This is a genomic window from Streptomyces sp. OR43, from assembly GCF_008042275.1.
In the GTDB taxonomy this organism is placed as follows: domain Bacteria; phylum Actinomycetota; class Actinomycetes; order Streptomycetales; family Streptomycetaceae; genus Streptomyces.
The window spans coordinates 197179-254568 of record NZ_RDBK01000043.1; the positions used below are offsets into that span (position 1 = coordinate 197179).

49 protein-coding genes and 2 pseudogenes (1 of these 51 only partly in view) are annotated in these 57390 nt (G+C 71.5%); 17 read left to right on the forward strand and 34 right to left on the reverse strand.

Going from position 1 to position 57390, the window contains the following annotated elements; all coding sequences use genetic code 11:
- Window positions 1-232 precede the first annotated feature (232 nt).
- Window positions 233-856 carry a class F sortase gene (locus EAO72_RS19335; RefSeq protein WP_148018589.1) on the forward strand — a complete coding sequence of 208 codons (624 nt, stop codon included), beginning with the start codon at window positions 233-235 and terminating at the stop codon, window positions 854-856.
- Between the two features lie 22 nt (window positions 857-878).
- Here EAO72_RS19335 and EAO72_RS19340 read toward each other — a convergent pair whose 3' ends face one another.
- On the reverse strand, window positions 879-1667 hold the full coding sequence (locus tag EAO72_RS19340) for a sulfite exporter TauE/SafE family protein (protein WP_148018590.1): 789 nt from the start codon (window positions 1665-1667) through the stop codon (window positions 879-881).
- 182 nt (window positions 1668-1849) lie between these two features.
- Here EAO72_RS19340 and EAO72_RS19345 point away from each other — a divergent pair, with 182 nt between their 5' ends.
- The 4 genes from EAO72_RS19345 (at window position 1850) to EAO72_RS19360 (ending at window position 7345) form a co-directional block, all read left to right on the forward strand.
- Window positions 1850-3064 carry an NAD(P)/FAD-dependent oxidoreductase gene (locus tag EAO72_RS19345; protein WP_148018591.1) on the forward strand — a complete coding sequence of 405 codons (1215 nt, stop codon included), beginning with the start codon at window positions 1850-1852 and terminating at the stop codon, window positions 3062-3064.
- Between the two features lies 1 nt (window position 3065).
- Window positions 3066-5660, forward strand: a complete 2595-nt coding sequence (nirB, locus tag EAO72_RS19350; protein WP_148018592.1) for a nitrite reductase large subunit NirB — start codon at window positions 3066-3068, stop codon at window positions 5658-5660.
- Window positions 5660-6031, forward strand: coding sequence for a nitrite reductase small subunit NirD (nirD, locus tag EAO72_RS19355; RefSeq protein ID WP_148018593.1), 372 nt, complete (start codon window positions 5660-5662; stop codon window positions 6029-6031). The genes nirB and nirD overlap by 1 nt, the downstream gene beginning before the upstream one ends.
- A gap of 147 nt (window positions 6032-6178) precedes the next feature.
- Complete coding sequence (locus tag EAO72_RS19360) at window positions 6179-7345, forward strand: alkaline phosphatase PhoX (protein WP_148018594.1); 1167 nt, start codon at window positions 6179-6181, stop codon at window positions 7343-7345.
- A 57-nt stretch (window positions 7346-7402) separates the two neighbouring features.
- Here EAO72_RS19360 and EAO72_RS19365 read toward each other — a convergent pair whose 3' ends face one another.
- The 4 genes from EAO72_RS19365 to dusB form a co-directional block, all read right to left on the reverse strand.
- Entirely contained in the window at window positions 7403-7822 is a 420-nt protein-coding gene (locus tag EAO72_RS19365) for a VOC family protein (protein WP_148018595.1), read from the reverse strand.
- A gap of 170 nt (window positions 7823-7992) precedes the next feature.
- Window positions 7993-9009 carry an ArsR/SmtB family transcription factor gene (locus tag EAO72_RS19370; RefSeq protein ID WP_148018596.1) on the reverse strand — a complete coding sequence of 339 codons (1017 nt, stop codon included), beginning with the start codon at window positions 9007-9009 and terminating at the stop codon, window positions 7993-7995.
- A gap of 529 nt (window positions 9010-9538) precedes the next feature.
- Window positions 9539-12250 carry a pyruvate, phosphate dikinase gene (gene ppdK, locus EAO72_RS19375; RefSeq protein WP_148018597.1) on the reverse strand — a complete coding sequence of 904 codons (2712 nt, stop codon included), beginning with the start codon at window positions 12248-12250 and terminating at the stop codon, window positions 9539-9541.
- A gap of 585 nt (window positions 12251-12835) precedes the next feature.
- Window positions 12836-13984 carry a tRNA dihydrouridine synthase DusB gene (gene dusB, locus EAO72_RS19380; RefSeq protein WP_148018598.1) on the reverse strand — a complete coding sequence of 383 codons (1149 nt, stop codon included), beginning with the start codon at window positions 13982-13984 and terminating at the stop codon, window positions 12836-12838.
- A gap of 167 nt (window positions 13985-14151) precedes the next feature.
- On the opposite strand from dusB, the gene bla reads away from it, so the two are divergent.
- Window positions 14152-15108: a class A beta-lactamase gene (bla, locus tag EAO72_RS19385; RefSeq protein WP_148021901.1), complete on the forward strand. Its 957-nt coding sequence runs from the start codon at window positions 14152-14154 to the stop codon at window positions 15106-15108.
- A 15-nt stretch (window positions 15109-15123) separates the two neighbouring features.
- Window positions 15124-16629, forward strand: a complete 1506-nt coding sequence (locus EAO72_RS19390; protein ID WP_148018599.1) for an MFS transporter — start codon at window positions 15124-15126, stop codon at window positions 16627-16629.
- 75 nt (window positions 16630-16704) lie between these two features.
- On the opposite strand, the gene EAO72_RS19395 is transcribed toward EAO72_RS19390, so the two are convergent.
- Entirely contained in the window at window positions 16705-17637 is a 933-nt protein-coding gene (locus tag EAO72_RS19395) for a helix-turn-helix transcriptional regulator (RefSeq protein ID WP_261991577.1), read from the reverse strand.
- A gap of 101 nt (window positions 17638-17738) precedes the next feature.
- On the opposite strand from EAO72_RS19395, the gene EAO72_RS19400 reads away from it, so the two are divergent.
- The gene (locus tag EAO72_RS19400; RefSeq protein ID WP_410090457.1) at window positions 17739-19208 is read left to right on the forward strand and encodes an MFS transporter; all 1470 of its coding nucleotides are present in this window, start codon (window positions 17739-17741) and stop codon (window positions 19206-19208) included.
- Between the two features lie 88 nt (window positions 19209-19296).
- Here EAO72_RS19400 and EAO72_RS19405 read toward each other — a convergent pair whose 3' ends face one another.
- The 3 genes from EAO72_RS19405 to EAO72_RS19415 form a co-directional block, all read right to left on the reverse strand.
- The gene (locus EAO72_RS19405) at window positions 19297-19539 is read right to left on the reverse strand and encodes a DUF6243 family protein (protein WP_148018600.1); all 243 of its coding nucleotides are present in this window, start codon (window positions 19537-19539) and stop codon (window positions 19297-19299) included.
- 182 nt (window positions 19540-19721) lie between these two features.
- Window positions 19722-19928, reverse strand: coding sequence for a hypothetical protein (locus EAO72_RS19410; RefSeq protein WP_148018601.1), 207 nt, complete (start codon window positions 19926-19928; stop codon window positions 19722-19724).
- 92 nt (window positions 19929-20020) lie between these two features.
- On the reverse strand, window positions 20021-21403 hold the full coding sequence (locus EAO72_RS19415; protein ID WP_148018602.1) for a glycine--tRNA ligase: 1383 nt from the start codon (window positions 21401-21403) through the stop codon (window positions 20021-20023).
- 220 nt (window positions 21404-21623) lie between these two features.
- On the opposite strand from EAO72_RS19415, the gene EAO72_RS19420 reads away from it, so the two are divergent.
- From EAO72_RS19420 to EAO72_RS19435, 4 genes are all read left to right on the forward strand, one after another.
- A complete protein-coding gene (locus tag EAO72_RS19420; RefSeq protein WP_148018603.1) occupies window positions 21624-22577 on the forward strand; it encodes a metal ABC transporter substrate-binding protein in 954 nt (317 codons plus the stop codon).
- A gap of 77 nt (window positions 22578-22654) precedes the next feature.
- Window positions 22655-23449 (forward strand): metal ABC transporter ATP-binding protein, encoded by a 795-nt coding sequence (locus tag EAO72_RS19425; RefSeq protein ID WP_148018604.1) that lies wholly within the window; start codon window positions 22655-22657, stop codon window positions 23447-23449.
- 2 nt (window positions 23450-23451) lie between these two features.
- A complete protein-coding gene (locus EAO72_RS19430) occupies window positions 23452-24354 on the forward strand; it encodes a metal ABC transporter permease (RefSeq protein WP_148018605.1) in 903 nt (300 codons plus the stop codon).
- A gap of 65 nt (window positions 24355-24419) precedes the next feature.
- Window positions 24420-24854 (forward strand): Fur family transcriptional regulator, encoded by a 435-nt coding sequence (locus EAO72_RS19435; protein WP_148018606.1) that lies wholly within the window; start codon window positions 24420-24422, stop codon window positions 24852-24854.
- A gap of 31 nt (window positions 24855-24885) precedes the next feature.
- Here EAO72_RS19435 and EAO72_RS19440 read toward each other — a convergent pair whose 3' ends face one another.
- The 10 genes and pseudogenes from EAO72_RS19440 to leuA form a co-directional block, all read right to left on the reverse strand.
- Window positions 24886-25416: a YcxB family protein gene (locus EAO72_RS19440; RefSeq protein WP_148018607.1), complete on the reverse strand. Its 531-nt coding sequence runs from the start codon at window positions 25414-25416 to the stop codon at window positions 24886-24888.
- 45 nt (window positions 25417-25461) lie between these two features.
- Complete coding sequence (locus EAO72_RS19445; protein WP_148018608.1) at window positions 25462-26289, reverse strand: isoprenyl transferase; 828 nt, start codon at window positions 26287-26289, stop codon at window positions 25462-25464.
- A 22-nt stretch (window positions 26290-26311) separates the two neighbouring features.
- Window positions 26312-27058, reverse strand: a complete 747-nt coding sequence (gene recO / locus EAO72_RS19450) for a DNA repair protein RecO (RefSeq protein WP_148018609.1) — start codon at window positions 27056-27058, stop codon at window positions 26312-26314.
- 58 nt (window positions 27059-27116) lie between these two features.
- Window positions 27117-27800 carry a response regulator transcription factor gene (locus EAO72_RS19455; protein ID WP_148018610.1) on the reverse strand — a complete coding sequence of 228 codons (684 nt, stop codon included), beginning with the start codon at window positions 27798-27800 and terminating at the stop codon, window positions 27117-27119.
- A complete protein-coding gene (locus EAO72_RS19460; RefSeq protein WP_148021904.1) occupies window positions 27797-29065 on the reverse strand; it encodes a sensor histidine kinase in 1269 nt (422 codons plus the stop codon). Before EAO72_RS19460 ends, EAO72_RS19455 begins: the two co-directional genes overlap by 4 nt.
- An 89-nt stretch (window positions 29066-29154) precedes the next feature.
- Entirely contained in the window at window positions 29155-31254 is a 2100-nt protein-coding gene (locus tag EAO72_RS19465) for an MMPL family transporter (RefSeq protein ID WP_148018611.1), read from the reverse strand.
- A 169-nt stretch (window positions 31255-31423) separates the two neighbouring features.
- Window positions 31424-32179 (reverse strand): hypothetical protein, encoded by a 756-nt coding sequence (locus EAO72_RS19470; RefSeq protein ID WP_148018612.1) that lies wholly within the window; start codon window positions 32177-32179, stop codon window positions 31424-31426.
- Window positions 32180-32261: 82 nt separating this feature from the next.
- Window positions 32262-32966 carry a TerB family tellurite resistance protein gene (locus EAO72_RS19475; RefSeq protein ID WP_148018613.1) on the reverse strand — a complete coding sequence of 235 codons (705 nt, stop codon included), beginning with the start codon at window positions 32964-32966 and terminating at the stop codon, window positions 32262-32264.
- 119 nt (window positions 32967-33085) lie between these two features.
- Window positions 33086-34716 (reverse strand): annotated as a pseudogene (locus tag EAO72_RS19480) (IS200/IS605 family accessory protein TnpB-related protein).
- A gap of 242 nt (window positions 34717-34958) precedes the next feature.
- Window positions 34959-36746, reverse strand: a complete 1788-nt coding sequence (leuA, locus tag EAO72_RS19485; RefSeq protein WP_148018614.1) for a 2-isopropylmalate synthase — start codon at window positions 36744-36746, stop codon at window positions 34959-34961.
- A 295-nt stretch (window positions 36747-37041) separates the two neighbouring features.
- Between leuA and EAO72_RS19490 the strand changes: the two genes are divergently transcribed.
- Both EAO72_RS19490 and EAO72_RS19495 read left to right on the forward strand, forming a co-directional pair.
- Window positions 37042-38118: a M4 family metallopeptidase gene (locus EAO72_RS19490; protein ID WP_148018615.1), complete on the forward strand. Its 1077-nt coding sequence runs from the start codon at window positions 37042-37044 to the stop codon at window positions 38116-38118.
- Between the two features lie 31 nt (window positions 38119-38149).
- Window positions 38150-38416, forward strand: a complete 267-nt coding sequence (locus EAO72_RS19495; RefSeq protein ID WP_148018616.1) for a protealysin inhibitor emfourin — start codon at window positions 38150-38152, stop codon at window positions 38414-38416.
- A gap of 77 nt (window positions 38417-38493) precedes the next feature.
- Here EAO72_RS19495 and era read toward each other — a convergent pair whose 3' ends face one another.
- Window positions 38494-39468, reverse strand: a complete 975-nt coding sequence (era, locus tag EAO72_RS19500) for a GTPase Era (protein WP_187285138.1) — start codon at window positions 39466-39468, stop codon at window positions 38494-38496.
- Window positions 39469-39530: 62 nt separating this feature from the next.
- On the reverse strand, window positions 39531-40484 hold the full coding sequence (locus EAO72_RS19505; protein WP_148018618.1) for a WxL protein peptidoglycan domain-containing protein: 954 nt from the start codon (window positions 40482-40484) through the stop codon (window positions 39531-39533).
- Window positions 40485-40577: 93 nt separating this feature from the next.
- Between EAO72_RS19505 and EAO72_RS19510 the strand changes: the two genes are divergently transcribed.
- A complete protein-coding gene (locus EAO72_RS19510) occupies window positions 40578-41978 on the forward strand; it encodes an MFS transporter (RefSeq protein WP_148018619.1) in 1401 nt (466 codons plus the stop codon).
- Here EAO72_RS19510 and EAO72_RS19515 read toward each other — a convergent pair.
- Window positions 41975-42508: a winged helix-turn-helix transcriptional regulator gene (locus EAO72_RS19515; protein WP_148018620.1), complete on the reverse strand. Its 534-nt coding sequence runs from the start codon at window positions 42506-42508 to the stop codon at window positions 41975-41977. The genes EAO72_RS19510 and EAO72_RS19515 overlap by 4 nt on opposite strands.
- A 57-nt stretch (window positions 42509-42565) precedes the next feature.
- Between EAO72_RS19515 and EAO72_RS19520 the strand changes: the two genes are divergently transcribed.
- A complete protein-coding gene (locus EAO72_RS19520) occupies window positions 42566-43213 on the forward strand; it encodes a dihydrofolate reductase family protein (RefSeq protein ID WP_148018621.1) in 648 nt (215 codons plus the stop codon).
- Window positions 43214-43229: 16 nt separating this feature from the next.
- Here the strand turns inward: EAO72_RS19520 and EAO72_RS19525 are convergent, their stop codons facing one another.
- The 5 genes and pseudogenes from EAO72_RS19525 to EAO72_RS19545 form a co-directional block, all read right to left on the reverse strand.
- Window positions 43230-43583: an MmcQ/YjbR family DNA-binding protein gene (locus EAO72_RS19525; RefSeq protein ID WP_148018622.1), complete on the reverse strand. Its 354-nt coding sequence runs from the start codon at window positions 43581-43583 to the stop codon at window positions 43230-43232.
- Window positions 43580-44872: a hemolysin family protein gene (locus tag EAO72_RS19530; RefSeq protein WP_148018623.1), complete on the reverse strand. Its 1293-nt coding sequence runs from the start codon at window positions 44870-44872 to the stop codon at window positions 43580-43582. Before EAO72_RS19530 ends, EAO72_RS19525 begins: the two co-directional genes overlap by 4 nt.
- Window positions 44869-45366: an rRNA maturation RNase YbeY gene (gene ybeY / locus EAO72_RS19535; protein WP_148018624.1), complete on the reverse strand. Its 498-nt coding sequence runs from the start codon at window positions 45364-45366 to the stop codon at window positions 44869-44871. The genes EAO72_RS19530 and ybeY overlap by 4 nt, the downstream gene beginning before the upstream one ends.
- A gap of 9 nt (window positions 45367-45375) precedes the next feature.
- Window positions 45376-46425, reverse strand: a complete 1050-nt coding sequence (locus EAO72_RS19540) for a PhoH family protein (RefSeq protein WP_148018625.1) — start codon at window positions 46423-46425, stop codon at window positions 45376-45378.
- A gap of 130 nt (window positions 46426-46555) precedes the next feature.
- Window positions 46556-47820, reverse strand: a pseudogene (locus tag EAO72_RS19545) (carbohydrate kinase family protein).
- A gap of 345 nt (window positions 47821-48165) precedes the next feature.
- Here EAO72_RS19545 and EAO72_RS19550 point away from each other — a divergent pair.
- A complete protein-coding gene (locus EAO72_RS19550; protein WP_148018626.1) occupies window positions 48166-49521 on the forward strand; it encodes an MFS transporter in 1356 nt (451 codons plus the stop codon).
- Here EAO72_RS19550 and EAO72_RS19555 read toward each other — a convergent pair.
- From EAO72_RS19555 to EAO72_RS19585, 7 genes are all read right to left on the reverse strand, one after another.
- Complete coding sequence (locus tag EAO72_RS19555) at window positions 49485-50477, reverse strand: adenosine deaminase (protein WP_148018627.1); 993 nt, start codon at window positions 50475-50477, stop codon at window positions 49485-49487. The genes EAO72_RS19550 and EAO72_RS19555 overlap by 37 nt on opposite strands.
- 37 nt (window positions 50478-50514) lie before the next feature.
- On the reverse strand, window positions 50515-51423 hold the full coding sequence (locus EAO72_RS19560) for a ribonuclease Z (protein ID WP_148018628.1): 909 nt from the start codon (window positions 51421-51423) through the stop codon (window positions 50515-50517).
- A 24-nt stretch (window positions 51424-51447) separates the two neighbouring features.
- Complete coding sequence (locus EAO72_RS19565) at window positions 51448-51807, reverse strand: histidine triad nucleotide-binding protein (protein ID WP_148018629.1); 360 nt, start codon at window positions 51805-51807, stop codon at window positions 51448-51450.
- A gap of 164 nt (window positions 51808-51971) precedes the next feature.
- On the reverse strand, window positions 51972-55187 hold the full coding sequence (locus tag EAO72_RS19570) for a S41 family peptidase (RefSeq protein WP_148018630.1): 3216 nt from the start codon (window positions 55185-55187) through the stop codon (window positions 51972-51974).
- A 133-nt stretch (window positions 55188-55320) separates the two neighbouring features.
- A complete protein-coding gene (locus EAO72_RS19575) occupies window positions 55321-55815 on the reverse strand; it encodes a hypothetical protein (protein WP_261991578.1) in 495 nt (164 codons plus the stop codon).
- Between the two features lie 123 nt (window positions 55816-55938).
- Window positions 55939-56685 (reverse strand): 16S rRNA (uracil(1498)-N(3))-methyltransferase, encoded by a 747-nt coding sequence (locus tag EAO72_RS19580; protein WP_148018631.1) that lies wholly within the window; start codon window positions 56683-56685, stop codon window positions 55939-55941.
- Window positions 56682-57390, reverse strand: partial view of a nitronate monooxygenase gene (locus tag EAO72_RS19585; RefSeq protein WP_148018632.1) — the 3' portion only. 365 nt of this gene lie beyond the right edge of the window; 709 of the gene's 1074 nt are visible here — the last part of the coding sequence; the start codon falls outside the window, past its right edge; its stop codon occupies window positions 56682-56684. Before EAO72_RS19585 ends, EAO72_RS19580 begins: the two co-directional genes overlap by 4 nt.

A 57390-nucleotide genomic window follows, 5' to 3' on the forward strand; every position in this document is an offset into this window, starting at 1 on the left:
GTGTGAAGACCGGTGTCGGCGGCAGCGTCGGACCGGACACCACCCAGATCGCGGCGGGAGCCGGCGTACTCGCCGCGACCGCCGTAGGCGGAGCCTGGCTCCTGCGTCGCCGGGCGAGCGGCACGCAGGACGGCAGCTGACGGAGACTTCCACCTCTCCGTACCGCCCGGTTTCCGTCCCGGTGGCCCCGCGCCACCGGGACGGGACCCTTCTCTCTCTCCGGAGGACGACCGTGTCCCAGAAGGCCAAGGGCTGGCTGCTCGTCGTCGCGGCGCTGGCCGGCCTCTGGCTGGTCCGGAACGGCGCGGACACCCGGCTGACCCCGCCGGCCCCGGCCGCCGCCGACGCCTTCGCCGCCGGCCCCGGACTGCTGCCCGGATCCCCGGTCGCCGACCCGCTGCGGCCCTCCGCGCCCGTCCGCATCACGATCCCGGGCATCCGGGTGGACGCCCCGATGATGCGGCTCGGACTGGGACCGGACGGCAGCCTCGACGTACCGCCGGCCGATGACACCGACCTCGTCGGCTGGTACGAGGACGGCCCGCCGCCCGGCGCCAAGGGCACCGCGATCGTCGCCGGGCACGTCGACAACGACCGGGGCCCGTCCGTCTTCTACGACCTGGGGTCGATGAAGAAGGGCAGCACCGTCGAGGTACTCCGCCAGGACGGCCGCACCGCCGTCTTCTCGGTCGACGCGATCGAGGTGTACGACAACGAGGACTTCCCCGACCGACGGGTCTACGGGGCCTCGGAGCACGCCTCGCTGCGTCTGATCACCTGCGGCGGCGGGTTCTCCCCGTCGACCGGTTACGAGGGCAACGTGGTGGCGTACGCCCATCTCACCGGCGTGCGCTGAGGCCGGGCCCGGCCCCGTACCGTCAGGCCTGCCACTGGTCGAAGGCGAGCTTCGCGACCAGCGAGAAGACCACCACCAGCAGCACCCCGCGGACGAACTCGCTGCCCTTGCGCAGCGCCATCCGCGCCCCGAACAGGCCGCCCGCCAGGTTGAACACCGCCATCAGCGCGGCCAGCTGCCACATCACGTTGCCCTGGTAGGCGAACATCGCCAGCGCCCCGCCGTTGGTGCAGACGTTGACGATCTTCGCCGTGGCGGAGGCCGTCACCAGGTCGAGGTGGAGCACCGCGGTGAGCGCCAGTACGAGGAAGGTGCCGGTGCCCGGTCCGAACAGCCCGTCGTACAGGCCGATGCCGCCACCCACCAGGACGATCGCGGTGACGGTGCGGGCCCGGGTGACCGCGGGCGCCGTGCCGTCCTCGGCGGACCGGCCGAACTGGGGCCGCAGCATCACGAACGCGGCGACGGCCACCAGCACCACCATGATCACCGGGCGCAGCACGTCGCTGCTGATCCCGGCGGCGAAGAAGGCACCGGTCATCGATCCGGCGAGCGCCGCCAGCCCGATCCGCAGCGCCGTGCCGACCTTCACGGGCGCCTTGCGCGCATAGGTGACGGCGGCGCCCGAGGTGCCGACGATCGCGACGGCCTTGTTCGTGCCGAGGATCTGGGCGGCCGGGACGTGCGGCAGTCCGAGCAGCAGTGCGGGCAGCAGGAGGAGTCCGCCGCCCCCGACCACGGCGTCGATCCAGCCGGCCGCGGCTGCGGCGAGGCAGAGCACGACGAGAGTGGTCAGGGTGATGTCAGGCATGGTCGCGACCTTAAGGAAGCGGTACGTGCCCCGTCCAACCATCCCGGGATTCTTGAGCCAATTCTGAGCTCGGGGCCGTCAGCGGCCCTCACAGGCGCGTTCCGCGGACGCTGAGCGCAAGGTTCCTCCCGGGAAACAGTGGGGATCCGGACGGGTAACACCCCCCGGTCACGCTTCCTTTCATGAGGACACGGACGGAGAACACGGCGCGGGTGGTGGTGATCGGCGCCGGGATGGCGGGCGCACGCCTGGCCGCCCGGGTGCCCGATGTCACCGTCATCGGCGAGGAGCCGCACGCCCCCTACAACCGGGTCCTGCTGGCCGAGGTGCTGGCCGGGCGCTATCCGGCGGACGTGATCGCCCTTCCCCCGGCCGAGGTCAGGCGCGGGGTGCGGGCGGTGCGGATCGACCGGGACGACCGGCTGGTGCACTGCGACGACGGAAGTGTGGTGCGCTACGGGCGGCTGGTACTGGCGACCGGCTCCAACCCGGTACTCCCGCCGCTGCGCGGGCTCGGGAACACGATGCCGGACGGGGTGCACGCCTTCCGCACGCTCGACGACTGCCTGGCGCTGCGCGCCTCGGTGCGGCCGGGGGTGAACGCGGTCGTCATCGGCGGCGGCCTCCTGGGCGTGTCGGCGGCCCGGGCGCTGGCCGAGTGCGGCGCCCAGGTGGTGCTGGCCCAGCAGGGCGAGCACCTCATGGAGCGGCAGCTGGACGCGGAGTCGGCCGGGCTGCTCCGGAGCCATCTGGAGTCCCTCGGCGTCGAGGTGCACACCGAGTGCCGGGTCCGCGGGCTGCGCTGCGCCAACGGCGCGGTCCGGGCGGTGGAGCTCGCCGACGGTTACGAGCTGGCGGCCGAGATCACCGTGCTGGCCTGCGGGGTGCGTCCCCGGACGGGCCTCGCGCAGGCGGCCGGTCTGGAGGTCCGCAAGGGCGTCGTCGTCGACGACGAGCTGCGCACCTCCGATCCGTACATCCACGCCGTGGGCGACTGCGCCGAGCACCGCTCCACCGTGTACGGGCTCGCGGGGCCGGCGCTGGAGCAGGCCGATGTGCTCGCGGAAGTCCTCGCGGGCCGGCCGGCACGGTACGAAGGCACCCGGGCCCTGACCCGGCTGACGCTCAACGGCCCGGCCGACCCCGGTACGGCGTCGCTCGACCTCGCCGCCTTCGGCGACTCCCGGCCGCTGCCCGGCGACGACGTGATCCGGCTGGCCGACGCCACCCGGGGCGCGTACCGCACGGTCGTCGTGCGCGGCGACCGGCTGGCGGGCGGTGTGCTGCTCGGCGATCTCGCCGCGGTCGGCACCCTGGCCCGCACCTGGCAGGACGACGCGCCGCTCCCCGCCGAAACGTCCCTGCTCCACCTGCTCACCAACGACGGAGGCTTCTGAGATGCCGGTGTCCACCTTCCCGACCCCCCACACCTCCACCGCAGCGGCCACGGCGACCATCGTGGTCGTCGGGCACGGAATGGTCGGCCAGCGGTTCCTGGAGGCTCTCGCCGACCGGGGGCTGACGCCCGCCGCCGGCACCGCCCGCGTCGTCGTCCTGTGCGAGGAGCCCCGCCCCGCCTACGACCGGGTGCAGCTGACCTCGTACTTCTCGGGGAAGACCCCCGAGGACCTGTCGCTGGTCGAGCAGGGCTTCATGGAGCGGCACGGCTTCGAGCTGCGGGTCGGTGACCCCGCCGAGTCGCTGGACCGCGAGGCGCGCACGGTCACCGCCCGTTCCGGCGAGACCTTCCGCTACGACACGCTGGTGCTGGCCACCGGCTCCTACCCGTTCGTCCCGCCCGTCCCGGGCAAGGACGCCGAGGGCTGTTTCGTCTACCGCACGATCGAGGACCTGCTCGCGATCGAGGAGTACGCGAAGACGGCGACGACCGGCGCGGTCGTCGGCGGCGGGCTCCTCGGGCTGGAGGCGGCGGGCGCGCTGAAGGGGCTCGGACTCGACACCCACGTGGTGGAGTTCGCGCCCCGGCTGATGCCCGTCCAGATCGACGAGGGCGGCGGCGCGGCGCTGCTGCGCACCATCGAGAACATGGGCCTGACCGTCCACACGGGCGTCGGCACCCAGGAGGTCACCGCGGGCGAGGACGGCTCGGTGAACGGGATGTCGCTCTCCGACGGCTCATCGCTCGCCACGGACCTGGTGGTCTTCTCGGCCGGCGTCAGGCCCCGCGACCAGCTGGCCCGGGACTGCGGACTCGCGGTCGGGCAGCGCGGCGGCATCATCGTCGACGAGGAGTGCCGCACCTCCGACCCGGCGGTGTTCGCGATCGGCGAGTGCGCGCTCGCCGCCGACGGCCGGGTGTACGGACTGGTGGCGCCCGGGTACGAGATGGCGCAGACGGCCGCCGGGGTGATCGCGGGCAAGGAGGCGTCGTTCACCGGCGCCGACCTGTCGACGAAGCTGAAGCTGCTCGGTGTGGACGTGGCGTCCTTCGGTGACGCCCACGGCACCTCCGAGGGCTGCCTGGACGTCGTGTACGCGGACTCCCGCTCCGGCGTCTACAAGAAGCTGGTGATCGGCCAGGACGGGACGCTGCTCGGCGGGGTGCTCGTCGGGGACGCCGACCAGTACGGCACGCTGCGCCCGATGACGGGCACGGTCCTGCCGGTCGCCCCCGAGCAGCTGGTCCTGCCGGCCGGCGCGGGCGGCCCGGTCACCCTCGGCCCCTCCTCGCTGCCCGACGAGGCCGTGATCTGCTCCTGCCACAACGTCACCAAGGGCGCGATCTGCGAGCACAGCACGCTGCCCGAGGTGAAGAAGTGCACCAAGGCCGGTACCGGCTGCGGCAGTTGCGTGAAGGTCATCGGCCAGCTGCTCCCGCAGAGCCAGGACAAGGGCCTGTGCGGCTGCTTCGCGTACACCCGCAGCGAGCTGTACGAGATCGTCCGCACCCTGGAGCTCACGTCGTACGCCGAACTGCTCGACTCGCACGGCCGTGAGGCGGCGCGCGGGGGCGACGGCTGCGAGGTCTGCAAGCCCACGGTCGGCTCGATCATCGCCTCGCTGGCTCCCACGGTCGGCGCGAGCGGCTATGTCCTGGACGGCGAACAGGCGGCCCTCCAGGACACCAACGACCACTTCCTGGCCAACCTCCAGCGCAACGGTTCGTACTCGATCGTGCCGCGCATCCCCGGCGGTGAGATCACGCCGGAGAAGCTGATCGTGATCGGCGAGGTGGCCCGCGACTTCGGCCTCTACACCAAGATCACCGGTGGTCAGCGGATCGATCTGTTCGGCGCCCGCGTCGACCAGCTGCCGCTGATCTGGACCCGGCTGGTCGACGCGGGCTTCGAGTCGGGGCACGCGTACGGGAAGTCGCTGCGGACGGTCAAGTCCTGTGTGGGGCAGACCTGGTGCCGCTACGGCGTGCAGGACTCCGTGAAGATGGCGATCGACCTGGAGCTGCGCTACCGGGGCCTGCGCTCCCCGCACAAGCTGAAGTCGGCGGTCTCCGGATGCGCCCGGGAATGCGCCGAGGCGCGCGGCAAGGACTTCGGGATCATCGCCACGGCCGGCGGCTGGAACCTCTACGTGGGCGGCAACGGCGGCGCCACCCCGCGCCACGCGGACCTGCTCGCCCAGGACATGTCCGACGCCGAACTGGTCCGCCTCATCGACCGGTTCCTGATGTTCTACATCCGCACGGCGGACCGGCTGGAGCGCACCTCGACCTGGCTGGACCGGATCGAGGGCGGCCTGGAGCACGTACGGGATGTCGTCGTCCACGACTCGCTGGGGCTCTGCGACGAGCTGGAGCGGCTGATGGCCGACCACGTCCGCGGCTACCGCGACGAGTGGGCCGAGACCATCAACGACCCGGAGCGGCTGCGCCGCTTCGTCACCTTCGTCAACGCACCCGACGCTCCCGATCCGTCGGTGCGGTTCGTCCCGGAACGCGACCAGGTCAAGCCCGATCTGGACATCCTCGCGGGCCCGGTTCTCGCCATCCGCACTCTTGAAGGGACCGCCTCCTGATGACGACCCAGACGATGAACGGGACGCCGGAGACCGCGCAGGACACCCGGGTCATCCGGCTGGCCGCAGGGACCGACTGGCTCACGGTCTGCGACCGCTCGCTGCTGACGCCCGGCCGCGGGGTCGCGGCCCTCCTCCCGGACGGCCGGCAGGTCGCGCTGTTCGTGGACCGGGCGGGACGCACGTACGCGATCGACAACCGTGACCCGTTCACCGGCGCGTACGTCCTGTCGCGCGGGCTGGTCGGTTCGCAGGGCGGGCAGCCGTTCGTCGCCTCTCCGCTCCTGAAGCAGCGCTTCGACCTCGCGACGGGCGCCTGCCTGGACGACGACGAGGTCTCGGTGCCGGTCTTCGAGGTCCGCGCGGACTGACGGGCGCCGGAAGGCGGCCCGAACGGAGCGGTCACGGCCCGTTCACCATCTGTTGACGCTCCGTCAACTGCGTCCCTCTACTGTCCTGACGTTCGACCCGCCGGGCCGACCGGACCGGCGGGCCCTCACGTCACCCGTGGAGTGATCGTGGAACGTCGGACCTTCTTGCGCACAGCGGTGATCGGCGGCTCGGCGGCGGCCTTCGGCGGCACCCTGTGGCGGGGTGCCGCCTTCGCCGGCCCCGCCCAGCCGGCCACCGGCCCGTACGGCGCGCTCCAGGCGGCCAACGGCAACGGCATCCTGCTGCCGAGCGGCTTCACCAGCAGAATCATCGCCCGCTCGGGGCAGACCGTCCCCGGCACCTCGTACGCCTGGCACAGCGCGCCCGACGGGGGCGCCACGTTCGCCGACGGCAGCGGCTGGATCTACGTCTCCAACGCCGAGGTCTCCTCCGGCAGCGGCGGCGGGGCGAGCGCGGTGCGCTTCAACTCCTCCGGAACCGTCACCTCCGCCTCCCGGATCCTGTCCGGCACCAACAACAACTGCGCGGGCGGGCGAACCCCGTGGAACACCTGGCTGTCCTGCGAGGAGGTCAGCCGCGGATTCGTCTACGAGACGGACCCCTGGGGCGTGAACGCCGCCGTGCAGCGCCCGGCGCTGGGCCGGTTCAAGCACGAGGCCGCGGCGGCCGACCCGGACCACGGGTACGTCTACCTCACCGAGGACGAGACGGACGGGCGCTTCTACCGCTTCCGCCCCACCACCTGGGGCAACCTGTCCTCCGGCACCCTCCAGGTCCTGGTGGCAGGCACCGGCACCTCCGGCCCGGTGACCTGGGCAACGGTCCCCGACCCGGACGGCTCGCCCACCCAGACCCGCTACCAGGTCTCCGGCGCGAAGGTGTTCAACGGCGGCGAGGGCTGCTTCTACGCGGCGGGCACCTGCTGGTTCACCACCAAGGGCGACAACCGGGTGTGGGCGTACGACGCGAACGCGTCCGCCCTCTCGCTCGCCTACGACGACTCACTGGTCACCGGCGGCAGCGCCCCGCTCACCGGCGTCGACAACGTCACCCGGTCCGCGTCGGGCGACCTGTACGTCGCCGAGGACGGCGGGAACATGGAGATCTGCCTGATCACCCCGGACGACACCGTCGCCCCGTTCCTGCGGATCAGCGGCCAGTCCGGCTCGGAGATCACCGGCCCGGCGTTCTCCCCGGACGGCACCCGGCTCTACTTCTCCTCGCAGCGCGGGACGAGCGGAAGCTCCTCCGGCGGCATCACGTACGAGGTCACGGGGCCGTTCCGCGGCTGACCGGCTCCCCGGCCGCGCGGCGCCCGTACCGGCGGCCGCGCGGCCGTTTCCCCGCCATCAGGCGGGCTGGCCGCCGGCCTCGACGGCCGCCGGGTCCATCCAGACGACCTCCCAGATGTGGTGGTCCGGGTCCTGGAAGGAGCGGCCGTACATGAAGCCGAGGTCCTGGGTCTCGTTGGCGGGCGATCCGCCGGAGGCGAGCGCCGTGTCCGCCAGCTCGTCCACCTTCTCGCGGCTCTCGGCACTCAGCGCCAGGATCACCTCGGTGTGCGTCGAGGCGTCCGTGATCTCCTTCTTGGTGAAGTCCTTGAAGCGCGGCTCCTCCAGGAGCATCGCGAAGATCGTGTCGCTGATGACGAGACAGGCGGTGCGCTCGTCGCTGAACTGGGGGTTGAAGGAGTAACCCAGCTTGCCGAAGAAGCCCTTGGTCGTCTCCAGGTCCTTGACCGGCAGGTTCACGAAAATCATCTGAGGCATGGCCGTCTCGCTCTCTCGGGCTGTTTCCCGTGCGCTGTTGTTCGAACCGCTCTACGACAGGTAGACAGCGGGTCCGCCGGGAACTCATCGGCGCCGGACGAAATATCCTTCCCGCGCGGCGCCGGACGGAAAACCTCGCCCGCCGCGCGGGAGGCCGGAGCCGGGCGGGCTCAGGAGACGGCGAGCGGCGCACCGCCCCGCAGCAGCGAGCCGCCCAGCGGGGTCAGCGTGTGCAGGACCGAGCTGCCGTGGCGCAGGGTGTGGACCAGGCCCGCCTCGCGCAGCACACAGGCGTGCTGGCTGGCCGAGGCGAGGGACACTCCGGCCCGGCGGGCGAGTTCGCTGGTCGTGCAGCCGTCGCCTATGACCCGCAGGACCGTCGAGCGGGTGTTCCCGAGCAGCCGGCCGAGCCAGGGGCCCGGTTCGGCGAAGACCGGGGCGGCGGCATGGGTCACGGGGTAGACGAGCACCGGCGGGAGCAGCGGGTCCCGGTAGACGACCGGGGTGCCGCGGCAGAAGAACGACGGCTGGAGGAGCAGTCCGCGGCCGTCCAGGTGGAGTTCCCGGTCGACCGGGTAGTCCGCCTCCAGTACGGGGGCCCGCCAGCGGATCACGGGCGGGAGCGAGGCGAGCAGTTCCTCGGCGCCGCCGTCCAGGAGCGCGCGGCCACGGAGGGCACGGTCGGCCTCGACGCTGGCCTGGATGTGCGGCCAGTACGGCTCGACGGCGGCCCGGTGGTAGGCGCGCAGCACGCCGATGAGCCGGCCCAGGGGCTCCGCCCGGCCCTCGCCCAGCGCGTCCAGCGCCACGGGCCGGACCGCCTGCCGGGCCGCGCCGCGGCCGCCGGCCGCCGCCTGGGCGCCCAGCACCTCCAGATCGGCCCGCAGCCGCTCGGGCGGGGTGTCGCGCAGGGCTTCCATTCCGGTGGTGAAGTCCATCGGTTCGGCGCCTTCCCGAGAAGGCGTCAGGAAGTCCGGGAAATAGCCGCGCGGTGGAACCACGGCGGACAGCAGACGTACTTCACCATTCAACCGTGGTCGCGCTTCCGAACGCCATTTCCCGAACACCGTGGAAGCCCTCCGGTCCCTCAGCCGGTGAAAGCTGAGAATGGTCTCCCATAACGCGTCCGGCCCGGTGGCCATCCGCACCTTGGAAAGGTCCCACCCGGAGACATGGATACGCAGCACCGAACCCCCACCCCTTGCACCTGCAATTGCCCCCGCGTCAGAGTATGCGAAGAGTTACAGCACGTCACCACGGGGTTTCGGCCAGAGGTGAAACGTCTCGCCCCGACCCACCGTCACCCGAAAGGCTGTACGACGTCGGGTGCGATTCCGAAGCCACCGGAAGAGCGGGTGAAGGCCGTGGGGGGTTTTGCTCGTTCGGCGGCGGTTGGCGACGGTGCGGCTCCGCACTCGACGGGGGTAAGCCGGGTGCGGTCCATGGGTGGGGATCCATGGACCGCACCCCGGTCCCGTTTCCGGCCCGGCACCGCACCCGGCCTCGTTCCGACTCATCTCTTTGCGCATTAAACGAAGCAATGAAGTGACGCGCACATTACAGAAAGCGCTCACATTCCTCGTCGGCACGCACCCATGACAAGGCGGCGGCACCCCCGCACAGGGTGCCGCCGCCTCAGGGAATTCCGCGGCCGCCGCCCGACCGTTGAGGGTCGTCCGGTCCTGCGGCCGCCGCGGAATCAGTGGCTCTGCCGCCTCAGCGGCTGTCGCTGCCCCGCGACTCCGCTGCCGCCCGGCCCGCCTCCAGGCGGGCCACCGGAATGCGGAAGGGGGAACAGGAGACGTAGTCCAGGCCCACCTCGTGGAAGAAGTGCACCGACTCGGGGTCGCCGCCGTGCTCGCCGCAGACGCCGAGCTTCAGGTCGGGACGGGTGGCCTTGCCGGCCGCGACCGCGCTGCGTACCAGCGACCCCACGCCGTCCTTGTCGATCGTCTCGAACGGCGACACCCCGAAGATGCCCTTCTCCAGGTACGCGGTGAAGAACGAGGCCTCCACGTCGTCGCGCGAGAAGCCCCACACCGTCTGCGTCAGGTCGTTGGTGCCGAAGGAGAAGAACTCCGCGGCCTCGGCGATCTGCCCCGCGGTGAGCGCGGCACGCGGGAGCTCGATCATCGTGCCGATCTTCAGCTTGAGGTTCGTGCCGGTGGCGGCCTGGACCTCGGCGATGACCCGGTCGGCCTCCTCGCGGACGATCTCCAGCTCCTGGACCGTACCGACGAGCGGGATCATGATCTCGGCGCGCGGGTCGCCCTTGGCGTTCTTGCGCTCGGCGGCGGCCTCGGCGATCGCCCGCACCTGCATGGCGAACAGCCCCGGGATGACCAGGCCGAGCCGGACCCCGCGCAGACCGAGCATCGGGTTCTGCTCGTGCAGCTTGTGCACGGCCTGCAGCAGCCGGAGGTCGTTCTCGTTGGCGTCCTTGCGGGACTCCGCGAGCGCCACCCGGACCGAGAGCTCGGTGATGTCCGGCAGGAACTCGTGCAGCGGCGGGTCCAGCAGCCGCACGGTCACGGGCAGTCCGTCCATCGCCTCGAAGAGCTCGATGAAGTCGGCCTTCTGGAGCGGCAGCAGCTGCTCCAGAGCCGTCTCGCGCTCCTGGTCGGTGTCGGCCAGGATCAGCTTCTCGACCATCTCGCGGCGCTCGCCGAGGAACATGTGCTCGGTGCGGCACAGCCCGATGCCCTGGGCGCCGAACCGGCGGGCCCGCAGGGCGTCCTCCGCGTTGTCCGCGTTGGCCCGCACCCGCAGCCGGCGCACCCGGTCCGCGTACGCCATGATCCGGTGCACGGCGGCGACCAGCTCGTCGGCGTCGTCGGCGCCCGCGTGCATCCGGCCCTCGAAGTACTCGACGACCGGCGACGGTACGACGGGTACCTCGCCGAGGTACACCTTGCCGGTCGAGCCGTCGATGGAGACGACGTCGCCCTCCTCGATGACCCGCCCGCCCACCGTCATCCGGCGTCGCTTGGTGTCGACCTCCAGGTCCTCGGCGCCGCAGACACAGGTCTTGCCCATGCCGCGGGCGACGACGGCCGCGTGCGAGGTCTTGCCGCCGCGCGAGGTCAGGATGCCCTCGGCGGCGATCATGCCGTCGAGGTCGTCCGGGTTGGTCTCACGGCGGATGAGGATGACCTTCTCGCCGGAACGGGACCACTTGACCGCGGTGTACGAGTCGAAGACGGCCTTGCCGACCGCCGCGCCCGGCGACGCGGCGATGCCACGGCCCAGCCGCTCCGTCTTCGCTTCGTCGTCGAAGCGCGGGAACATCAGCTGCGCCAGCTGCGCCCCGTTGACGCGCTGGAGCGCCTCGGCCTCGTCGATGAGTCCCTGGTCGACGAGCTGGGTGGCGATCCGGAAGGCGGCACCGGCGGTGCGCTTGCCCACCCGGGTCTGGAGCATCCACAGCTGGCCGCGCTCGATGGTGAACTCGATGTCGCAGAGGTCCTTGTAGTGGGTCTCCAGCGTCTCCATGATCTGCATCAGCTGGTCGTACGACTTCTTGTCGATGGACTCCAGCTCGGCGAGCGGCACGGTGTTGCGGATACCCGCGACGACGTCCTCGCCCTGCGCGTTCTGCAGGTAGTCGCCGTACACGCCCTGGTGGCCGCTGGCGGGGTCACGGGTGAAGGCGACACCGGTGCCGGAGTCCGGGCCGAGGTTGCCGAAGACCATGGAGCAGACGTTGACGGCGGTGCCGAGGTCGCCGGGGATGCGCTCCTGGCGGCGGTAGAGCTTGGCCCGGTCGGTGTTCCACGAGTCGAAGACCGCCTTTATGGCCAGGTCCATCTGCTCGCGCGGGTCCTGCGGGAAGTCACGTCCGGCGTCCCGCGTGACGATCTTCTTGAACTGCTTGACCAGCTTCTTCAGGTCGCCCGCGTCGAGATCCACGTCGACGGTGACGCCCTTGGCCTCCTTGGCGGCCTCCAGCGCCTCCTCGAAGAGGTCGCCGTCGACTCCGAGGACGGTCTTGCCGAACATCTGGATCAGGCGGCGGTAGGAGTCCCACGCGAACCGCTCGTCGCCGGACTGGGCGACGAGGCCGACGACGGAGGCGTCGGAGAGGCCGATGTTGAGGACCGTGTCCATCATGCCGGGCATCGAGAACTTGGCGCCCGAGCGGACGGACACCAGCAGCGGGTCGTCGGCCTGGCCGAGCTTCTTGCCCATCCGCGCCTCAAGGGCGTCGAGGTGCGCACTCACCTCGTCGCGCAGCTCGGCCGGCTCGTCGCCGCTGTCGAGGTAGACCTTGCAGGCCTCGGTGGTGATGGTGAAACCCGGAGGAACCGGAAGTCCGAGGTTGGTCATCTCGGCGAGGTTGGCACCCTTCCCGCCGAGCAGATCCTTCAGTTCCTTGTTGCCCTCGGTGAAGTCGTAGACGAACTTCTGAAGGTCTTCGTTTTCCGACACGGGTCTCGACTCCTCGACGACGCGGTGGCTGCCCTGACGGCGAGGAACATACCCAGATCGAAGGTGTCTGGGTATGTGCGCTTGCGCGTCGTGCGGCCTCAACCACCCGTCCGCCAGCAGATCGAAAGTGGAGCGCCCTCTAGCCCGATCGAGCGAAAGTATTCACTTCTTGAATGAATGACCACGCATGGCAACCGGTTCCGACCCCTTTCACCACGCAACGCGATGGAAGCGTCGATCGATCAAAGGAGAGCCACCTGGCACCCAGTGCCATCATTTGAGAAGTGGACCCCGCGTAAAGGTGCTCATCTGAGCAATGAACCCATCAGGCGTGGCGAGGATCACGCCGGAAGTGGCGCTCAGATGTCACCATACGGACGCCTCCCAGGCAGCCCTGGGTGACCCATCGGTCACGTGACGCCACGCAGGCAAGGCGGAAGTGACCCATGAGACACCCCTGACCGGGGAATCCGGCCGGATCTCTTCGATTCCCGCCCGATCCAACGCTCAAATGAGCAGTGGGGGTGATGGGGCACCCGGTGCCCCATCACCCCCACGAGGTGTCACTCCGCCCACGGGCGTATCTCAGCCGCCCGACGTGTCCAGTTCCGCGTCCGCGCTGACGCCCGCGCAGTCGTACGGGTCCTTCAGCCAGCCGTCCGGGAGCACGACCCGGTTGTTGCCCGAGGTACGCCCCCGCGGGCCGTCGGCCCCGTCCGGCCAGGGCTGGTCCAGCTCCAGTTCGTGCAGCTGCGAGCCGAGCTCCTCCAGTGACGAGGTGATCGCCAGCTTCTTGCGCATCTCGGAGCCGACCGCGAAGCCCTTCAGGTACCAGGCCACGTGCTTGCGGAAGTCGATCACACCGCGGGTCTCGTCGCCGATCCACTCCCCCAGCAGCGTCGCGTGCCGCAGCATCACGTCCGCGACGGTGCGCAGGGAGGGCGCCTGCCGGGTCTCCGTGCCCTCGAACGCGCTCACCAGGTCGCCGAAGAGCCAGGGACGGCCCAGGCAGCCGCGGCCCACGACCACGCCGTCGCAGCCGGTCTCGCGCATCATCCGCAGCGCGTCGTCCGCGCACCAGATGTCGCCGTTGCCGAGGACGGGGATCTCGGGGACGTGCTCCTTGAGCCGCGCGATGGCGTCCCAGTCGGCGGTGCCGCCGTAGTGCTGGGCGGCCGTCCTGCCGTGCAGGGCGACGGCCGTGACGCCTTCCTCGACGGCGATCCGGCCGGCGTCGAGGAAGGTCAGGTGGTCGTCGTCGATGCCCTTGCGCATCTTGATGGTGACCGGCAGGTCGCCCGCTTGGGAGACCGCCTGGTTGAGGATCGCGCGCAGCAGCGGCCTCTTGTACGGGAGCGCCGAGCCGCCGCCCTTACGGGTCACCTTGGGGACCGGGCAGCCGAAGTTCAGGTCGATGTGGTCGGCGAGGTCCTCGTCGACGATCATGCGGACGGCCTTGCCGACCGTGACCGGGTCCACTCCGTACAGCTGGATCGAGCGCGGGGTCTCGGTCGCGTCGAAGCGGATGAGCTGCATGGTCTTCTCGTTGCGCTCGACCAGCGCCCGCGTCGTGATCATCTCGCTGACGAACAGCCCCTTACCGCCCGAGAACTCCCGGCACAGGGTACGGAAGGGCGCGTTGGTGATGCCGGCCATGGGGGCCAGGACCACCGGCGGCTGCACGGTGTGCGGGCCGATGCGGAGCAGCTGGGGCGAGGGGGCGAGCGTGGTCATTCCCCCATTGTCGCGTACGCCGGGAACTGCTCCGGTGGCGCGGGCGGCCGGGTGGCGCGGGCCCGCTGTCAGTGCGGGCACGTAGCGTGAGGGCGTCGTTACGGAACCGTTGACCGAGGGACACGATGATCATGAACCCCACCCGCTCCTCAGGCCGGACCGCGTCCATGACCGCGGCGGCCGGAGCTGCCGAAGCGGCTGGAGCGGCCACCGCGGCCCCCACCCGTCGCACCCTGCTCTCGCTGGGCGCCGCGGGCGCGGCCGGTGCCCTGCTCGTCGCCGCCGGGCCCTCCCGGGCCGCCGCCCGGACCCGGGGGCCCGGCTCCGCCCTCGCCCGGCTGCGCGAGCTGGAGCGCGTCCACGGCGCCCGGGTGGGCGCCTTCGCGTACAACGTGGCCACCGGGGCCTTCGTCCGCCACCGGGCCGATGAGCGGTTTCCCGTGCTCTCCACGTTCAAGACGCTCGCCGCGGCGGCCGTGCTGAGGGATCTGGACCGGGACGGCGAGGTCCTCGGCCGGCTCGTGCGCTACACGAAGGAGGACTGCGTCCCCGACTCACGGATCACCGACACCCCGGAATGCCTCGCGAGCGGGCTGACCATCGAGCGGCTCTGTGAAGCGGCGGTCTGTGACAGCGACAACACCGCGGCCAACCTGCTGCTGCGCGAGCTCGGGGGCCCGCGTGCGGTCACCCGTTTCAGCCGCTCGATCGGCGATCCGGTGACGCGCCTGGACCGCTGGGAGCCCGATCTCAATTCGGCCGAGCCCGGGCGGCGCACGGACACCACCACCCCGGCCGCAATCGCGCGCGACTACGCCCGTCTCGTGCTCGGGGACGCGCTGGAAGCCCGCGACCGCCAGCGGCTGACCGGCTGGCTGCTGAACTGCCGGACGAGCGGGACGCGTTTCCGGGCCGGGCTGCCGCCGGAGTGGACGGTGGCGGACAAGACCGGCGGAGGCTCGTACGGCAGTTGCAACGACGTGGGCATCGCCTGGACACCGGACGGGACCCCGGTGGTGCTGGCCGTGCTGACGACCAAGCCGGACGGGGACGCGGGGGCGGCCGGGGACCATCCGCTGGTGGCCCGGGCGGCCGAGGCGCTGGCAGCGGAAGTCGTTAGTTAGCCGTACTATCCATGCATGCCTGAGCTCAGCCACCGGCGGCGGATGCTCGTACTGGCGATCTGCTGCATGAGCCTTCTGATCGTCAGCCTCGACAACACCGTCCTGAACGTCGCCCTGCCCGCCATGCGCCATGACCTGGACGCGAGCGTCGCAGGGATGCAGTGGACGATCGACGCGTACACGCTCGTCCTTGCCTCCCTGCTGATGCTCGCGGGCTCAACCGCCGACCGGATCGGCAGACGCAAGGTCTTCATGGCCGGGCTCGTCCTGTTCACCGTGGGCTCGGCGCTCTGCTCGCTGGCTCCCAGCCTGGAGGCGCTCATCGCGTTCCGGATGGTCCAGGCCGTCGGTGGCTCCATGCTCAACCCGGTGGCGATGTCGATCATCACCAACACCTTCACCGACCCCCGCGAACGCGCCCGGGCCATCGGCGTCTGGGGCGCGGTCGTCGGCGTCTCCATGGCGGCGGGACCGGTGGTCGGCGGCCTGCTGGTCGATTCGGTCGGCTGGCGGTCGATCTTCTGGGTCAACCTGCCGATCGGCATCGCCGCACTGCTGCTGACCTGGCGGTACGTCTCCGAGTCCCGCGCTCCGAAGGCGCGCCGCCCGGATCCGGTGGGCCAGCTGCTGGTGATCACACTGCTGGGCTCGCTGACGTACGCGATCATCGAGGCGCCGCAGAAAGGCTGGACCTCGGCGGAGATCCTGTTCTTCGCCGCGCTCGCTGCGGCCTCCCTGGCCGGCCTGTTGCTGTACGAGCCCCGGCGCACCGACCCGCTGATCGATCTGCGCTTCTTCCGCAGCGTCCCCTTCAGCGGCGCCACCGTCATCGCGGTCAGCGCTTTCGCCGCCCTCGGCGGTTTCCTCTTCCTCAACACGCTGTATCTCCAGGATGTGCGAGGGCTCAGCGCACTCGACGCCGGTCTCTACATGCTGCCGATGGCCGCCGTGGTCTGCGTCCTGTCGCCGTTCTCGGGCCGGCTCGTCGCCAGTCGCGGACCGCGCATCCCGCTGCTGGTCGCGGGCGTCGCGATCGCGGCGAGCGGGCTGATGTTCGCGGCGTTCGACGCGGAGACCGGGACGGCCTCGATGTTCACCGCCTATGTGCTGTTCGGCCTGGGCTTCGGCGCCGTGAACGCACCCATCACCAACACCGCCGTCTCCGGCATGCCCCGCTCCCAGGCGGGCGTCGCCGCGGCGGTCGCCTCGACCAGCCGCCAGATCGGCCAGACGCTGGGCGTCGCCGTGATCGGCGCGGTCCTCGCGGCAGGGGTGGCCGACGCCGGTTCCTCGTACGGCACCGGGGCGGGGGCGGCGGGCGACTTCGTCGCGGCGGCCAGGACCGCCTGGTGGATCATCACCGGCTGTGGCGTGTGCGTCCTGCTGGTCGGCACGGTGAGCAGCGGGCGCTGGGCCCGGGGCACCGCCCGCCGGACCGCGGAACGGCTGGAGGAACCCGCGGTCGCGGGCCCGCCCGGTGCGCCCGTGAGCCGGTCCCCGGGGACGAACACCAGAGCCTGAGACCGCTCCCCCTCACTCACGCGCCCGCGAGCCGTCCCGGGGACGAACACCAGGGCCCGCCACCACTCCCCTCACTCACGCACCCGCGAGCCGTTCCTCGGCCGCGACCACGAGCGCCTGAAGGTGCTCCAGGCGCTCGCGGGTCTCCTCGTCGCGCGGGGCGTAGGTGACGAGCCTCGGACCGGACGACGGGCCGAGCCAGAGGTCCGTGGTCTCCAGGCGCAACAGCCCCACGTGGGCATTGCGGAAGATCTTGGACCGGGGTCCGGGGCCGAGGACCTCGTGTCGTGCCCAGGCCTCCCGGAATTCCGGTGACGCCGCCTCCAGCCGCTTGAGCAGCGCCTTCCAGGCGGGCTCAGCGAGGTGCCCGGCCATCGACGCACGGAATTTCGCGGTCATGAGGCGGGTCACCGCGGCCACGTCCATGACGGAGGTGCGCCACTCCTCGTTCGTGAAGGCCAGCAGCATGACGTTGCGGTCCGCGACCGCCACGGCGTCCATGTCGCACAGCATCCGGCCGTAGGTGCGGTTGTGGGCGAGGATGTCGTACCGGCTGTTCTGCACGCAGGCCGGGATCGGCTCCAGCTGGCGCAGCAGGGTGCGCAGCGCCGGGGTGATGCTCGGGCACTCCGTGCCGGGCGCCGGGTCCACCGCCCCCGCGAGGGAGAACAGGTGGGTCCGCTCGCTGTGGTCCAGCAGCAGGGCGCGGGCGAGCGCGTCGAGGACCTGGGGCGAGACGTGGATGTCGCGGGCCTGTTCGAGCCAGGTGTACCAGGTGACGCCGACGGCGGAGAGCTGGGCGACCTCCTCGCGCCGCAGCCCCGGGGTGCGCCTGCGGCCGCCCCGGGCCAGCCCTACCTGCTCGGGGGTGATCCGCTCCCGACGGCTGCGCAGGAAGTCCGCGAGCTCGTGCCGCCGGATCTCGGTCCCGGTCGCGTCCTCGATATCGGCCGCCGGAATCCGCGGCGCTTCCGGGTCTCGCCGCGCTGCCGTCACCATCGTCGTCATTCCTCCAGCATGCGGGACCGGCCGTAGCCATGACAGGTGCTCCTGGTACCAGGATAAAGACACTCTGGTACCAGGCTCCGGGAAGAGCGATCGTCGGTGTCGTGAGTGAATCCTCTGTACGGCCGAAGACATCCGCCACCGCCGCCCCCGTGGTGCGGCACGACCACCCCGCCCCGGTGCTCGGCGCGTTGGGGCTGTTCACCGTGTTGCTGGGTGCGGCCCTTCCCCTGATCGACTTCTTCATCGTGAACGTCGCCCTGCCCACGATCGACCACGACCTCGCCGCGGGTCCCGCGCTGCTGGAACTGGTCGTCGCCGGGTACGGGCTCTCGTACGCCGTCCTGCTCGTCCTCGGCGGCCGGCTCGGCGACATGGCCGGCCGGCGCCGGCTCTTCCTGCTGGGCATGGCCGCGTTCGGGCTCACCTCACTGGCCTGCGGACTGGCGCCGGACGCCTGGACGCTGGTCGGCGCCCGGGTGGCCCAGGGCGCCGCGGCGGCGCTGATGCTGCCGCAGGTGCTCGCCACCATCCAGGCGGCCACCTCGGGCCACCGGCGGGCCCGGGCGATGAGCCTGTACGGGGCCACGGCCGGGCTCTCCATGGTCGCGGGCCAGATCCTGGGCGGGGTGCTCGTCGCCGCCGCGCCGCTCTCGTCGGTGTTCGGCGAGAGCGCGGGCTGGCGCTCGGTGTTCCTGGTCAACGTGCCGGTGGCGGCCGTCGGGCTGGTCCTGGCGGCCCGCGCGGTCCCGGAGACCCGTTCGGAGCGGCCGGCGCCCATCGACGTACCGGGCACGCTGCTGCTCGCCGTGTCACTGGTGACGCTGCTGGCCCCGCTCACCGAGGGGCGGGCGGCGGGCTGGCCGCTGTGGACCTGGGTCTCGCTGGCGTTGTTCCCGTTCGCCGCGGTCGCCTTCTACCGGGTGGAGCGACGGGCGGACCGGCGCGGACTGGTCCCGCTGATCCCGCCGAGCCTGTTGCGGCTCGCGTCGCTGCGGCGCGGGCTGGCGCTGGTGGTGCCGTTCTCGATCGGCTTCGGCGGCTTCATGTTCGTCATCGCCGTCGCACTCCAGCAGGGGCTGAGGCTGGGCCCGGCGGAGTCGGGACTGTCGATGGCCCCGATGGCGGTGGCCTTCTTCGCGGCCTCGCTGGCCGGTCCGCGGCTGGTGCGGCGCTACGGCAGCCGTGTGGTGACGGCCGGCGGGCTGGTCCAGGCGGCCGGCGTCGTCGTGCTCGCCCTCACGGTGTGGCGCGGCTGGTCGGGCCTGGGCCTGCTCGGCCTGATGCCGGGACTGGCGATCGCCGGCTTCGGCCAGGGCCTCCAACTGCCCGTCCTGTTCCGCATCGTCCTCTCCGACGTGCCGCCGGAGCGGGCCGGGGTCGGCGGCGGCGTCATGACGACGACCCAGCAGGCGGCGCTGGCCCTGGGCGTGGCGACGCTCGGCTCGCTGTTCCTGGCACTGGCGCCGGGCTCGGGCATGCGGGACGCGCTGATCGTGACGCTGCTGGTCCAGCTGGCGGCGGTCGCCCTGACGGCGCTGCTGAGCCTGCGGCTGCCGCGCACGGTGGGATGAGAGCGGGACGCCCGCTACGGGCGTGGGCCCGGAACACCTGAGGTGTTCCGGGCCCACGGTCGTGCGGACCACTGGGTGCGAGGAGGCGTCAGCCCCGGGCGGGCGCGTCCTGCTCCGGGGCGTCCTGTCCGGCGGCGGGAGCTGCGGCGTCCGACGGCTCGGCCTCGGTACCGGCCGTGCGCTCGCGCATCTTGCGCAGCAGCTCCGCCTTCTGCTCGGCGGCCGTCTTGCGGTCGGCGTTGCGCTCGGGTCCTGCGCCCTGCTGCTCGGCGCGGGACACCTTCTTGCGCTGTCCGCCGACACCGAGAAGGTTGTTACGGCTCTTGGCCACGGGGTTCTCCCATTCGTGGTGAAAGTGAGGTCTCAGAAGACCCTGGATCGGTCCGGTGGGCGGCGGGTGTTCGGACCCGCCGCACTCTCACTCGTAGATCTGGAAGAACGAATACATGCGCAAACGGTACCCCGGCCCGATCGGCCGCGGCACCGCCTTTTCCTCCCGCCGGGTGCGGTCCGCTACGTCGCCGTCGGGTCGACCGTCGCCTGGTGGGCCTCGGCGAGGTGTTCCTCGGCCTTGAGCCACGGCAGGAACTGCACGCGCCTGCGCCAGTCGCAGGTGTCGCAGCTCAGCTGCCGCTGCACTCCCGACTTCCGCACGTGAACGACGTGTTCACGGCCGTGCTGGTCCCATCTGCTGACCTTGCTCGTGGTCATGGACGGCATCCGTGCCTCCTGAGGGCGAGTGTGCCCAGTGTGCACGAAGCCCCCGGTTCCGTAAGGGGGAACCGGGGGCTTCGTGCTACGGGTGGAGCCGGTCAGCAGCCGAGCAGACGGGCGCCGAGGTACGCCTGGATCTGGTCCAGCGAGACGCGCTCCTGCTTCATGGTGTCGCGCTCGCGCACGGTCACCGCGTTGTCGTCGAGGGTGTCGAAGTCGACGGTGACGCAGAAGGGCGTGCCGATCTCGTCCTGGCGACGGTAGCGGCGGCCGATGGCGCCCGCGTCGTCGAACTCGATGTTCCAGTTCTGCCGCAGGTCGGCCGCGAGGCCCTTGGCCTTCGGCGAGAGCTGCGGGTTGCGGGACAGCGGCAGGACCGCGACCTTGACCGGCGCCAGGCGCGGGTCGAGGCGCATCACGGTGCGCTTCTCCATGACGCCCTTGGCGTTGGGCGCCTCGTCCTCGACGTAGGCGTCCAGGAGGAAGGCCAGCATCGCGCGGCCGACACCGGCCGCGGGCTCGATGACGTAGGGGGTCCAGCGCTCGCCGGCCTCCTGGTCGTAGAACTGCAGGTCGGTGCCGGACGCCTTGGAGTGCGCCTTGAGGTCGTAGTCCGTGCGGTTGGCGACGCCCTCCAGCTCGCCCCACTCGCTGCCGCCGAAGCGGAAGCGGTACTCGATGTCAGCGGTGCGCTTGGAGTAGTGCGAGAGCTTCTCCGCGGGGTGCTCGAACCACCGCATGTTCTCCTCGCGCATGCCGAGGCCGGTGTACCAGTTCCAGCGCTGCTGCATCCAGTACTCCTGCCACTGCTCGTCCTCGCCCGGCTTGACGAAGAACTCCATCTCCATCTGCTCGAACTCGCGGGTGCGGAAGATGAAGTTGCCCGGAGTGATCTCGTTCCGGAAGGACTTGCCCATCTGCGCGATGCCGAACGGCGGCTTCTTGCGGGAAGTCTGCTGCACCTGGCCGAAGTTGGTGAAGATGCCCTGGGCGGTCTCGGGGCGCAGGTAGGCCACCGAGCCGGAGTCCTGGGTCGGGCCGAGGTGCGTGGAGAGCAGGCCGGAGAACTGCTTGGGCTCCGTGAAGGTGCCCTTGTTGCCGCAGTTGGGGCAGTTGAGGTCGGCGAGACCGTTGACCGGCGGCTTGCCGTGCTTCTCCTCGTACGCCTCCTCCAGGTGGTCCGCGCGGTAGCGCTTGTGGCAGGAGGTGCACTCGGTCAGCGGGTCGGAGAACGTGGCGACGTGACCGGAGGCCACCCACACCTCGGGCGCCAGGATGACCGACGAGTCGAGTCCGACCACGTCCTCGCGCGAGGTGACCATGTAGCGCCACCACTGACGCTTGAGGTTCTCCTTGAGCTCGACACCCAGCGGCCCGTAGTCCCAGGCGGCCTTCTGGCCACCGTAGATCTCACTGCAGGGGTAGACGAAGCCACGGCGCTTGCTCAGGCTGACGATGGTGTCGATCTTGTCGGCGGCCACGGTGCTCTCTTCATTACGACGACGGAACTGGACAGGGCTGACGCGAAGCGCCTCGGTGGGGGGTGGTGGTCGGGAGACGGGTGCGCGAATGCCTCAGATTACCGGCGGGCACGCCCCTTCGATCAAATCGGTATCGGACCGGTCCGCCGAGCTGCCCGTCCCCGGGGCATCTCATCGGCCTTGTTGACAATCGTTTCCACTTTTGTTGAAAATGACTGTCATGAACGTACGCCGCCTCATACCCACGACCGCCGTCGCCGGAGCAGTCGTCCTCGGCCTCACCGCCCTCTCCGCCTGCTCCACATCCGACGCCGCCGACCGCAAGAACGGCGACAGGCTGAACGTGGTGGCGTCCTTCTACCCGATGCAGTTCCTGGCCGAGCAGATCGGCGGAAACCACGTCTCCGTCTCCACCCTGACCAAGCCGGGCGTGGAGCCGCACGACCTGGAGCTCAGCCCGCGGGAGGTCGGTGGCCTGAGCGACGCGGACTACATCCTCTACCTCAAGGGCCTCCAGCCCGCCGTCGACGACGCGATCAAGCTCTCCGAGTCCGAGCACACCGTCGACGCCTCGACGCTCACCACGCTGGAGGACCACGGCGCCGAGGTCGGCGGCGAGGAGCACGCCCACGAGCACGAGGGCGAGGAGGCCGGCGCCGATCCGCACATCTGGCTGGACCCGGTGAAGTACGCCCAGGTCGCCAAGGGCGTCGGTGCCTCCCTGGAGAAGACCGACCCGGACCACGCCGCGGACTACCGCAAGAACACCGACGCCCTGGTCACCAAGCTCGACGCGCTGAACAGCGCGTACGAGAACGGGCTGAAGAACACCACCACCAAGACGTTCATCACCACCCACTCCGCCTTCGGGTACCTGGCCGAGCGCTACGGCCTCACCCAGGAGGGCATCGCCGGCATCGACCCCGAGGCCGAGCCCAGCCCGGCCCGGATCAGCGCCCTGCACGCGATCGCCGAGGAGAAGAAGGTCACCACCGTCTTCTTCGAGACGCTGGCCAGCGACAAGACGGCGAAGACCGTCGCCCGGGACACCGGCCTGAAGACCGACGTCCTGGACCCGCTGGAGGGAATCACCGGCAAGTCCAAGGGCGATGACTACATCGAGGTCATGGAGTCCAACCTCGCCGCCCTGCAGAAGGCGCTCGGCGCGAAGTGAGCATTCCCGCAGAGCCGGCCCACGACCCCGCAGACCCGACCGGTCCGAACCGCGCGACAGCATCACCGGAGGCGCTCATGCCCGAGCCCCAGAGCACCACAGCGAGCACCACGCCCGCCCCCGTGATCGTCGTGCGCGACGCCACGGCCACCCTCGGCGCACGCCCCGTGCTGCGCGGCGTCGACCTGACCGTGCGCCGCGGCGAGGTCGTCGCCCTGCTCGGCGCCAACGGCTCCGGCAAGTCGACCGCCGTACGCTCCGTCATCGGCCAGGTCCCGCTCACCGGCGGCACCGTCGAACTCTTCGGCACCCCGCTGCGCCGTTTCCGTGACTGGGCCCGGGTCGGCTACGTACCGCAGCGCACCACGGCGGCCGGCGGGGTGCCCGCCACGATCCGCGAGGTCGTCTCCTCCGGGCGGCTCTCGCGCACCCGGCTGGGGCTGCCGCGCAAGGCCGACCGGGCCGCCGTCGACCGCGCCATCGCGCTCGTCGGCCTCGCCGACCGAGCCAAGGACTCCGTGGACGCCCTCTCCGGCGGTCAGCACCAGCGCGTGCTGATCGCCCGCGCGCTCGCCTCCGAACCCGAGCTGCTGATCATGGACGAGCCCATGGCCGGCGTCGACCTGGCCAGCCAGGAGATCCTCGCCGAGACCCTGCGCGCGCAGGTCGCGGCCGGCACCACCGTGCTGCTCGTCCTGCACGAGCTCGGCCCGCTGGAGCCCCTGATCGACCGGGCGGTCGTGCTGCGCGACGGCTGCGTGATGCACGACGGACCGCCCCCGAAGGCCCTCGGGCAGCACGCCCTGCCCGGCCACGACCACGTACACCCCCACGCGGCCTCCGAGCCCGTCCGGACGGGACTGCTGAGCTGATCATGGAATTCCTCACCCCTCCCTTCATGCAGCGGGCCCTGATCGCCGCCGTGCTGGTCGGCGTCATCGCCCCCGCCGTCGGCATCTACCTGGTGCAGCGCCGGCAGGCCCTGATGGGCGACGGCATCGGCCACATCGCGATGACCGGCGTCGGCCTCGGCTTCCTGCTCTCCACCAGCCCCGTCTGGATGGCCACGGCCGTCGCCGTCGTGGGCGCGGTCACGATGGAACTGATCCGCTGGTACGGACGCACCCGCGGCGACATCGCCCTGGCGATGCTCTTCTACGGCGGCATGGCGGGCGGTGTCCTGCTGATCAACCTCTCCGACACCGGCTCCAACGCCAACCTCACCTCGTACCTCTTCGGCTCGCTGTCCACGGTCTCCTCCGAGGACATCACCGCGATCGCCCTGCTCGCGGCGTTCGTGCTGCTGGTGACGGTGGGGCTGCGACGGCAACTGTTCGCCGTCAGCCAGGACGAGGAGTTCGCCCGGGTCACGGGCCTCCCGGTGCGCGTGCTGAACCTGCTGATCGCGGTCACCGCCGCGGTCACCGTCACCGTCGCGATGCGGGTCGTCGGGCTGCTGCTGGTCAGCGCCCTGATGGTGGTCCCGGTCGCCGCCGCGCAGCAGATCACGCGCTCGTTCAAGGTGACGTTCGTGCTCGCGGTCGTCACCGGGGTCGCGGTGACGCTGGCCGGCACCATCACGTCGTACTACCAGGACGTCCCGCCCGGCGCGACGATCGTGCTGCTGGCCATCGGGGTGTTCATCGCCCTGACCCTGCTCGCCGCCCCGCTGGCCGGAATCCGGGTCCGGCGGCGCGAAACGGCGGACGAGCGGTGCACCCTGGAAGTACCGGCCACCCGCCCGGCAGCGGACGACGCACCTGCGCGGTCGGCCTGACCCCGCCGCCGGTGCGGACTGGCACAATGGCCCGACACACGTACGGGCGACACGAGGAGGCTCCTGTGGCGACGGCGCCGATCAGTGGAACGAACGCTGCACCGGTACGCGGCCGGTCGACCCGGCAGCGGGCAGCGGTGGCCGCTGCGCTCGACGAGGTGGACGAGTTCCGCAGCGCCCAGGACCTGCACGACGTACTCAAGCACCGCGGTGACTCGGTCGGGCTGACCACGGTCTACCGCACCCTGCAGTCCCTCGCGGACGCGGGCGAGGTCGACGTGCTGCGCACCACCGAGGGCGAGTCCGTCTACCGCCGCTGCTCGACCGGCGACCACCACCACCACCTGGTGTGCCGGATGTGCGGCAAGGCCGTCGAGGTCGAGGGCCCGGCGGTGGAGACGTGGGCCGAGACCATCGCGGCGCAGCACGGCTTCGTGAACGTCGCCCACACGGTCGAGGTCTTCGGTACGTGCATGGAGTGCGCGAACGCCGAGGGGTGACCCCGGGGGCGGTCCTGACGGGCCCCGGTGGTCAGACCTTGGTCAGGTGCCGGTCGAAGATCTCGCGCAGCCGGTCCACGTCGGAGCCGTCCCGCACGCCGCGCTTGGCTATCACGGTCAGGGCGGTGGCGTTCTTGTCGTCGCTGAACAGCACGAACAGGTCCGCCGTCTCCGCGTACCGCGGCTGTGCCTGCCACCGGACGACGGCACTGGTGCTGTCCGTGTCGACGCCGACGCCGGACTCGTCGACCCGCACCCGGAACTCGCCCTGCCGCCGCACGAACCGGAACAACTGGCGTGCCACCAGCCACGGGGTCAGGAACAGCACCGAGCCGCAGAGCAGCAACGCCACCGGCAGTCCCACCGGCACGTCGGTGCCCCGCGCCAGCGAGAGCGAGGTGGCCACGACGAGACATCCCGTCGCGGCCCCCACCAGAATCCGCTGCCGCCGGCCGGCCGTGCTGACCCGGCTGCGGGCGCGGAGCGCCACCGTGTAGTCCCGCAGCTCCGGTTCGTATCTCAGCTCGACCGCACCGTGCACGGCCTCCGGCTGCTCGCTCATGGCCCCCCTGGAGTGTGAAGAGCCGTGATCGTACCGGCCACGGGTTCAGGCCGTGGGCTCCGCCTCCCGTGCCGCCTCCACCGCACCGCCGAAGCGCCGGTCGCGCTGGGCGAACTCCAGACAGGCACGCCACAGGTCACGGCGGTCGAAGTCCGGCCACAGCACGTCCTGGAAGACCATCTCGGCGTACGCGCTCTGCCAGATCAGGTAGTTGGAGGTGCGCTGCTCGCCGCTGGGGCGGACGAAGAGGTCGACGTCCGGCATGTCGGGGTAGTAGATGTACTTCGCGAACGTCTTCTCGTTGACCTTCGACGGATCGAGCTTCCCGGCCGCCACGTCCTCGGCGATCCGCTGCGCGGCATCCGCGATCTCGGCCCGGCCGCCGTAGTTGACGCAGAAGTACAGCGTCATCTTGTCGTTGTCCTTGGTCTGCTCCTGGGCGACCTGGAGCTCCTGGACGACGGACTTCCACAGCTTCGGCATGCGGCCGACCCAGCGGATCCGGATGCCGAGTTCGTCCATCTCGTCACGGCGGCGGCGGATGACGTCCCGGTTGAAGTTCATGAGGAACTTCACCTCCTCCGGGGACCGCTTCCAGTTCTCGGTGGAGAAGGCGTACAGCGAGAGGTTCTTGACGCCCATCTCGATGCAGCCCTTGAGCACGTCCATGACGACGCCCTCGCCGACCTTGTGGCCCTCGGTGCGCGGCAGGCCCCGCTCCTTGGCCCAGCGGCCGTTGCCGTCCATCACGACGGCGACGTGCTTGGGCACCAGCTCGCCGGGGATCTTCGGGGGCACGGCACCGGACGGGTGCGGCTCCGGGGTCTTGTAGTCCCGCCGGTTGCGGCCGCCGAGGATTCCGCGTACTGCCATGAGCTTTTCCGTCTCCCTGTGTCTACTTTTCCACGTACCGCAGCGAACGCAGACCGCGCTCCAGATGCCAGTGCAGATAGGCGGACACCAGCCCGCTCCCCTCCCTGACATGACGCGCCTCGCACGCGTCCGCCGTCTCCCAGTCGCCGGAGAGCAGTGCGCTCAGCAGGGTGACGGCCTCCGCCGAGGGTACGACGCTGCCGGGTACCCGGCAGTCGCCGCAGATGACGCCACCCGCCGCGACGGAGAAGAAACGGTTCGGACCGGGCATTCCGCACCGGGCGCAGTCCACGAAGCTCGGGGCGTAGCCGTTGACCGCGAGGGAGCGCAGCAGGAAGGCGTCGAGGATGAGGTTCGGCTCGTGCTCCCCGCGGGACAGGGTCCGCAGACCGCCGACCAGCAGCAAGTACTGCTGGACCGCGGGCTCGCCCTCGTGGTCCGTGAAGCGCTCGGCGGTCTCCAGCATCGCGGTGCCGGCGGTGTAGCGCCCGTAGTCGGTGACGATGCCGCCGCCGTAGGGGGCGATGGTCTCGCTCTGGGTGCAGAGCGGCAGCCCGCGTCCGACCAGCTCGCTGCCACGGGCGAAGAACTGCACGTCCACGTGGGAGAAGGGTTCCAGCCGGGCCCCGAACTTCGACTTCGTGCGCCGGACGCCGCGCGCGACGGCCCGTACCCGGCCGTGGCCGCGGGTCAGGATCGTGATGATCCGGTCGGCCTCGCCCAGCTTCTGCGTGCGGAGCACCACGCCGTCGTCCCGGAACAAGCTCATGGCTCCATTGTCCGGTACGCGGGCGGCCCGGCGGGCCCTCCCCCCGGATCCGCTCCGTTCAGCGCACGTCCGCGCCGCCGCCCGAGGGCACGACGAGCCCCGACTCGTAGGCGACGATCACGAGCTGGGCCCGGTCCCGGACGGCCAGCTTGCCCATGATCCGGCTGACGTGGGTCTTGGCGGTGAGCGGACTGAGGCCGAGGGTCTCGGCGATCTCGGTGTTGTTGAGGCCCCGTGCGACGAGGGCGAGGACCTGGCGTTCCCGGTCGGTGAGCATCCCGGGGCCGCCGGGCCCTGCTCCGGCCGGGGGCTGCGGAGCGCTGAGGACCCGGGCGATCAGCCGGGCGGTCGGGCCGGGCGACAGCAGTGCCTCGCCCGCGGCCACCGTCCGGATCGCGGCGAGCAGATCGGCGGGCCGGGTGTCCTTGACCAGGAAGCCGGAGGCGCCGGCGCGCAGTGCGTCGACGATGTGGTCGTCGGTGTCGTACGTGGTCAGGACCAGGACCTTCACTCCGGCCAGGTCCTCGTCGGCGGCGATACGACGGGTCGCCTCGATGCCGTCGAGCTCGGGCATCCGGATGTCCATCACGACGAGGTCGGCGCGGGCGGAGCGGGCGAGTGCGACGGCTTCGAGACCGGTGGCGGCCTCGCCGACGACCTCCATGCCCGAATCGGAGCCCACGAGCATCGCGAACGCCGCCCGGACGAGGGTCTGGTCGTCGGCGAGCAGTACGCGGATCATGAGGCGGTCTCCGATGTCTGTTTCTGTTCCGGGCCATGCGCTCGTCCCGATGTCTGTTTCTGTTCCGGGCCATGCGCTCGTCCCGGCGTCTGTGCCTGTTCCGGGAACGGCAACAGTGCCGAGACCTCGAAGCCCCCGCCGGGGCGGGGTCCGGCGTCCAGGGTGCCGCCCGTGCTCCGGGCCCTCTCCCGCATCCCCAGGATGCCGAAGCCGGGCGCGGAGCCGTCGTCCACCGGGCCGGTGCCGTCGTCGGTGACCGTGACGCGCAGGGTGCCCGCGTCGGCGGGGCCGATGGCGACGACGATGCGGACGCCGGGGCCCGCATGCCGTACCGCGTTCGTCAGGGACTCCTGCACGATGCGGTACGCGGCCGCTCCGGTCGCCGGGGCGAGGCGGCCGTCGGGTACCCGCACCCGGAGGTCGACCCGGGCCCCGGCCGCCTCGGCGGCCCGTACGAGGCCGGGCAGGGCGGCCAGATCGGGCAGCGGGCCGTCCGTGTCGTGCTGGTCGCCCTGTCCGTCGCCCCGGCCGGTGTCGCGGAGCACCTGGAGCGTGGTCCGGAGTTCCGCCCTGGCCTCGCGGCAGGTGTCCGCGATGTCGTCCAGCGAGGCGGCGATCGCCCGGCGGTCGAGCCGTTCCGGGTCGACGGTCAGGATGTGCGAGGCGACCGAGGTCTGCACGCCGATGAGGGTGATGCTGTGGGCCAGCAGGTCGTGCAGGTCGCGGGCGATCCGCAGCCGTTCCTCGGCGACCCGGCGCCGGGCCTCCTCCTCGCGGGTCCGTTCGGCCCGTTCGGCGCGCTCCAGGACCGAGGCCACGTACTGGCGGTAGATGCGTACGTCGACCCCGCAGAACAGGATGGCGAAGATCCACCCGGAGATGCGCAGCAGTTCGAGCCCCTGATGGGCGTCGATGCTCAGCACCACCGTCACCATCACGGACGTCACGCCGATGCCGGTGAGCAGCGTGCGCAGCGGGCGGCCGGTCACGGCCACGGTGTAGAGCACGATCCAGGTCTGCGGCATCGGAGCCGTATGGGCGTTGTCGAGGCCGTGGTAGAGCATCAGCAGCGGGACCATGGCGAGCAGCACGAGGACGGGGTTCCGTCGCCGCCACACGAGCGGTGCGGCGCTGGCCATCAGCAGGAGCCAGCCGAGCGCGTCGGGCGCGACGGCGTCGTCGGCGAACAGGGCGAGGGCGGCGGAGAGCGCACCGGCGCCCACGGCTACGAGGGCGTCGGTGCGCGTCTTGTGCGGCGCGTGCATCGGGTCGCGGTTGACGACGGCCAGGATGCGGTCGCGGCGGCGTGCGGTGGTGGACACGCCGCCATCCTCCGGTACGGGGCGGGGCACTGTCAGGGCGTCCCGACGAGTTCGGGTTCGCGCGGGGCCGGTGCGGCGGGGGTCCGGCTGAGCGCGCCGGGCCACCACATCTTCCTCTGCAGGGCCACGCTCGCCGAGGTCACCAGGTAGGTGCGGACGAGGAAGGTGTCGAGCAGGACGCCGACGGCGATGACGAAGCCCATCTCGACCAGGGAGGTCAGCGGCATGTTCGTCAGGACCGCGAACGTGGCTGCGAGGACCAGTCCCGCCGAGGCGATCACGCCGCCGGTGGTGCGCAGGGCCGTGAGCGCCGCCTCGGTGGGCTCGGCGCCGCGCCGGGCCTCTTCGCGGACCCGGTGCATCAGGAAGATGCCGTAGTCGACGCCGAGGGCCACCAGGAAGACGAAGGTCAGCAGCGGCAGGCCGGGGTCGGTGCCCTTCAGCCCGAGGACCGGTTCGAAGAGCAGCCCGCCGATGCCGAGCGCGGCGCCCCAGACCGCGACGACCGCGGTGACGAGCAGCAACGGGGCGACGAGGCTGCGGAGCAGGACGATCAGGATCAGCAGGACGGAGAGCAGGACGAGCGGGACGACGATGCCCAGGTCCCGGGAGCTGGCCGTCTCCAGGTCCATCTGCTGGGCGCCGGGCCCGCCCACATGGCTGCCGTCCAGGCCCTCGCGCAGTGCGTGGATGGTGTCCCGTTCACCCGCGGACTCGGGCCCGGCCTCGGCGACGACGGACAGCTCGGTCCAGCCGCCGCCGCTGCGGCCGCGTTCGGCGGAAGCGACGCCCTCGGTCGTACGGGCCTTCGCCAGCGCGGCACCGGCCCGGCCGGTGGGGGCGAGCACGGTGATCGGCTGGCTGGAGCGGCCGGGGTAGGCGTCGGCGAGGGTACTCATGGCGGTGACGGAGTCCGGCTTGCTGGTGAAGGAGTCCTCCTGCTTGAGGTCGCCGGGCAGGTTGAACGCGCCGAGCGACAGAGCGCCGAGCAGTACCCCGCCGGTCACAAGGACCGCGACGGGTCGGCGTCCGGCGGAGCCGCCCATGGCGGCGAAGAGGGAGCGGCGCTTCTTCGGCTCGGAGCCGTATACGGGAACGAGCGGCCAGAACACCCGGCGGCCCAGGAGCACCAGGATCGCCGGGAGCAGCGTGAGCATGGCCAGGAGCGCGCACAGCACCCCGACCGCGGCGATGGGCCCCATGCCCCGGCTGCTGGTGAGATCGGCGGCCAGGAGGCACAGGAGGCCCGCCGCGACGGTGGCGGAGGAGGCGACGACGGCGGGGCCGCAGCCGCGCAGCGCCGCCGCCATCGCCTCGTGCGGCCGGGTGGCGCGGGTGAGCTCCTCGCGGTAGCGGGAGACGAGCAGCAGGGCGTAGTCGGTGCCCGCGCCGAAGACGAGGATGGTCATCACGGCGGAGCTCTGGCCGGTGACGGTGACGTCGAAGCCCCGGTTGAGGCCGTAGACGACCGCCATCGACAGGGCGTCGGCGACGCCCGCGACGACGAGCGGCACGAGCCACAGCAGCGGGCTGCGGTAGATGAGGATCAGCAGGATCGCGACGACCGCGACGGTCGTGTAGAGCAGCGGTCCGCCGAGCGAGCCGTATACCTTCTGCGCGTCGACGTTCAGCGCCCCGGGCCCGCCGACCTCGACGCCCAGTCCGCCGTCGCCCTTCACGGTCTCGCGCACGTCGTCGACGAACGCGGTCCGCGCCTCGTCGTCCTGGCCCGGCTCGGTCGTGGAGACCGGGTACATCAGGGTCGTGCCGTCCTCGGAGGGCACGGCTCGCGGCGGTGCGGTGAGGGTGTGGGCGCCCGCGACCTCGGCGGTCTGCCGGGCGGCCGTGGCCCGGTCGGCGGCGGTCAGTCCGCCGTCGCGGTGGTAGACGAGGACGAGGTCGGTCGACTCACCGCCGGGCAGCGTGTCCTGGATCTTCGCCACCTGGGTGGAGTCGGCGCTCGCCGGCAGATAGTCGACGGCGCGGTTGACCTGTACGTCCCCGAGCTTGCCGGCCAGCGGGCCGGCGAGCGCGATCACGGCGACCCAGAGCGCGACGACCGCCCAGGGCAGCATCCGCCACCTGCTGCGTGGCCGTGTCCGCTCGTCCTCGTCCTGTGCTGCGGCCCTCATGGGAGGCCCCCCTTCCGTACGGGTGTCCGGTCATGTCCAGACTCCCGTCGGGCCGGGGCCGATACGTCGCACCGGGGGCCGACTTCCCGGCTACTGCCGGGGAGGGTGCGGCGGCCCGGCTACTCCCGCGGGAGTAGCGCGGCATCGGGGCGGCGACGGACCCGTTGGGTCAGAAGGGCCGCCCGTCCCAGCCGGGGTCCTCCCAGCGGGCCGCGCCGTCGAGGCCGAGCAGCCGTATCCGGTTGAGCAGTTCCGCCGGTGCGCCGTGGGACCGGAGGCGGGCGGGCGCGTTGCGGACCAGCCAGGAGGTCAGCCGGGTGCGGATCTCCTCCTCGTTGTCGTCCCTGGAGTTCCAGGGCAGTTGGTCTCCGATGAGTTCCCACTCCCACCGTTCGACCAGGGCGGCGAGGTGTCCGTCGGCCGGTGGTCCCGTCAGCGTCTCCCAGACGCCGAGCCACGGGGCGACGGCGGCGGACGCCTCGGTGGCCAGGGCCAGGACGTCGGGGACGGGCACCACGGGGCGGGGATCGACGAGGGTGCGGGCCCACCAGGCGTGCAGGAACTCCCGGACCGCCCCGGCCTGTGCGGCGGGCCACTGCTCCCACCGGCCCCGGGCGAACGACCAGCCCGCCTCCGCGTACCAGGGACCGGCACGACCGGCGACAAGGGACCGGGCGAACTGGGGCAGGATCCTGGGCAGGACGGATGCGTGGTCGCGCCAGTCGGGGGCCTGCCAGGTGCGCCGCAGGAGGTCGGGGTCCAGCTCCGTGTCCGCCACCTTGAGCAGCGCGAGTTCCTCGGCGGCGCCCCAGTGGCACACGCAGTTGTGCTCGTCGGGGCGGGCTGTCAGGCCGGCGAACGTGACGGCCAGGCGGTCCAGCGCGGCATCGAGGCGCAGGCGTGCACGGGATTCTTCGGCGCTCATCGGGGAGCTCGCAATCGGGGCTCCGGGAGCTTCCGCCACCCGAAGAGAGCGACCCTACCGGGCCGTCGCGCGGCCGGAGTTGTCAGGAGGGCGTGCGCGCCGCGGCTGCGAGGAGGCGTGCGGTGTCCTCGGCGCGGAGCCGCAGTGCCCCGCCGGCCGTGGTCAGCACCTCGCGTTCGGCCGGGCTGTACGGGCCGTCGGCGAGGGCGATCCGGGCGCCCTGGAGCAGGATCGATTCGCGGCCTGCGGGCGCCAGGTGCGGGGCGAGGGGCTCCAGCGCCTCGTGGAGCTCGATGGCGAGGGCCGCGCCGCATGCCTCGGCCGCGGGGTCGAAGGCGGAGTTGTGGCCGATGTCGGCGGAGAGGATCTCGACGACGGTGGCGAGCTGCTCCTGGGTGCAGTCGTCGAAGCCGGCGCCGCGCACGGTCTCGACGGCCGTCTCCAGGACCGTACGGGAGGTGCTGCCGCCGGCCGCGAGGACCCCGAGGGTCACGGTGTGGACGGCGTCCCTGAGCATCGCGGAGAACCGCGTAGTGGTGGGGTGGTCGAGCGCCTCGGTGTCGAAGTGGGCGTGGCAGGCGGCGCATTCGACGACCGGGCCCACGGTGCCGCGCCGCAGCAGCGGCACACCGAGGACGGCGAAGCGGCGGCGCCCGGTCAGGCGGCGGTAGTTGCGGTCGCCTCCGCAGCCGGGGCAGAAGAACTCACCGTCGCCGATGGCGTCCCACAGGGTGCGGATGCCGCAGATACGCAGCTTTGTGGCATGTTGTCCCAGGGCTGACCGCACGTCGAACACCTCCGTAACGCTCCGGCAACATTGCCGTGTTGGACGTGATGTTAACCACATCCGTGAAGCGGCGTCAGCATCTTGCTCGTCACAACCGTCCGGAGATGGCCGAACCGTTCCTATTCAGTGAGCAGGAGTGAGTCTTGGACCCATGCCTGGTCGCTGCGGACATCCCGAACGGTTTTGGGTGTCCTGGTCGCCCGCGTTCTCGCCGCGTCCGGTGGCTCGGATCGTGTCCGTGGTCCGGGGATGCGGGGGCGGGTTCCCTCACGCCCTCGTGCACCTGGTGCGGCCTGGACGGTCCGATGCCCCACACGATCGCTCCGGTCGTGTGGGGGCGGTGCCGTCCGACGCCGGATCGGGTGTCCCAGGGCGCGTCGCCCGATCGCGATACCAGCGGCATCGTGACGGGACATCTTCCGGTGCAGGGTGGTCAGCGGCTTCTGCCAGTGCTGACCACCCCACATCGACGTATAGGCCGGATCCACCGCGATGACCGCCAGGCCCTGTTCGGCGGCCATGGAGACGAGCCGGGCCTTGAGCTTGCCGGTCGGGATGCCGGAGATCAGCTGCCGGAACCGCTTCCTGCGCCCGTGCTTCTCCCGCGTCTTCTCCGCACCGAAGTCCAGGTCCTCGATGGCGATCGCGGTGACGCCGGTCTGTTTGGCCCAGTGCAGAAGGCGGGTGAGGGCGTGGCGGAGTTGCGCGTCACGGTGGTGGGCGGTGCCGGTCAGGTCGTAGGCGAAGCGGTGCGGTTCGCCGACCGGGTTGCCGTGCGGGTCGAGACGGTAGGCGGCAAAGTGATCCGCGTTGGTGTCCACACCGATCACACCCCCGGCACGGGCCGCTTGTAGGGGGATGGTCTGCACGGCGGGGCGTTGCCAGGACGCGGTCAGGTACCAGCGGTCCTTGGCGGTGTCGTAGTGGATGCGGTAGGCGACCGCCCGGTTCCCTTCGACGCGGTCGGCCCACTCCACGCCCCGGTGCGCGAACGCCACGGTGGTGGAGGTGAGGGTGTAGCGGCCGTGTGGGGTGTTGGCGAGGTGGGTCAAGGGTGCGGGCAGTTTGATGCTGACCTGCCCGTCCGGGGTGACGCGGATCGTCTCGTTCCCGTACCGCTTGCCCGACTCACCGTCCGCCGCCAGGAACCAGCGCTCCGCCTCCCACCGCTCCCGCCACTCATCCTCGGTCAGCCCTGCCTCGGCGAGATGATGGCGCGTGGTGAGAAGCCGTTTCCCACCCCGCACGACCCGGACCCACCCTGCTTGCCAGTCCCTCACTGCGGCGGCGTGCCGGTGTTCCAGGGCCTTGAGGCGGCGGGACTTGTGGAACCACTCACCCCGGGACCGGTAACCACCCGGGGCACGTTCGTGCCCTTCTCTCCGACCGGAAGGGACAACCGGTGCTTCAGCACCTTGATTCCGGCCTCCAACGACCGGATGTGTGCGGCCTGGCAGCGCCGGGCCAACGCCCACTGATCATGAGTCGCCTTCGTGATCGCCCCCGCAATCCGCGACGACGACACCTTCGTCAGCTCCCGCTTACGCCCGGCCCAGGACTCGGTGCTGTGGTCCGGGCCGTCCGCGCACCGGGCCTTCAGATCCCGGGAAGCCAGCGCGCCCTGAGGGGCACCGACCGCCCGCAGCACGTGCACGTCCTGCGCGGTGAGGTGCTTGAGACGGTCACGCACCGCCACCCCCGAAGGGCCAGGGGCCACGAACGACGCCGCCAACTCACGTACACCACCCACCGCCACACCCCCCGAAGCCGCCGAGTAACCCGCACTCGGCACAACGAGCCATCACCGACAAGGTCACCCATTCGACCCCGAAACGTTCGTTCCCACCGTCACCCGTCAGGCCACCGGACTCACTTCCGGGCGCTGAAAAGCACTCATACACACAAGAACGACAGCAGTTCACAACCCCGCCCCCCGGGAGCGGGGGACGGGTTCACGAACCGTGCGACTTCGCACCCTTGTGGGCGCCCGGGTCAGCGGGTGGCGCGGTTGACCGCCGAGACGACCGCCTTCAGGGAGGCCCGCGTGGTGTTGGCGTCGATGCCGATGCCCCACAGGACCTTTCCGTCGATGGCGCACTCGATGTACGAGGCGGCCTGCGCGCTCGCGCCCTCGCTCATCGTGTGCTCGGTGTAGTCCAGCAGCCGCGCGTCGATCCCGATGGCCTGCAGCGCTTCGAAGAACGCGGAGATCGGGCCGTTGCCGGTGCCGGTGAGCACGGTGTCCGAGCCGTCCACGTTCGCCTCGACGGTGATCGTGTCCTGGCCGTCCGAGCCGGTCGTGGTCTGGCCGGAGCGGATCTGTACGCGCCCCCAGGCGTTGTCGGGGTTGGGCAGGTACTCGTCCTGGAACGTGGTCCAGATCTGCGTCGGCGTGACCTCGCCGCCCTCGGCGTCGGTCTTGGCCTGAATGATCCGGGAGAACTCGATCTGCATCCGGCGCGGCAGGTCCAGCTTGTGGTCGTTCTTCAGGACGTACGCGATGCCGCCCTTGCCGGACTGCGAGTTGACCCGGATGACCGCCTCGTAGGAGCGGCCGACGTCCTTCGGGTCGATCGGCAGGTACGGGACCGCCCACTCGATGTCGTCGACGGTCTTGCCCTGGGCGGCCGCGTCGGCCTCCATGGCGTCGAAGCCCTTCTTGATGGCGTCCTGGTGGGAGCCGGAGAAGGCGGTGTAGACCAGGTCGCCCGCGTAGGGGTGGCGCGGGTGGACCTCCATCTGGTTGCAGTACTCGCTGGTGCGGCGGATCTCGTCGATCTGCGAGAAGTCGATCTGCGGGTCCACGCCCTGCGAGAACAGGTTCATGCCCAGCGTCACCAGGTCGACGTTGCCGGTGCGCTCGCCCTGGCCGAACAGGCAGCCCTCGATCCGGTCCGCACCGGCCATCAGGGCCAGTTCGGCGGCGGCGACGGCGGTGCCGCGGTCGTTGTGCGGGTGGACGGACAGGCAGACGAACTCACGGCGCGACAGGTTGCGCGACATCCACTCGAACCGGTCCGCGTGCGTGGACGGCGTCGAACGCTCCACGGTGGCGGGCAGGTTGAGGATGATCTCGCGGCCCTCCTCGGGCTGCCACACGTCACAGACCGCCTCGCAGACCTCCAGCGCGAAGTCCAGCTCGGTGTCGGTGAAGATCTCGGGGCTGTACTGGTAGCCGAAGATCGTCTCGTCGCCCAGGATCTTCTCGGCGTACTCCATGACCAGCCGGGTGCCGTCCACGGCGATCTGCTTGACCTGCTCCTTGGAGCCGCGGAAGACCACGCGGCGGAAAGTGGGGGCGGTCGCGTTGTACAGGTGCACGGTGGCGCGGTGGGCGCCGCGCAGGGACTCGACGGTCCGCTCGATCAGTTCCTCGCGGGCCTGCGTCAGGACGGAGATCGTCACGTCCTCGGGGATCGCGCCCTCTTCGATGATGGAGCGGACGAACGCGAAGTCGGTCTCGCCCGAGGACGGGAAGCCGACCTCGATCTCCTTGTAGCCCATGCGCACCAGCAGGTCGAACATCTCGCGCTTGCGGGCCGGCGACATCGGGTCGATCAGGGCCTGGTTGCCGTCACGCAGGTCGGTGGAGAGCCAGCGGGGCGCCTTGGTGACCCGCTTCTCGGGCCAGGTGCGGTCGGGGATCTCGACGGCCTCGTAGCGGCCGTACTTGTGGACCGGCATCCCGGACGGCTTCTGCAGGCCCGTGGCGTTGGTGATCGGCGTGGGGCGGCCCACGGCGTTCGCGGCGGGGGTCTGCGCGGGGTTCACTGCGGTCATGGCGTAGGGCTCCTCGGGTGTCCTGCAAGGGGACGGCCGACTGTGTTGCTGCAACACCAGACTCCGCGGGGAGGGGGTCGGCCTACGACTACAGGCCCTCGCCGCGGCAGCTAAGAAGAAGCAGCCCGAAACGCATGATGCGAAGAGACTAACCGAGGGGCGCCCGAGACGTCCGTGCCGTATCAGTATGCGGGATCGGGCGCCGGTAACGGGTGAACAGTGAGGGATCACTCTATTTCGTCAATCCTGGTGGCAACCAGTGACATCACAATCACGCACTGCCACAGTCGTGTGTATGCAGCCTCGATCTCAGCACGAACACCGTCCTGTCTTCTGCACCATCGTGCCGCCCCACGTCCTCGACAAGCTGTCGCAGTCCGACGACCCCGTCCTCGCGGGCCCGGCCCGCCGCACCCTGGAGGCCGACGCCGCCCGGCGCACCCGGCGCCAGGTCACCACCGTCGTCCGGCCCACCATCAACCCGGCGCCGGAGGACGACCGCTCCGGCAAACCCGACCGCACGCTCTACGACTGCCGCCACGGCACGGATCTGCCCGGCACGAAGGTCCGTGCCGAGGGCGAGGACCCCACGTCCGACGCCAGCGTCAACCGCGCCTACGCGGGTCTCGGTGCCACCTTCGACCTGCTGCTCAGCGCCTACGGCCGCCGTTCGATCGACGGCAACGGACTGCCGCTGATCGGTTCCGTGCACTACGACGAGAAGTACAACAACGCCTTCTTCGACGGCGAGCAGATGGTCTTCGGTGACGGGGACGGCGAGATCTTCCTCGACTTCACCGTCGCCATCGACGTCATCGCCCACGAACTGGCGCACGGGCTGACCCAGTACACGGCCAACCTGAACTACTACGGCCAGTCCGGCGCGCTCAACGAGTCCGTCTCCGACGTGTTCGGCTCCCTGGTCAAGCAGTACTCGCTCGGCCAGACCGCCGGGCAGGCCGACTGGCTGATCGGCGCCGGGCTGCTGGCGCCCCGCGTCCAGGGCGTGGCGCTGCGCTCGATGAAGGCGCCCGGTACCGCGTACGACGACGATGTGCTCGGCAAGGACCCGCAGCCCGCCTCGATGGACGACTACATCCACACGGGCGACGACAACGGCGGGGTCCACCTCAACTCCGGCATCCCCAACCGCGCGTTCTACCTGCTGGCCACCGCGCTCGGCGGCAGTTCCTGGGAGCGGGCGGGCCAGCTCTGGTTCGATGTGCTCACCGGTGGTGAACTGGCGGTGGACGCGGACTTCGCGTCCTTCGCCCGTCTGACCGTGGCGGCGGCCCGCAGCCGCTTCGGCGAGGGCGACGAGGTCGAGGCGGTCCTCAAGGCCTGGTCGGAGGTGGGTGTGCCGACCGCGTAGCCGGCCGGGCCCGTCGAGGAAGGGACACCGCATGCGGATCCAGGTGAGTAGGACCGGCGGCTTCGCCGGTATCGCGCGCCATCGCGAGATCGACACCTCGGGACGGGCCGACGCCGACGAGTGGGAGGCCCTGGCCGCATCGGCGCTCTCCGGCGGCCGGGAGGCTTCCGCGACGGGCGTCCCGGACGGCTTCAGTTACCGGATCACGGTCGACGGCCGCACCGTGCACTGCGCGGACCCGCGGCTGACCGACGCCCAGCGCGCCCTGGTCTCACGCGTCCTGAAGGAGGGCGCGTGAGACCACGGGCGTACGTCTGACTGGTCTCGGGGCGGCCAGGCCGCCCGGGGCCCGGGGCGGCCAGGCCGCCGACGGCGTCAGAACCCCAGCTTGCGCAGCTGCTTGGGATCGCGCTGCCAGTCCTTGGCGACCTTCACGTGCAGGTCGAGGAAGACCGGGGTGCCCAGCAGAGCCTCGATGTGCTTGCGCGACTTCGTGCCGACTTCCTTCAGCCGCTTGCCCTTCGGGCCGATGATGATGCCCTTCTGGCTGGGCCGCTCGATGTAGACGTTGGCGTGGATGTCCAGCAGCGGCTTGTCCGCCGGGCGGTCCTCGCGCGGCAGCATCTCCTCGACGACGACCGCGATGGAGTGCGGCAGCTCGTCCCGTACGCCTTCGAGCGCGGCCTCGCGGATCAGTTCCGCGACCATGACCATCTCGGGCTCGTCGGTGAGGTCGCCCTCCGGGTAGAGCGGCGGGCTCTCCGGGAGCAGCGGGGCGATCAGGTCGGCCAGCAGGCCGACCTGGTCGTCCTTGACCGCCGAGACCGGGATGATCTCCGCCCACTCGAAGCCGAGCTCCTCGCCGAGGCGGGAGACGGCCAGCAGCTGTTCGGCGAGCTGCTTGGACTCGACCAGGTCGGACTTGGTGATGATCGCGATCTTGGGCGTCTTCTTGATGCCCGCGAGTTCCTTGACGATGTACTTGTCGCCGGGGCCGAGCTTCTGGTCGGCGGGCAGGCAGAAGCCGATGACGTCGACCTCGGCCCAGGTGGTGCGTACGACGTCGTTGAGACGCTCGCCCAGCAGGGTGCGCGGCTTGTGGAGGCCGGGGGTGTCGACCAGGATCAGCTGTGCGTCCGGCCGGTGCACGATGCCGCGCACGGTGTGCCGGGTCGTCTGGGGCCGGTTGGACGTGATCGCCACCTTCTGGCCGACCAGAGCGTTCGTAAGGGTGGACTTGCCCGCGTTGGGACGGCCCACGAAGCAGGCGAAACCGGCCCGGTGGGGGGCGGTGTTCTCAGCCTGCTGCGCAGCAGCTTCTGGGTTAGGTCGAGCGCTCATGGCGCCCATTGTCCCCGATCCCGGCGGCCGCGGGGCACCAAGGCGCCCGCCGCGGCCACCGGACCCGTCTCTCAGGCCGTGCGGCGGCGCTTGCGGCGTGACCGGATCCACAGCGCCGCGCCCCCGGCCAGCGCCGCCAGCAGCACTCCGGCGACCAGCCAGGGCAGGGCGAAGTACGACACGGAGGCGGACTCACGCGTGTCGCGGGCGCTCGCGGTCAGCTTGATCTCGCCCCACTCCACCTGCGGCGCGCCCGCCCACTCCTCGGTGAGCCGGACCTCCTGGCGGGGCAGCAGCTCGGAGGGGATGCGCTTGAGGTCGCGGGCCAGCAGGGTGCGGCCGAAGAGGCCCTCGGCCTTGAGGGCGACCTCGGGGCTGAGGGTGACGTTGCCGCGGTTGTGGAGCGTGTACGAGATGACGGCCCGGGACTTGCCCGTGCCCGGGACCAGGGGCGCGGTGTGCTCGACCTCGACGTCCTCGACGGAGAGCGCGGGCATCGTCGGGCCGTTGACCCGGAGATAGATCCGGGCGCCGACCGCCTTCTGGATGCCGACGGCGACGGCGCCCGCGTCGGTGGGGTCGATGCGCTCGTCGAGGGCGACGAGCGCGCCGGGGTGGTCGCCCGGTTCGGCGTCCTCGGGAACCCTGATGGTGACGGGCACGGTGAGGGAGCCGTGCGGTTTCACGGTGACGCGGTCGCGCCCGGCCTTGGCCCAGGCGCCGACGGAGCGCTGCTTCTCGCTTGGCGTCCGGACGGCGAATCCGCCGTCGCGTGCGGTGTTGTACGCGTCGGCGGCGTACAGCCGGAACGTCAGCGGTTCACCGGTCTTGTTGGTGACGGTGACCTTGTCGGTGAGGGTCGCGCCGGGGTCGGCGGAGAGGTAGAAGTACGGCCTCGTGCCCGCGTCGGCGGTGGCGGGGAAGACCGACCAGCTGCCGTTGTCGGCGGCGCCGGCCGTGGGCGCGCCGAGCGGGAGGAGGACTCCGGCCAGCAGGGTCGACAGGAGAACGGAGAGTTTGCGCACGGTGCGGGCTCCCAGGTGCACGCTCGGGCGGGGTGGGCCGGAGAACGGAGAGTTTGCGCACGGTGCGGGCTCCCAGGTGCACGCTCGGGCGGGGTGGGCCCCCCAGCAGTTGTCACCCCTCCCGTCCCCGCACCGCCCGCCCCGGACCGGCTCTCCGGCCGGGCCCGGCTGGTGCTCCTCGTTCTGTGCGCCGCGCAGTTCATGGTGTCGCTCGACTTCTCCGTACTGAACGTGGCGCTGCCCGTCCTCGGTGACGACCTCGGCCTGAGCCGGTCGGGTCTCCAGTGGGCGATCACCGCGTTCGCCCTGCCGTCCGGCGGCTTCCTGCTGCTCTTCGGCCGGATCGCGGACCTCTACGGCCGCCGTCGGCTCTTCCTCACCGGACTCGTGGTCTTCGGCGCCGCCTCGCTGCTCGCCACCTTCGCCTGGAACCCGGCCGCCTTCCTCACCGGGCGGGCCCTCCAGGGACTCGGTGCGGCGGCCATCGTGCCCACCGGCATGTCCCTGCTCACCACCACGTTCCCTGAAGGGCCGCAGCGGGACCGGGCGCTCGGTATCAGCGGCACCCTGCTCTCCCTCGGGTTCACCGTCGGCATGGTGGCCGGCGGCACCCTCACCGACACCCTCGGCTGGCGCTCCACGATGGGGCTGCTGACCCTGGCCGCGGTGGCCGTCCTCGCGGCGGCGCCCGCGCTGCTCACCGAGTCCCGGACGCCCGACCGGCCGCGGCTGGACGTACCCGGCGCCGTGACCGTCACCGGTGGGCTCCTGGCCCTGATCTACGCCCTGTCCACCGCGGCCGAACACGGCTTCGGCCGCGTGGACGTGCAGGCCTCGCTGGCTGCCGGGGCCGTCCTGCTCGCCGCCTTCGTGGCCGTCGAGTCCCGGGCGGCAGCCCCGCTGGTCTCGCTGCCGATGCTCCGCCGGCGCACGGTCGCCTTCGGCAACCTGGGCGGGCTGCTCACCTTCTCGATGATGAGCACCATCGTCTTCGTCCTGACCCTGTACCTCCAGGAGGTCCTGGATCTGTCGGCCTTCGGGACCGGGCTGGTCTTCGGCGTACAGGGCGTCGCCTCGGTGGTGGCGGGTGTGTACGCCCCGAAGGTCATCGGCCGGTTCGGTGCCCGGCGCACCCTGGCCGTCTCCCTGCTGGGCCAGGGGCTGTTCATCGCGGCCCTGCTCGGGCTCGGTACGGATTCGGGCGTCTGGCTGGCCACGGTCGCGGTCTCGCTCGCCAGCATGTGCCACCTCGGCGCGATCATCGCGTACGGCCTCACCGTCACGTCGGGGGTGCCGAACGCGGAGCAGGGCCTGGCGACGGGGCTGGTCACCACGACCCAGCAGGTCGGGCTCACGATCGGGATCCCGCTGCTCGGCGTACTGGCGACGACCCAGGGCTCGCTGTTCGACGGCGTACGGACCGTGGTCGCGGTGGCCGCCGGGCTGCTGGTCGTCGCGGCGGGCGTGGTGGCGGCAGGGCTGAGGCGGTCCTAGGGGATGCCGGTCGCCGGACGGCACGCTGCCTCGTAGGCGGCCGTCAGTTCCGCCAGCACGCCGTCCGTGCGGGCCGGCGCCCCGGTCAGATGGGTGGCCCGGAGTTCTGCCATGAAGCGTTCCCACATCGGAGGGCCTCCGGCGGCCAGCAGTTCGGCCCGCACCGTGAGCTCCGGCGCCGTGTCCAGCCAGCGGGCGCCCCAGGCGCCGAGCTGGGCCATCACCGGGACGAGCTGAACGGCCGCTTCGGTGAGGTGGTACGCGACCTTCTGCCGGTGGCTCGGGTCGTCGTCGCGGGTGAGCAGCCCCGCCTCGACGAGTTTCGCCAGCCGGTTGGCCAGGATGTTGGACGCGATGCCTTCCATGGAGGCGTTGAGCAGCTCCCGGAAGTGGGTGAGGCCGCCGAACATGATGTCGCGCAGCACGATCAGGCTCCAGCGGTCCCCGAGGAGCTCGACCGTCATGTTGATCGGGCAGCCGGACCGGCCCGGCGACACGGGCAGCTTTCCCACGGGAACTGGTTGCAACATGGGAGCAGTCTAGATAGCTTGAGAACCGGTTGCAGATCGCAACCGGAAGGGGATCCGATGAAACAGCTGGTCCGCGTCCAGAACTTCTGTGTCTCCCGGGACGGCTACGGCGCCGGGGAGGGGCAGACGCTCGAGCGCCCCTTCGGCAGCGCCGACCCCGGTGCGCTCGTCTCCTGGGCCGGTGCCACCGCCCACTGGCCCAACCGGACCGACCCCGGGGGCACCCTCGGCCTGGACGACTACTTCACCCGCGACTTCTCGAACAACATCGGCGCCGAGATCATGGGCCGCAACAAGTTCGGCCCGCAGCGCGGCCCGTGGGAGAACCACGACTGGCAGGGCTGGTGGGGCGAGGAGCCCCCGTTCCACACCCCGGTGTTCGTCCTCACCCACCACGAACGCCCGTCGTTCACGCTCGGGGAGACCACGTTCCACTTCCTCGACGCGTCCCCGAAGGACGCCCTCGACCGGGCCTTCGAGGCCGCCGAGGGCAAGGACGTACGCATCGGCGGCGGTGTCGCCACGGTCCGGGAGTTCCTCGCCGCCGACCTCATCGACTCGCTGCACGTCGCCGTCGCCCCGCTCGACATCGGTGCGGGCGAACGGCTGTGGGAGAGCCCCGAGGAGCTGACCGGCCGTTTCCACCTGGAGAAGGTCCCGAGCCCGGGCAGCGACGTGGTGCACCACCTGCTCTGGCGGAAGTGAGAGAGCCGGCCCCGGCCTACGACCGGTCCAGCCGCAGCCGCTCCGCCCGCGGCAGCTTCGCCACCACGAGGTCGTAGCTGTCCTCGATCAGCTCGCGCAGCTTCGCGTCCGGCAGGCCGGACACCGTCACGGTGTTCCAGTGCCGCTTGTTCATGTGCCACCCCGGCGCCACGGCCTCGTACTCCTCCCGGAGCCGCACCGCGTCGTCGGGGTCGCACTTGAGGTTCACCGTCAGCGGCCGGGCGTCCAGCGCGGTCAGCGCGAACATCTTGCCGAGCACCTTGAAGACGGAGGTCTCCGGCCCGAACGGGAACTCCTCCACGCTCGCGTTGAACCCCAGGCAGAACGCCCTGAGCTGCTTCGGTGTCATGCCGTCGCCTCCTCCTCGGGAGCCAGCGGCTCCACCAGCACCGTGACGATCTTGTTCCGTCGGCCCGCGGGCGACTCCGCGGTCAGCCGCAGCCGGCGTCCGTCGGGAAGCGCGACCTCGGACGAGGCGCCCGCGATCGGCACCCGCCCCAGTGCCTTCGCGAGCAGTCCGCCGACGGTCTCCACGTCCTCGTCGTCGTACTCGTCGAGGCCGAACAGCTCACCGAGGTCGCCGATGTCCAGCCGGGCGGTCACCCGGAAGCAGCCGTCGACCAGCGGCTCGACCGGCGGGAGCTCCCGGTCGTACTCGTCGGTGATCTCGCCGACGATCTCCTCCAGGATGTCCTCGATGGTGACGATGCCCGCCGTGCCGCCGTACTCGTCGATCACGACGGCGACGTGGCTGCGGTCCTGCTGCATCTCCCGCAGCAGGTCACCGGCGTTCTTCGTGTCGGGCACGAACGCCGCCGGGCGCATCGCCGTGGAGACCAGATCAGCCTCCGAGTCCCGGTTGATGTGCGTCTTGCGGACCAGGTCCTTGAGGTAGACGATCCCGACGATGTCGTCCTCGTTCTCCCCGGTGACGGGGATCCGCGAGAAACCGGAACGCAGCGCCAGGGTCAGCGCCTGCCGGATCGTCTTGTAGCGCTCGATGCAGACCAGGTCGGTGCGCGGCACCATGACCTCGCGCACGAGCGTGTCGCCGAGCTCGAAGACGGAGTGCACCATGCGGCGCTCCTCGTCCTCGATCAGCGACTCCTGCTCGGCGAGGTCGACCATTGCGCGCAGTTCGGCCTCACTGGCGAACGGCCCCTTGCGGAACCCCTTGCCCGGCGTCAGCGCGTTGCCGATGAGGATCAGCAGCTGCGGGATCGGCCCCATGATCCTGGCGAGCGGCAGCAGCACGTACGCCGCCGCGGTGGCCGTGTTCAGCGGGTGCTGACGGCCGATGGTGCGCGGCGAGACACCGATGGCGACGTACGAGACGAGGACCATCACGCCCATGGCGACGGCCAGCGCCTGCCAGGTCTCCGGGAACTCCTTGAGACAGGCGTACGTGACGAGCACCCCGGCCGCCATCTCGCAGGCGACCCGCACCAGCAGGGCGACGTTGAGATAGCGCGTCGGATCGGACGCGACCTGTTCCAGCTTGTCGCTGCCGCGCCGCCCCGAGCGGACCGCCTCAGCGGCCCGGAAGCTCGACGTGCGCGCGATCCCGGCCTCGGCGCAGGCCGCCAGCCAGCCGACGACGACGAGCAGGACGACCGCGAAGACGAGCGGCAGGCTCACGAGACGGTGGGGGCGGGGGACGGGCCGGTGAGCCCGTGCTCGCCGCGCCAGCCGTCCACGATGGCCGCCTGGAGGCCGAACATCTCGGCCTTCTCGTCGGGCTCCTCGTGGTCGTAGCCGAGCAGGTGCAGCACCCCGTGGACCGTGAGGAGCTGGAGCTCCTCGTCCATGGAGTGCTGCGTCTCGGCGTCCTCGCCCTGCTTCTTGGCGACCTCGGGGCAGAGCACGATGTCACCGAGGAGTCCCTGCGGGGGCTCCTCGTCGTCCTTGGCCGGCGGACGCAGTTCGTCCATCGGGAAGGACATCACGTCCGTCGGGCCCGGCAGGTCCATCCACTGGATGTGGAGCTGTTCCATGGCGGCGGTGTCCACCACGATCACCGAGAGCTCGGAGAGCGGGTGGATCCTCATCCGCGCGAGCGCGTAGCGGGCGATGTCGAGGATCGCCTGCTCGTCGACCTCGGTTCCGGACTCGTTGTTGACGTCGATCGACATGGTGCGCTGCTACTGCTTCCCGTTGCGGCGGCCCCGGCCCTTGCCGGCCTGGCCGTCCTGGTCGCCCTGGCTGTCGTACTTCTCGTACGCGTCGACGATACGGCCGACCAGCTTGTGCCGGACGACATCCTGGGACGTGAGCCGGGAGAAGTGCACGTCGTCGATGCCTTCGAGGATGTCCTGCACCTGGCGCAGACCGCTCTTGGTGCCGGTCGGCAGGTCGACCTGGGTGACGTCGCCGGTGACGACGATCTTCGAGTCGAAGCCGAGCCGGGTCAGGAACATCTTCATCTGCTCGGCGCTGGTGTTCTGCGCCTCGTCCAGGATGATGAAGGCGTCGTTGAGGGTCCGGCCGCGCATGTACGCCAGCGGCGCGACCTCGATCGTGCCCGCCGCCATCAGCCGCGGGATCGAGTCCGGGTCGAGCATGTCGTGCAGGGCGTCGTAGAGCGGGCGCAGATACGGGTCGATCTTGTCGAAGAGCGTGCCGGGCAGGAAGCCGAGCCGCTCACCGGCCTCGACCGCGGGGCGGGTCAGGATGATCCGGCTGACCTGCTTGGACTGCAGGGCCTGGACCGCCTTGGCCATGGCGAGGTACGTCTTGCCGGTACCGGCGGGACCGATGCCGAAGACGATGGTGTGCTTGTCGATCGCGTCGACGTACCGCTTCTGGTTGAGCGTTTTGGGGCGGATCGTGCGGCCGCGGCTGGAGAGGATGTTCTGCGTGAGCACCTCGGCCGGGGTCTCGGTGCCGTCCGCCTTGCCGTTCTCGGTGGCCTTGAGCATCGCGATCGACCGTTCCACAGCGTCCTCCGTCATCGGCTGCCCGGTGCGGAGCACCAGCACCATCTCGTCGAACAGGCGCTGGATCAGGGCGATGTCCGCCGTGGTGCCCGTCGCGCTTATGTCATTGCCCCGGACGTGGATATCGGCCGCCGGGAACGCCGCTTCGATCACGCGCAGCAGCGAGTCGCCCGCTCCCAGGAGCATCACCATGGGGTGAGCGGCCGGAATGCTGATGTGGGCACGCGCCTGCGGCTGTGTGGGTGTCTGAGTCATGGGCCGGCCCTCGGGCCTGCACATACCTCCCGTTGCGGGGTTCTCGCTGCTCGAAAACCTCAGGTGTACCCAGCCTACGACTTGGTACGGACAACACCAGGGGTTTTACCTGCCGGGCGCAGCCGGCCGGTCACGGACGGAAGCCGATCGTCGGGACGGCCCGGCGCAGCGGCCAGGGGCGGGCGGCGGCGGGGAGCAGGTCCTGGAGGAAGGCGTACCGCTGGAGTGCGGCCGGGTCCTGACCGGTGAGGGTGCGGATCCGCTGCCACCATGCGGCGATCTCCGCCCAGCCGGGGGCCGAGAGCGAGCCGCCGAACTCCTGGACGGAGAGGGCTGCGGTGAGGCCCGCGAAGGCCAGGCGGTCGGCGAGGGGCCAGTTGGCGAGGGTTCCGGTGACGAAGCCGGCGACGAAGACGTCGCCCGCACCGGTCGGGTCCAGCGCCTCGACGGCGATCGCGGGGACCTCGGCGGTGGTCCCGGTGGCCGAGTCGACCGCGTACGCGCCCTGGGCGCCGAGCGTGACGACGGCGAGCGGGACCCGTTCGGCGAGGGCGTGTGCGGCGGCGCGGGGGCAGTCGGTGCGGGTGTAGCGCATGGCCTCCTCGGCGTTGGGGAGGAAGGCCTGGCAGTGCTCCAGGTCGGTCAGGCCGTCGAGGTCCCAGCGGCCGGTCTCGTCCCAGCCGACGTCGGCGAAGACGAGGGCGCCCCGGCGGGCCGCCGTGGCCACCCAGGGTTCGCTGCGGCCGGGCGTGAGCGAGGCGATGGCAGCGCGGGACCGGGGGCCCGCCCCGGTCCCGCGCTGCCATCGCCTCGCTCACGCCCGGCCGCAGCGAACCCTGGGTGGCCACGGCGGCCCGCCGGGGCGCCCTCGTCTTCGCCGACGTCGGCTGGGACGAGACCGGCCGCTGGGACCTCGACGGCCTGACCGACCTGGAGCACTGCCAGGCCTTCCTCCCCAACGCCGAGGAGGCCATGCGCTACACCCGCACCGACTGCCCCCGCGCCGCCGCACACGCCCTCGCCGAACGGGTCCCGCTCGCCTTCGTACGCCATCGAGACGGTCACCGGGGAATGCCAGCCGCGCACGGTGTGCGAGAGGGACAGGTCGATGCCCTCGCCCTGTTCGAGCGCGTCCCAGCAGTACTCGCCGTAGTGGTCGTCGCCGAACGCCGCGGCCAGTGAGGTGTGCAGGCCCAGGCGGGCGAGCGCGGTGGCCATGTTGGCGACCCCACCGGGGCTGGATCCCATGCCACGGGCCCAGGACTCGGTGCCGCGCACCGGGGCGCTGTCGAGGCCGGTGAAGATGATGTCGAGGAAGACCGTGCCGGTGAGGAAGACGTCGCAGTCGGGGTCCTGCGGGGCACGCAGCCCGTCCAGCGGGTCGATGTCCGGCATCTCAGCGCTCACCTTGCACTCCCCGGTCGTGGCGGTTGCGGCCAGTGTGCCCGATTCCCGGCCGTGGGTGCGGGGCCCGCGCCGGTGCCTGCGCCGGGTCCGCGCCCACACGGCTGACCTGCATAAACATGCGCTGTTACCCGCATAGAAACACGGCAAACGCATAAGTGACTCAGATCACAGCGAGGCGACTTTCGGTCGGCCCGGAGCACTTGATACAAATTGGCCCGCGACCACCGTTGGCGACATGACCGACGAGTGTGCCGATTCCCCGCATTTCACGCATTCCGCCTTACCCCCTCTGTCTTTCTCTCCGCCTCTTCTGGCATGTCTTCAGGAACGCCCATGTCCTCGCGCCCTCGCGCCGCGTGGCCTCTGGTTGCCGTGTTCACCGCCGGTTACCTCGCCGCCTATCTGCTCCCCACCATCGTGGGACGGCTCTCCGTCTATCTGGGTCTCAGCACGGCCGAGGCCGGGCTGGTCGGCAGTGCCCTGCTGCTGAGTTCGGCCTCCGCCGGCTTCAGCCTGGCGGGCCGCGTCGAGACGTACGGGCCGCGCAGACCGGCGCGGGCCGGACTGGTGCTGGCCGTGCTGGGGTACGGCTGCGCCGCGCTCGCGGGTTCCGTGCCGCTGGTGGTCCTGGGCGCCGTGGTCGGCGGCTTCGGTTCCGGTACGGCGACGGCGGTGGCCGCGGCGGGCATCGCCGCCCAGCGCGATCCGCACCGGACGTCGTCCCTGGGCCTGCTGAGCGTCTCGGCGACCGCGGGCGCCCTGTATCTGACGATCCCGCACCTGGGCGGCGGCCACCGGCTGCCGTTCGCGTCGATCGCCCTGGTCGCGCTGCTCGTCTGGCCGGCCACCTCCCGGCTCGGCAGCCCGGTTCCGGCCGGTCCGGCCGTCCCCGCGTCGGGACGGCTGCCGCACCGCCGCTCGGGCCTGGTGCTGGCGGGCGGCATGCTCGTCTGGTCGATGGCCCAGAACGCGCTGTGGGGCGTCAGCAGCCGTATCGGCGTGGACCAGGTCGGGCTCTCCGAAGTCACCATCGGCGCGGTGTTCGCGGCCGCGCTCGGCGCCGGTCTGCTCGGCGTGATGGGCGCCGGGGTGCTGGGCGCCCGGCTCGGGCGGGCGGTCCCGATCGGGCTGGGCACCGTGATCATCGCGGCGAGCATCGTGCTCAGCTCGTCCGCCGGGGACCTCGGTTCGTTCGCGACCGGCGAGATCCTGTGGAACACCGTCTACCCGGTGGTCCTGTCGTATCTGATCGGGCTGGCCGCGTCCCTGGACGTGCGCGGCCGCTGGGCGGTCCTGGCGGGCTCGGCCTCGTCGGTCGGCGTGGCCTGCGGTCCGGTGCTCGGCAGTGTGCTGTCCGAGGGGGCCGGCTTCCCGGTCATGGGCATGGTCCTGGGCGCCGTGACCCTGCTCGTCGCGGTCCCGGTGACGGCGGTGGCCCTGCACACCGGTGGCCGTCCGCTGGTGCCCGGTTCGGTGCGCCGCAGGGGCGGCGCTCCGGCGGCCCTGCTCGCGGTCACCACCGGCGCGGTGCCCGGGGCGGTGCCGAAGCTGGGCGCGCCCGAGCAGGCCGTCACGGAGATCAGCCTGCCCGCGCTGCGCCGTCGGCGCCTGGTCAGGAGTGCGTTCCGGACGGCCGGCCCGTCGGGCGGCGGTCAGTCGAACGCGTACGCCTCGACCTCCGAGAGGTAGCGCGCCCTGCGCTCCTCGTCGTGGTCGAGGAAGGCCGCCTCGAAGGAGTTGCGGGCCAGGGTGCGCAGCTGCTCGCGCTCCAGGCCGAGCGCCTCGTGGACGGCGTGGAAGGTGTCCCCGACGTACCCGCCGAAGTAGGCGGGGTCGTCGGAGTTCACCGTGCAGAGCAGCCCGGCGTCCATCATGGCCCGCAGCGGGTGCTCCTCCAGGGTGTCGATGGCGCGGAGCCGTACGTTGGACAGCGGGCAGAGGGTGAGCGGCACCCGGTCGGCGACCAGCCGTTTCACCAGCTCCGGGTCCTCCATGCAGCGCAGTCCGTGGTCGATGCGCTCCACACCGAGCACGTCGAGCGCCTCGGTGATGTACGCGGGCGGGCCCTCCTCGCCGGCGTGGGCGACCTTGCGCAGTCCGAGCGCCTCGGCCGCCGCGTACACCTCGCGGAACTTGGCGGGCGGGTGGCCGACCTCGGCGGAGTCCAGTCCGACGGCGCTGATCCGGTGCAGATACGGCTTCGCGGCCTCCAGCGTCTCCAGTGCGGAGTCGGCTGACCGGTCGCGCAGGAAGCACATGATCAGCTGGGTGGAGATGCCGTGCTTCTCCTCGCTGCGCTCCAGCGCCCGGCCGAGTCCCTCGACGACGGTGCCGATGGCCACGCCGCGGGCGGTGTGCGCCTGCGGGTCGAAGAAGATCTCCGCGTGGCGTACGCCCTGGGCGGCGGCGCGGGCGAGATAGGCGTCGGCGAGTGCGGTGAAGTCGTCCTCGGTCCGCAGCACCGCCATCAGCGCGTAGTACAGGTTGAGGAAGGTCTGCAGATCGTCGAAGAGGTAGGCGGTGCGCAGCTCCTCGGTGTCCGCGTAGGGCAGTTGTACGCCGTTGCGTGCGGCGAGCGCGAAGGCCAGTTCGGGTTCCAGGGTTCCTTCGATGTGGAGGTGGAGTTCGGCTTTGGGGAGGTGCACGGGTCTTCTCACTTACGCAGGATGGTGCTGTGACGTGTTACGGGTGACGGCTCGGTACCGGGACCCGCGTCAGGTCCTGGGCGACGGTCAGTTCGCCCTCGAACCCGGCGGCTCTGGCCTGGGCCCCGAAGGCCTCCGGGTCCGGGTAGCGCTGGGAGAAGTGCGTGAGCACGAGGTGCCGTACGCCCGCCTCCCGCGCGGCCCGGGCCGCCTGGCCGGCGGTCAGGTGGCCGTGGTCGGTGGCCAGTCTCTCGTCCTCGTCGAGGAAGGTCGACTCGATGACCAGCATGTCGCACCCCTCGGCGAGCGCGTACACGCCGTCGCACAGCCTGGTGTCCATGATGAACGCGAACCGCTGTCCGCGCCTGCGTTCGGACACGTCGTCGAGGGTGACGCCGTCGAGGGCGCCCTCGCGCTGGAGCCGGCCGACGTCCGGTCCGGCGATGCCGTGCTCGGCGAGCTTCGCGGGCAGCATGCGCCGCCCGTCGGGCTCGACCAGCCGGTAGCCGTACGACTCGACGGGGTGCGAGAGCTTGTGGCTGCTGAGCGTGTACGTGTCCGTGGTGGCCAGCGGCCCGTCGGCGGCGACCGGCGCCTCGGTCAGCTCGACGGACTCACGGTAGGCGGTGGCGTACCGGAGCCGGTCGAAGAAGTGCTGCCCGCTCGCCGGATAGTGGGCGGTGACGGGGTGCGGGACCTGGTCGAGGTTGATCCGCTGGATCACCCCGGCCAGGCCCAGCGAGTGGTCGCCGTGGAAGTGCGTGACGCAGATCCGGTCGATGTCGTGCGCGGCGACGCCGGCCCGCAGCATCTGCCGCTGGGTGCCCTCACCGGGGTCGAAGAGGATGCCCTCGCCGTCCCAGCGCAGCAGGTAGCCGTTGTGGTTGCGGTGCCGGGTCGGGACCTGGCTGGCGGTACCGAGGACGACGAGTTCGCGTACGGACACGGGTGCGGCTGCTTCGTTCCGGTCCTAGCCGGGGGGCCACTCGAGGCCCCGGCCGGCCAGGACGTGGGCGTGGGCGTGGAAGACGGTCTGCCCGGCTCCGGCACCGGTGTTGAACACGACCCGGTACCCGGTCTCCCCGGCCTTCTCGTCGGCGGCGACCTGTCCCGCCTCGCGCACCACGTCGGCGAGGATCTGCGGCTCGGCGGCGGCGAGCGACGCGGCGTCGGGGTGGTGGACGCGCGGGATGACGAGGACGTGGGTGGGGGCCTGGGGGTTGATGTCGCGGAAGGCGACGGTGGTGTCGGTCTCCCTGACGATGGTGGCCGGGATCTCACCCGAGACGATCTTGCAGAACAGGCAGTCGGGCTGCGGTTCTCCTGCCATGGGGTGCGCTCCTCTGTCTCGGTGATCCGTTACGGGGGCAGCCTATCGGGGGCGCTGCCGATTCAGCCCCGCCGGCGTTCGAGGCGCGGGGTTCCGGGAGTCCGGGGGTCCGGGGGTGCTGTCCCCGGACTCCCGGACCCTCAATCGCCGGCGGGGCTTGAACGTCACTCCGGCAGCGGCGGCGCCGTCTTCGCCGGTGTCCGCGTCAGCGACTCCAGGGCGATCCGGATCGCCTCGTCCAGTTGCGGGTCCCGGCCCGCCGCATGGTCCTGCGGCGCCATGACGACCTCGACGTCGGGGTCGACGCCGTGGTTCTCGACGCCCCAGCCGTAGCCCTCCAGCCAGAACGCGTACTTGGGCTGGGTGACCAGCGTGCCGTCGACGAGCCGGTACCGGCTGTCGATGCCCACCACGCCGCCCCAGGTGCGTACGCCGACCACGGGACCGATGTTCAGCGCCTTGATCGCCGCGTTCACGATGTCGCCGTCCGAGCCGGAGAACTCGTTGGCGACGGCCACGACGGGGCCGCGCGGCGCGTCGCCCGGGTAGCTGGAGGGCCGCATGCCGCGGGGCAGGTCCCAGCCGACGATGCGGCGGGCCAGCTTCTCCACCACCAGCTGCGACGTGTGGCCGCCGCGGTTCTCCCGTACGTCCACGACGAGGCCCTCGCGGGCGACCTCGGTCCGCAGGTCGCGGTGGATCTGCGCCCAGCCCGAGCCGACCATGTCGGGCACATGGAGGTAGCCGAGGCGGCCGCCGGACTGCTCGTGCACATGGGCGCGCCGGCCGGCGACCCAGTCGTGGTAGCGCAGCGCCTCCTCGTCGGCGATCGGCACGACGACGACGTGGCGCGGGTCGCCGCCGTCGACCGGGGAGACGGTCAGCTCGACGGGCTTGCCGGCCGAGCCGGTGAGCAGCGGCGCGGGGCCGGTGAGCGGGTCGACGGGGTGGCCGTCGACGGCCGTGATCGCGTCACCCGCGCGGACGGCGACACCGGGTGCGGCGAGCGGGGCCCGGGCGGCGGGGTCGGAGGTCTCGGACGGCAGGATGCGGTCGATCCGCCACTTCCCGTCGTCGGCGCGGGAGAGGTCGGCGCCGAGCAGCCCCTGCCGGGCCGAGTCGTCGCGCCAGCCGCCGGGCGGGGTCACATAGGCGTGCGAGGTGCCGAGTTCGCCCTGGACCTCCCACAGGAGGTCGATGAGGTCGTCGTGGGTGGCGACGCGCTCCAGGGCGGGCCGGTAGCGGTCCAGGACGCCGTCCCAGTCGATGCCGGCCATGTCGGGGCGCCAGAAGTTGTCCCGCATGATGCGGCCGGCCTCGTCGTACATCTGGCGCCATTCGGCGGCCGGGTCGAGGGTACGGCGGACGCGGGAGAGGTCGACGGTGACGTTGCTGTCGTCGCCGTCGTCGTCGGAGCCGCCGGACACACGGCTGTCGGACGGGACGACGCGCAGTTTGCCGTGGCTGTGCAGGACCAGGCGCTTGCCGTCGCCGCTGACTGCGAACCGGCTGACGTCGGAGGCGAGTTCCTCGCAGCGCAGCTTCTCCAGGTCGTACCGCTCCAGGGCCGTCTCGGGGCCGTGGGCGTCGGGTGTGGCGGCGCTCGTGCCGAGCACTCCGGTCACCGGGTGGCGCAGCCACAGCAGCCCGTCCTTCGCGGCCCGCAGCGAGGAGTAGCTGGCGGCCTCGACGGGCAGCGGCACGATCCGGTCGGCGAGGCCGTCCAGGTCGATGCGGGTGACGGGGAGCGCCGTGGGGTTGTCCTCTCCGTCACCGCCCTTCTCCTTCTCGGTCGGGCGGCCGTGGAGCTGCGGTCCGAACGGGGAAGGGGTGGTCGCGGCGAGCGTCAGCAGGTGCGGCCGGCAGGCGCCGATGAACGCCATGTCGAAGACATGGGTGTCGTAGACCGGGTCGAAGGCCCGCTCGGAGAGGAAGGCCAGGTGCTTGCCGTCCGTGGTGAAGGCGGGTGCGAAGTCGCGGAAGCGCAGCGGGGTCGCCTCGGACACCGACAGGTCGGCGAGGTGCGCGAGCTTGAGCTGGCTGAGCGGTTCGGGGCCGGGGTGCGACCAGGCGAGCCAGGCGGAGTCCGGCGAGAAGACGAGGCCGGACGCGTCGCCGTGCTCGCTGCGGTCGACCTCGTGGACCTCGCCGCTCTCCCGCTCGACGACGAGGACGCGCCCGTCGTGCGCGGCGACGGCGAAACGGCTGCCGTCGGGTGCGGGGACCAGGTCGAGGACCCGGCCGAGCCGGCCGGCGGCGAGGCGGCGCGGTACGCCGCCGGGGCTGGTGCCGGTGGCGGGCGCGCACTCCAGCGCGTCATCGCCCTCCGCGTCGGTGACCCAGACGACGTGCTGGTCGCCGTCGGCCTGGAAGGCGTGCGGCAGCCTGGCCCGTACGCCGGGTTCGACGGCCAGCGCGCGGGCCGGGCCCTCGCGGTGGGTGACCCAGTGGACAGCGCCCCGGGACCCGACGGCGCTGCCGCGGCCGGTGCGGTCGGGCGACGCGGTGTGCAGATGGCTGCCGGCGTGCACGGGGTGCGGCTGGAGGTCCGCGCGCTGGCCGCCGAGCCGGATGTCGAGGCGGCGGGGCTCGTCGCTCTCCAGGCCGTCCAGGAGCCACAGTTCACCGGCGGACGCGTAGGCGACGCGGGTTCCGTCGGTGGTGGCGTGCCGGGCGTAGAAGCCTTCGACGCCGGTGTGCCGGCGCAGGCCGGTGCCGTCGGGGAGTGAGGAGTACAGCGCGCCGACGCCTTCGTGGTCGGAGAGGAAGGCGATGCGGTCACCGACCCACATCGGGCACTCGATGTTCCCGTCGAGCTCCGCGTGAACGCGTACGAACTCCGCCGGGTCGCCCTCCGCCGCGATCCACAGCTTGCCGGCCGTACCGCCCCGGTAGCGCTTCCAGGTGGCGGCCTCGCGCCCCATCGTGGCCGAGAGCAGCAGGACCCGGCCGCCGGGACCGTACGCGAGGGAGCCGACCGGTCCGTACGGCAGGGTCCGTGCGGGACCGCCGTCGACCGGGACGGCGCGGGCCCATGAGCGCCGGAGCGAGACCTGGCCCTGGGTGCTGGTGACCAGCACGTCACCGTCGGGCGTCCAGCCCCGTACGGCGGTGCGCGCGTCGCCCCAGTGGGTCAGCCGCCGGGAGGGGCCGCCGTCGGCGGGGGCGAGATGCACCTCGGGGGCCCCGTCCCGCGTGGACGTCCAGGCGACGAGGGTGCCGTCGGGAGATATCCGGGGCTGGGTGACGGGACGGTTGTCGGCGCTGACACGCCAGGCGCGGCCGCCGTCGAGCGGCGCGAGCCAGACATCGTCCTCGGCGGTGAAGGCGATCGAGTCGCCCTGGACATGGGGGTACCGGAGGTAGGAAGGCTGTGTCACGACGATCAGCCTAGGCCGCGGCTGTGGCCTGCGGAACGAAGTTGGCCGGAGTACGCCGCACGGTCGGTGTCCGGCACACGCGAAGGGCCCGTCAAGAGGCGGGCGGCGACGCCCGGTTGCCCGGCGGGCGTGCTCATTTGCCGCGGGGCTGTTCGGTGACCGTGACGGTCACGGTCACCGTGGGCCGGGCCCCTCCCCCGCCGCCCTTGCCGTCGCCCGGCGCGGGAGTCGAGGGCGGCGCGTCGCAGTTGCCGAGCAGGCTGGCGCGGAACACCGTCCGGCCGTCGGCCTTCGCGGTCAGGTCGCCCCGCACGCACCGGCCGTCGACCGCGTGCCGGACCTCGCCGGCGACGGTGACGTCATGGCCGTCCTTGGTCCGGCCGCTGCAGTCGACGTCGGCAACGCGGCGCGTGGAGGCGGTGGCCGAACCCGCCCGCGCCGACGACGCCTTCGCGTCGCCTCCGTCGGCCTTCGCCCTGCACGTCAGCCACTGCACGTCGACGCCTTCGTGCTCCAGGGCACGGGTGGCGGTGCGGTCCGTGGTCACGGCGATCGACGCGGTGTTCAGCCCGTCCGCGGGTTCGCAGGCGGTGAGCCCCGCGACGGCGGTGACCGCGAGGCAGACCACGGCCGGAAAGCGACGGGCCGCCCGGCGACCCCATGCCCTTGATGTCCCCATAAGGGCAGCTTCCCACCACTGCTCGCGCGGCGGTAGACCGCTTGCGGCCACAACCGCCCCGGAGCGACGGGCCTATGACCAGCGGCCCGTGCGCCCCAGCAGCAGCGCTGTCGCCGCGGTGCCCGCCGTCGAGGTGCGCAGGACGGTCGGTCCGAGCCGGCAGGTGCGGGCGCCGGCGGCGGTGAAGACGGCCAACTCGTCGGGCGACACGCCTCCTTCGGGGCCTACGACCAGCACGATCTCGCCCTTCTCGGGCAACGCGACGGTGGCCAGCGGCTCGCTGTCGTAGTCCTGGTCCTCGTGCAGCACGGCCGCGAAGTCGGCCGTGGCCAGAAACGCGGCAACCTGCTTGGTCGTCAGCGCGTCCGCCACCTCCGGGAAGCGGACCCGGCGCGACTGCTTGCCGGCCTCGCGGACCGTACTGCGCCACTTCGCCAGGGACTTGAGACCGCGGTCGCCCTTCCACTGGGTGATGCAGCGCGCGGCCTGCCACGGCACGATCGCGTCGACGCCGGTCTCCGTCATCGTCTCGACGGCGAGTTCGCCGCGGTCGCCCTTGGGCAGCGCCTGGACGACGGTGATGCGGACGTCGGGACGGGGCTCCTCGTGGACGGACTCCAGATCGGTGATCACCAGCCGGTCCTTGCCCTCTGCGGCCATCACGACGCCCTCCGCCCAGTGCCCCTGGCCGTCCGTCAGGACGACGTCCTCGCCGGCGCGCAGGCGTTTCACCGAGACGGCGTGCCGGCCCTCGGGGCCCTCCAGGACGAACCCGGGCCCCTGCGGCATCCGGTCGACGACGAAGACGGGTGCCGTCACTGTGTGCTCCTCGTGCTCAGTGCCGTCCGTGCGGCGTCCAGTTCCTCGGCGAGCAGCCTGACCAGCCGGCCCGCGGGCAGTTCACGTGCCATCCGGTGCCCCTGCCCCGCCCACAGTGCCATGCCCTGCGCGTCCCCGGCCTTGGCCGCCGCCTTGCGCAGCGCGGACGTCAGATGGTGGACCTGCGGGTAGGCGGCGGGGGCGTACGGTCCGTGCTCGCGCACGAAGCGGTTGACCAGGCCGCGGGCCGGGCGGCCCGAGAAGGCCCGGGTCAGGGTGGTGCGGACGAACAGCGGGTTGGTCAGGGCCTGCTTGTGCAGCAGATGGGCGCCCGACTCGGGGCAGACCAGGAAGGCCGTGCCGAGCTGCGCGGCATCGGCGCCCGCCGCCAGGACCGCGGCGATCTGGGAGCCGCGCATCAGGCCGCCCGCGGCGATGACCGGGATCTGCACGGTCTCGCGGACCTGGGCCACCAGACAGAGCAGCCCGGTGCCCGTGCCGTCGGCCTGCGGGTCGTCGCGGAACGTGGACTGGTGGCCGCCCGCCTCGACGCCCTGGGCGCAGACGGCGTCGGCGCCCGCCCACTGGGCGGCCTGGGCCTCCTCGGGCGAGGTGACCGTGACGACGGTGTACGTGCCCGCAGCGGCGAACGCGTCGAGGGTGTCGCGGGAGGGGCAGCCGAAGGTGAAGGAGACGACCGGGACC

Excerpts from the sequence above, each read along its gene's own strand:
- ybeY (WP_148018624.1), bottom strand. The coding sequence starts at position 45,366 with ATGTCGATCGACGTCAACAACGAGTCCGGAACCGAGGTCGACGAGCAG.
- EAO72_RS19440 (WP_148018607.1), bottom strand. The coding sequence starts at position 25,416 with ATGAGCGAGCAGCCGGAGGCCGTGCACGGTGCGGTCGAGCTGAGATAC.
- EAO72_RS19420 (WP_148018603.1), top strand. The coding sequence starts at position 21,624 with ATGAACGTACGCCGCCTCATACCCACGACCGCCGTCGCCGGAGCAGTC.
- EAO72_RS19430 (WP_148018605.1), top strand. The coding sequence starts at position 23,452 with ATGGAATTCCTCACCCCTCCCTTCATGCAGCGGGCCCTGATCGCCGCC.
- EAO72_RS19520 (WP_148018621.1), top strand. The coding sequence starts at position 42,566 with ATGAAACAGCTGGTCCGCGTCCAGAACTTCTGTGTCTCCCGGGACGGC.
- EAO72_RS19410 (WP_148018601.1), bottom strand. The coding sequence starts at position 19,928 with ATGCCGTCCATGACCACGAGCAAGGTCAGCAGATGGGACCAGCACGGC.
- EAO72_RS19365 (WP_148018595.1), bottom strand. The coding sequence starts at position 7,822 with ATGCCTCAGATGATTTTCGTGAACCTGCCGGTCAAGGACCTGGAGACG.
- EAO72_RS19465 (WP_148018611.1), bottom strand. The coding sequence starts at position 31,254 with ATGAGGGCCGCAGCACAGGACGAGGACGAGCGGACACGGCCACGCAGC.
- dusB (WP_148018598.1), bottom strand. The coding sequence starts at position 13,984 with ATGACCACGCTCGCCCCCTCGCCCCAGCTGCTCCGCATCGGCCCGCAC.
- leuA (WP_148018614.1), bottom strand. The coding sequence starts at position 36,746 with ATGACCGCAGTGAACCCCGCGCAGACCCCCGCCGCGAACGCCGTGGGC.
- EAO72_RS19445 (WP_148018608.1), bottom strand. The coding sequence starts at position 26,289 with ATGGCAGTACGCGGAATCCTCGGCGGCCGCAACCGGCGGGACTACAAG.
- bla (WP_148021901.1), top strand. The coding sequence starts at position 14,152 with ATGACCGCGGCGGCCGGAGCTGCCGAAGCGGCTGGAGCGGCCACCGCG.
- era (WP_187285138.1), bottom strand. The coding sequence starts at position 39,468 with ATGGGCGCCATGAGCGCTCGACCTAACCCAGAAGCTGCTGCGCAGCAG.
- EAO72_RS19455 (WP_148018610.1), bottom strand. The coding sequence starts at position 27,800 with ATGATCCGCGTACTGCTCGCCGACGACCAGACCCTCGTCCGGGCGGCG.
- nirB (WP_148018592.1), top strand. The coding sequence starts at position 3,066 with ATGCCGGTGTCCACCTTCCCGACCCCCCACACCTCCACCGCAGCGGCC.
- EAO72_RS19515 (WP_148018620.1), bottom strand. The coding sequence starts at position 42,508 with ATGTTGCAACCAGTTCCCGTGGGAAAGCTGCCCGTGTCGCCGGGCCGG.
- EAO72_RS19490 (WP_148018615.1), top strand. The coding sequence starts at position 37,042 with ATGCAGCCTCGATCTCAGCACGAACACCGTCCTGTCTTCTGCACCATC.
- EAO72_RS19495 (WP_148018616.1), top strand. The coding sequence starts at position 38,150 with ATGCGGATCCAGGTGAGTAGGACCGGCGGCTTCGCCGGTATCGCGCGC.
- nirD (WP_148018593.1), top strand. The coding sequence starts at position 5,660 with ATGACGACCCAGACGATGAACGGGACGCCGGAGACCGCGCAGGACACC.
- EAO72_RS19395 (WP_261991577.1), bottom strand. The coding sequence starts at position 17,637 with ATGACGACGATGGTGACGGCAGCGCGGCGAGACCCGGAAGCGCCGCGG.
- EAO72_RS19340 (WP_148018590.1), bottom strand. The coding sequence starts at position 1,667 with ATGCCTGACATCACCCTGACCACTCTCGTCGTGCTCTGCCTCGCCGCA.
- EAO72_RS19565 (WP_148018629.1), bottom strand. The coding sequence starts at position 51,807 with ATGGCAGGAGAACCGCAGCCCGACTGCCTGTTCTGCAAGATCGTCTCG.
- EAO72_RS19550 (WP_148018626.1), top strand. The coding sequence starts at position 48,166 with ATGTCCTCGCGCCCTCGCGCCGCGTGGCCTCTGGTTGCCGTGTTCACC.
- recO (WP_148018609.1), bottom strand. The coding sequence starts at position 27,058 with ATGAGCTTGTTCCGGGACGACGGCGTGGTGCTCCGCACGCAGAAGCTG.
- EAO72_RS19425 (WP_148018604.1), top strand. The coding sequence starts at position 22,655 with ATGCCCGAGCCCCAGAGCACCACAGCGAGCACCACGCCCGCCCCCGTG.
- EAO72_RS19390 (WP_148018599.1), top strand. The coding sequence starts at position 15,124 with ATGCCTGAGCTCAGCCACCGGCGGCGGATGCTCGTACTGGCGATCTGC.
- EAO72_RS19345 (WP_148018591.1), top strand. The coding sequence starts at position 1,850 with ATGAGGACACGGACGGAGAACACGGCGCGGGTGGTGGTGATCGGCGCC.
- EAO72_RS19540 (WP_148018625.1), bottom strand. The coding sequence starts at position 46,425 with ATGACTCAGACACCCACACAGCCGCAGGCGCGTGCCCACATCAGCATT.
- EAO72_RS19470 (WP_148018612.1), bottom strand. The coding sequence starts at position 32,179 with ATGAGCGCCGAAGAATCCCGTGCACGCCTGCGCCTCGATGCCGCGCTG.
- EAO72_RS19525 (WP_148018622.1), bottom strand. The coding sequence starts at position 43,583 with ATGACACCGAAGCAGCTCAGGGCGTTCTGCCTGGGGTTCAACGCGAGC.
- EAO72_RS19460 (WP_148021904.1), bottom strand. The coding sequence starts at position 29,065 with ATGCACGCGCCGCACAAGACGCGCACCGACGCCCTCGTAGCCGTGGGC.